The following is a 57,413-nucleotide window of genomic DNA, read 5'->3' on the forward strand; positions in this document are numbered from 1 at the left end:
GGTTCTCCAGCAACATGATGAGGTCGACGGCCAGCTTGACTTCGTCGGGGGCATTTTCCAGTGACACACACTACTCCTGTTAACGGGTCAGACGCGCGATAACGCGTTCAATATCATCCAGTGCCTTACGACAGCGTTCAAGCCGTCCTTCCAGGGCTGTGATTTCGCGCATCAGCATCTGCTGTTCTTCCAGCGTTTCGGCCTGATTCAGCCGCGCCGCGCGCGCCTTTTTCATTTCACATAGCCGACGTTCAAACTCCTGGTGTTCCAGACGCTTGCGCTGCCATTTTGTGGTGCCGGCAGAGGAACTGTCCCAGACGCGTAGCGGCCAGGCGGCAATCTCCCGATGCAGGGCGGCAATCTGTTCCGCCAGATGACCGGCGAGCCAGGCCACCTGCTCAGATTGCCCCTTTTCCACGGCGTGACGCAGCTCATCCAGGTTGTGCTGGGCTTCATCCAGATAGGCATTCATCACCGTGCTGCGGGTGCGAAACAGCTGCCGGTCAAAGCGCGGCTTCAGCGTGGCGTGCTGCATCAGCGGTGCGGCCTGCGTGCGCAGGGCCGACAGCTGATTTTGCAGCGTTTGTAAAAGCAAGGCTGTTTTCAATCCGCACTCCAGTGGTACAGTAGCCGTTCAGTTTGATACCGATTCGCATTATGCAGCGTACTATTCTAATCATCATTGGCTGGCTTGCGGTAGTGCTCGGCACGCTGGGTGTCGTTTTACCCCTCCTGCCGACTACCCCTTTTATATTGCTGGCGGCGTGGTGCTTCGCCCGCTCCTCGCCGCGTTTTCACCACTGGCTGCTCTACCGCTCATGGTTTGGCGGCTATCTGCGTCACTGGCAACAGTACCGTGCAATGCCGCCCGGGGCTAAGCCGCGGGCCATTGCGCTGATCCTGGTGACCTTCGCCATTTCATTATGGCTGGTCAAAATGATGTGGGTACGGATCCTGCTGCTGGCGATCCTCACCTGCCTGCTCATTTTCATGTGGCGGATCCCCGTTGTTGATGAAAAGCAATAATCATCAGACTGGCTGTTGCATTTCTTGTGCGCAGCCAGTAAATTCGACCGTTTTCGAGCACGGGCGGGCCTGGTTAAAGGTTAAACAATTGTTACTTTGACCAACCCTTTATCCGCTCCGTGAGTAACACCGTTTTCATCAGGCATCCATTTATGACCGCAACTGCGCAGCAGCTTGAATTTCTTAAAAACAGCATCAAAAGCATCCAGGATTATCCAAAGCCTGGCATTCTTTTCCGTGATGTCACCAGCTTGCTGGAAGACCCAAAAGCGTACGCGCTCAGCATTGAACTGCTGGTTGAGCGTTATAAGAACGCTGGGATCACCAAAGTTGTAGGCACCGAGGCCCGTGGTTTCCTCTTTGGCGCCCCGGTTGCGCTGGCAATGGGCGTGGGTTTTGTACCGGTGCGTAAACCGCGTAAACTGCCTCGCGAAACCATCGCCGAGAGCTACGAACTGGAGTACGGCACCGACCAGCTTGAGATCCACGTTGATGCGATAAAGCCAGGCGACAAAGTGCTGGTGGTTGACGATCTGCTGGCCACTGGCGGCACCATTGAAGCGACCGTGAAGCTGATCCGTCGCCTGGGTGGCGAAGTGACCGATGCGGCCTTTATCATCAACCTGTTCGATCTGGGCGGTGAACAGCGCCTCGAAAAACAGGGCATCACCAGCTACAGCCTCGTGCCATTCCCGGGACATTAATCCTCCCGCCCGCAACCTCGCCCAACGGGTGAGGTTGTGTTAGCATTACCCCCCTGAATATCCACCTTCCAGCGTTGCAGAGCCTGCCCATGAGTTATCAGGTGTTAGCCCGTAAATGGCGACCCCAAACCTTTGCTGACGTTGTCGGCCAGGAACATGTGCTGACCGCCCTGGCGAACAGCTTATCGCTAGGACGTATCCACCACGCCTGGCTTTTTTCCGGCACCCGTGGCGTCGGTAAAACCTCTATTGCCCGTTTGCTGGCGAAAGGCCTTAACTGCGAAACCGGGATCACCGCCACGCCGTGCGGCGTGTGTGATAACTGCCGTGAAATCGAGCAGGGGCGCTTTGTCGATCTGATTGAGATCGATGCCGCATCGCGCACCAAAGTCGAAGATACCCGCGATCTGCTGGATAACGTCCAGTACGCCCCGGCGCGTGGCCGCTTCAAGGTCTATCTGATCGATGAAGTGCACATGCTGTCGCGCCACAGCTTTAACGCCCTGCTGAAAACGCTGGAAGAACCGCCTGCACACGTTAAATTCCTGCTGGCGACCACCGATCCGCAAAAGCTGCCGGTCACTATCTTGTCCCGCTGTCTGCAGTTCCATCTGAAGGCGCTGGACGTCACGCAGATCCGCGATCGGCTCGAATACATCCTGAACGAAGAGCAGGTTGCCCATGAACCGCGGGCGCTGCAGCTGCTGGCGCGTGCCGCAGATGGCAGCCTGCGCGATGCGCTCAGCCTCACCGATCAGGCGATTGCCAGCGGCGAAGGCAAGCTGACGACCCAGGCGGTGAGCACCATGCTCGGCACGCTGGATGACGATCAGGCGCTGTCGCTGATTGAAGCGGTTGTCGAGGCCAACGGCGAGCGGGTGATGGAGCTGGTCAACGCCTCAGCCTCACGCGGCGTGGAGTGGGAAGCCCTGCTGGTAGAGATGCTCAGCCTGCTGCACCGGATCGCGATGGTGCAGCTCTCCCCGGCGGCGCTGGGCCCGGATATGGCGGCCATTGAACAGCGGATGCGCGAGCTGGCCCGCACCATTCCGCCAACGGATGTACAGCTTTACTACCAAACCCTGTTAATTGGTCGTAAGGAACTGCCGTTCGCGCCCGACAGACGTATGGGGGTTGAGATGACCCTGCTGCGCGCGCTGGCGTTCCATCCGCGCATGCCGTTGCCGGAACCCGAGGTGCAGCCACAGTCTTTCGCACCGGCCGCGCCGACGGCGGTTATGTCACCGCAGCAGGTGCCTGTACAGCCGGCAGCGCCATCGCCGCAAAATGTGCCGCTGTCGGACGCCACCAGTTCGGTGCTTGCTGCCCGCAGCCAGCTACAGCGCGCGCAGGGAGCACCCAGACCAAAAAAGAGTGAACCGGCAGCGCCTGCAAGAGCGCGGCCGGTAAATAACGCCGCGCTTGAACGTCTGGCTTCGGTCACGGATCGTGTCCAGTCGCGTTCGGCATCGGTCACTTCTGAGCCTAAGGCGCCGGTTAAGCAAGAAGCCTATCGCTGGAAAGCCACCACCGTCACCGAAGAGGTGAAGGTGGAGATTGCCACGCCGAAGGCGCTGAAAAAGGCGCTGGAGCATGAGAAAACGCCGGAGCTCTCCGCGAAGCTTGCGGAAGAGTCGCTTGTGCGCGATGCCTGGGCAGCAGAGGTCAGTAAACTGAAGCTGCCGAAGCTGGTGGAGCAGGTCGCGCTCAACGCCTGGCGTGAGCAGGAGGGCAACCGCATCTGCCTGCATCTGCGTCCGGGCCAGCGTCACCTGAACTCGGCGAGCGCGCAGCAGGTGCTGAGTGAGGCGCTCTCCACATTACAGGGCGCGCCGGTTGAATTGACTATCATTGAAGATGATAATCCGGCGGTCCGTACCCCGCTGGAGTGGCGTCAGGCCATTTATGAAGAGAAGCTCGCGCAGGCGCGTGAGGCGATTATCGCGGATAATAACATTCAGACCCTGCAGCGTTACTTCGATGCAGAACTGGATGAAGAGAGTATTCGACCCATTTGATCGTGAGTCTGACTTACGGTTGTTATCTTTAACGTGAAAGAAGAGAGAAGCCTATGTTTGGTGGTAAAGGCGGTCTGGGTGGTCTGATGAAGCAGGCCCAGCAGATGCAGGAAAAAATGCAGAAGATGCAGGAAGAGATCGCACAGATGGAAGTCACTGGCGAATCGGGCGCAGGTCTGGTCAAAGTGACCATCAACGGCGCACACAACTGCCGTCGCGTGGAGATCGACCCAAGCCTGCTCGAAGACGACAAAGAGATGCTGGAAGATCTGGTCGCCGCTGCGTTTAACGATGCTGCGCGCCGTATCGACGAAACTCAGAAAGAAAAAATGGCCTCTGTATCCTCCGGAATGCAGCTGCCACCGGGCTTTAAGATGCCATTCTGATGCAAACCAGTCCGCTGCTTACGCAGTTAATGGAAGCGCTACGCTGCCTGCCGGGCGTAGGCCCGAAGTCGGCGCAGCGCATGGCGTTTACCCTGCTGCAACGCGATCGTAGCGGCGGCATGCGTCTGGCGCAGGCCCTGACCCGCGCCATGTCAGAAATTGGCCACTGTGCCGACTGCCGCACCTTTACCGAGCAGGAGGTGTGTAACATCTGCGCCAATCCGCGTCGTCAGGAAAATGGTCAGATCTGCGTGGTGGAGAGTCCTGCGGACATCTATGCCATCGAGCAGACCGGGCAGTTTTCCGGCCGCTATTTTGTGCTGATGGGGCATCTCTCGCCGCTGGACGGCATTGGTCCGGATGATATCGGCCTGGACCGTCTTGAACAGCGCCTGAAATCGGAAACGATCAACGAGGTGATCCTCGCCACCAACCCAACGGTGGAAGGGGAGGCGACAGCCAACTATATCGCCGAGCTGTGTGCGGAGTCGGGCGTTGATGCCAGTCGAATTGCCCACGGCGTGCCGGTGGGCGGCGAGCTGGAAATGGTCGATGGCACCACTCTGTCCCACTCTCTGGCAGGTCGTCACAAGATTAATTTCTGACCAAACGGAGGCTGCAGTCGTGGCCTCCGCTTGAAAAAATTCTCCCCTGGCCCCATCTCTCCCTCAACGCTTTTAAACCCCATTAAATGGCATTGTTGAGGTCGACTTAGTATGAAAGGACAAGAAACCCGTGGTTTCCAGTCAGAGGTAAAACAGCTTCTGCACCTGATGATCCATTCTCTTTATTCCAATAAAGAAATTTTCCTGCGCGAGCTTATCTCTAACGCCTCTGATGCGGCAGACAAGCTGCGTTTTCGTGCGCTCTCGAAGCCAGAGCTGTATGAAGGTGACGGCGAACTGCGCGTGCGCGTCTCATTTGATAAAGAGAACCGCACCCTGACCATCGCCGACAACGGCATCGGTATGACCCGTGATGAAGCCATTGACCATCTCGGCACCATCGCCAAATCCGGCACCAAAGCGTTCCTGCAGTCGATGGGTTCCGATCAGGCCAAAGACAGCCAGCTGATCGGCCAGTTCGGTGTGGGCTTCTATTCCGCCTTCATCGTGGCGGATAAAGTTACCGTGCGCACGCGTGCGGCAGGCGAAAGCGCTGAAAGCGGCGTATTCTGGGAATCCCACGGCGAAGGTGAATACACCGTTGCCGACATCACCAAAGCCGATCGCGGCACCGAGATCACCCTGCACCTGCGCGAAGGGGAGGACGATTTCCTCAACGACTGGCGCGTACGCTCCATCATCAGCAAATATTCTGACCATATCGCCCTGCCGGTAGAGATCGAAAAACAGGAAGAGAAAGATGGCGAAACCGTCATCTCCTGGGAGAAGATCAACAAAGCGCAGGCGCTGTGGACGCGTAACAAGTCTGAAATCAAAGACGACGAATACAACGAATTCTACAAGCACATCGCCCACGACTTTACCGATCCGCTGACCTGGAGCCACAACCGCGTGGAAGGGAAGCAGGAGTACACCAGCCTGCTCTACATCCCGGCGCAGGCACCGTGGGATATGTGGAACCGCGATCACAAGCACGGCCTGAAGCTGTACGTGCAGCGCGTGTTCATCATGGATGAAGCTGAACAGTTCATGCCGAACTACCTGCGCTTTGTGCGCGGCCTGATTGACTCCAACGATCTGCCGCTGAACGTCTCCCGTGAGATCCTGCAGGACAGCACCGTCACCCGTAATCTGCGCACCGCGCTGAGCAAGCGTGCGCTGCAGATGCTGGATAAGCTGGCGAAAGACGACGCCGAAAAATACCAGACTTTCTGGAAACAGTTCGGCCTGGTGCTGAAAGAGGGCCCGGCGGAAGATCCGTCTAACGTTGAAGCCATTGCCAAACTGCTGCGCTTCGCCTCCACACACAACGACTCTTCCGAGCAGAATGTGTCGCTGGAAGAGTACATCTCCCGCATGAAAGAAGGGCAGGAGAAGATCTACTACATCACCGCCGACAGCTATGCCGCGGCGAAGAGCAGCCCGCACCTGGAGCTGCTGCGTAAGAAAGGCATCGAAGTGCTGCTGCTTTCCGATCGCATCGATGAGTGGATGATGAACTACCTGACCGAGTTCAGCGGCAAAGCGTTCCAGTCCGTTGCCAAAGCCGATGAGTCCATCGACAAGCTGGCAGATGAAGTGGACGATACCGCGAAAGAGGCGGAAAAAGCGCTGGAGCCGTTTGTTGAGCGCGTGAAAACCCATCTGGGCGATCGCGTGAAAGAGGTGCGTTTCACCCACCGTCTGACCGATACCCCTGCCATCGTCACCACTGATGCTGACGAGATGAGCACCCAGATGGCGAAGCTGTTCGCCGCTGCGGGTCAGGCAGTGCCGGAGGTGAAATACATCTTTGAACTGAACCCGGACCACGCGCTGGTGAAACGTGCAGCCGAGACCCAGGATGAAGCCCGCTTCGCCGAGTGGGTTGAACTGCTGCTGGATCAGTCCCTGCTGGCTGAACGCGGCACGCTGGAAGATCCAAACCAGTTCATCAAACGCGTGAATGCGTTGCTGCTGGCGTAAATCACTTCCCTCTCTTCGCTGAAGAGAGGATAAGGGTGCAGGTTATCTGCCTGCACCCACTAATAAATTCCCCTCATTAACCGTTTCAGCCTGCCCGCCTTTCTTGAGCGATACCCGTTCTGGTGGTATTGTTTAGCGCTTTTTGAAAAATTGAATCGACTTTTGAGGGGATTTTCGCAATGCGTATTATTCTGCTTGGCGCTCCGGGCGCGGGTAAAGGAACTCAGGCTCAGTTCATCATGGAGAAATACGGTATTCCGCAAATCTCTACGGGTGACATGCTGCGTGCCGCTGTTAAATCTGGCTCCGAGCTGGGTAAACAGGCGAAAGACATTATGGACGCCGGCAAACTGGTGACCGACGAGCTGGTTATCGCTCTGGTTAAAGAACGCATTTCTCAGGAAGATTGCCGTAACGGTTTCCTGCTGGACGGCTTCCCACGTACCATTCCGCAGGCGGATGCCATGAAAGACGCGGGCATCAACGTAGACTACGTGCTGGAGTTCGACGTACCGGACGAACTGATCGTTGACCGTATCATCGGTCGTCGCGTACACGCCGCTTCCGGCCGCGTTTACCACGTTAAGTTCAATCCGCCGCAGGTGGAAGGCAAAGACGACGTGACCGGCGAAGAGCTGACCACTCGTAAAGACGATCAGGAAGAGACCGTGCGTAAGCGCCTGGTGGAATACCATCAGATGACCGCGCCGCTGATCGGCTACTACTCTAAAGAAGCGCAGGCGGGTAACACCAAATACGCAAAAGTCGACGGTACTAAGCCTGTCGCTGACGTTCGTGCAGAGCTGGAAAAGATCCTCGGCTAATCGCACCACCACTTAACGTGGTTCTCACCCGGGTTCCCGGGTGAGAAAAATTCTCATTTTACCTTTTGCTGCAATTGGTTCCGTTTACGTACTTTTCAGATACACTTATCAGCCTGTTAAAAGGTTATGAGGCGTGAATGAGTCAGGCGAAAACCGGCATCCTGCTTGCCAATCTGGGAACCCCCGAAGCACCTACTCCAGCGGCGGTAAAACGCTACCTGCGACAATTTTTAAGCGATACGCGCGTTGTGGATACCCCACGCCTGCTGTGGTGGCCTTTGCTGCGCGGCGTGATTCTGCCGATCCGTTCGCCGCGCGTGGCAAAGCTCTATCAGTCCGTCTGGATGGAAGAGGGCTCACCGCTGATGGTCTACAGCCGTCGTCAGGAGAAGGCGCTGGCCGCCCGTCTGCCGGATATGCCGGTGGCGCTGGGCATGAGCTACGGCAAACCTTCCTTGAAAAGCGCCGTCGATGAACTGCTGGCGCAGGGCGTTGAGCACATTGTGGTGCTGACGCTCTATCCGCAGTATTCCTGCTCCACTGTGGCAGCCGTCTGGGATGAGCTGGCGCGCATTCTGGCAACCCGTCGTCGCATACCCGGCGTGACCTTTATTCGCGACTACGCGGATAACGAGCTCTATATCAACGCCCTTGCCAGCAGCGCCCGCGCGTCGTTTGAGAAACACGGCGAGCCGGATCTGCTGCTGCTCTCCTATCACGGCATCCCGCAGCGATTCGCCAACGAAGGGGACGACTATCCGCAGCGCTGCCGCGATACCACCCGTGAGCTGGTATCCGCCCTCGGCCTGCCGCCCGAGAAGGTGATGATGACCTTCCAGTCGCGCTTTGGCCGCGAGCCGTGGCTGACCCCTTATACCGATGAGACCCTCAAAATGCTGGGTGAGAAGGGGGTGAAGCATATCCAGGTGATGTCGCCGGGCTTTGCGTCAGACTGTCTGGAAACCCTGGAAGAGATCGCGGTGCAAAACCGGGAGTTCTTCCTCGAAGCGGGCGGGACGAAGTACGAGTATATTCCGGCCCTTAACGACAATCCTGAGCACATCGAGATGATGGCATCACTGGTGACCCGCAGCCGCTGATCGCACTCTGCGCCGGGTTTGTGCTACCATTCCCGGCCCATCCGTCACTCATAGCTCAGAACATGAAATTTCCCGGTAAACGTAAATCCAAACACTACTTTCCCGTTAACGCCCGCGATCCGCTGCTGCAGCAAATTCAGCCGGAAAATGAGTCCAGTGCCGCCTGGGTGGTGGGTATCGACCAGACGCTGGTGGATATTGAAGCAAAAGTGGACGATGCGTTTGTCGAACGTTACGGCCTGAGCGCCGGGCACTCTCTGGTGATTGAAGACGATGTAGCGGAAGCGCTCTATCAGGAGCTGGTGCGGGATAACCTGATCACCCATCAGTTTGCCGGGGGGACCATCGGCAACACCATGCACAACTACTCCGTGCTGGCGGACGACCGCTCCGTGCTGCTGGGCGTGATGTGCAGCAATGTCGAAATCGGCAGTTACGCCTACCGTTATCTCTGCAACACCTCCAGCCGGACCGATCTGAACTACCTCCAGGGCGTGGACGGGGCGATTGGCCGCTGTTTTACGCTGATCGGTGAATCCGGCGAGCGGACCTTCGCCATCAGCCCTGGCCATATGAACCAGCTGCGCGCCGACAGCATTCCTGAAGAGGTGATCGCCGGGGCATCGGCACTGGTGCTGACCTCCTATCTGGTGCGCTGCAAGCCCGGTGAGCCGATGCCGGAAGCGACCATGAAGGCCGTGGAATACGCGAAGAAATACAACGTGCCGGTGGTCCTTACCCTGGGCACCAAATTTGTCATCGCCGATAACCCGGAGTGGTGGCAGGCGTTCCTGAAGGAGCACGTCTCGATTCTGGCGATGAACGAAGAAGAGGCCGAAGCCCTGACCGGGGAGAGCGATCCGCTGCTGGCATCCGATAAAGCGCTGGACTGGGTCGATCTGGTGCTCTGCACCGCCGGGCCGGTAGGATTGTATATGGCTGGCTTCACCGAAGAAGAGGCAAAACGCAAGACCCAGCATCCGCTGTTGCCGGGGGCGATTGCCGAGTTCAACCAGTTTGAATTCAGCCGCGCCATGCGCCATAAGGACTGCGTAAATCCGCTGCGTATCTTCTCGCATATCGCCCCGTACATGGGTGGCCCGGAGAAGATCATGAACACCAACGGCGCAGGCGACGGCGCGCTGGCGGCGCTGCTGCACGATATCACTGCCAACGCGTTCCACCGTACCAACGTGCCGAACTCCAGCAAACACAAGTTTAACTGGCTGACCTATTCGTCGCTGGCGCAGGTATGTAAGTACGCAAACCGCGTGAGTTATCAGGTGTTGAACCAGCACTCACCGCGCTTAACGCGCGGCCTGCCGGAGCGGGAAGACAGTCTGGAAGAGTCCTACTGGGACAGATAAGTCCATTCCCCGGCAGCGCTGCGCTTGCCGGGGCGACGTCCAGGCCTGCTAAGCGAAGCGCCAGCAGGCTTTTTTTTTACCCCATCACCGGCGCCTTATCCAGCAGCGCCAGCATCGTATTGGCAATTTCACGCTCACCCATCACCACCTGATTCGCGCCACGCTCGGTGATGTAATCCACCTCGTCGTCGTAATGGGCGCGGGCAATAATTTCAATATCCGGACACTTTTCGCGCGCCGAGGCGACAATCTCACCCGCTTCATAGCCGTTGGGAATGGTCAGCAGCAGCCAGCGCGCGCAGTCCAGATGCGCCAGATTCATGATCTCTTCGTTCGCCGCATTCCCCAGCACCGCCCGGATCCCGCGTGCGCGCAACTCATCCACGCGGGTACGGGAGTTTTCAATCACCACCAGCGGAATGCCCTGGGCCATCAGCTTCTCACCCAGCAGGCTGCCGACGCGGCCAAAACCCACCAGCAGGGCGTGGTTACAGATATCCACCGGGATCTGCTTCTCATCCTCAATGGCCTCTTCCAGCGTCTGATCGTCCAGGATTTCGGTTTTATCGAGGTATTTTTCCAGCAGCGCGAACAGTATCGGGTTCAGCATAATTGAGAGGATCGCCCCCGCCAGCACCAGGTTTTGCCCGGCCTGCGGCAGCAGATCCAGCGCCATGCCCAGCCCGGCGAGAATAAAGGCAAATTCACCAATCTGGGCGAGACTGGCGGCAATAGTCAGCGCGGTACGCGGCGAGTGGCCGAACATGCGCACCAGGAAGAAAGCGGCGAGTGACTTACCGAAGATAATGATGGCCAGCGTGCCGAGCACCGCCAGCGGCTGTTCAATGAGGATCATCGGATTGAACAGCATCCCTACCGAGACGAAGAACAGCACCGCAAAGGCGTCGCGCAGGGGCAGGGTATCGTGGGCGGCACGGTGGCTCAGCTCCGATTCGTTCAGCACCATCCCGGCAAAGAAAGCCCCCAGCGCGAAGGAGACGTCGAACAGCTCCACGGCCCCGAACGCAATACCCAACGCCAGCGCCAGCACCGAGAGGGTGAACAGTTCACGCGAGCCGGTCGCTGCGCTACGGGCGAGGATCCACGGCACCAGGCGGCGGCCCACCAGCATCATAATGGCAATAAACGCCACTACCTTACCGATGGTAATACTCATATCGAGCGCCAGCGAGGCTAAACCGACATTCTCTTTTTCCAGCATGCCGGCGATGGCAGGCAGCAGCACCAGGGTTAAGACCATCACCAGATCTTCAACAATCAGCCAGCCGATGGCGATCTGCCCCCGCTGGCTGTCAATCAGCTGTCTCTCTTCAAGCGCGCGCAGCAGTACCACGGTACTGGCGGTAGAAAGACAGAGCCCAAACACGATGCCGGTCATCAGCGGCCAGCCCAGCACCGCGGAAAGCGCCATACCCAACAACGTCGCCACGGCTATCTGGGCGATCGCGCCGGGAATGGCGATGGACTTTACCGCCATCAAATCCTTCAGGGAGAAATGCAAACCCACACCGAACATCAGCAGGATCACGCCAAGCTCTGCCAGCTCCGGGGCGAGTTTCGTATCAGCAACAAAACCTGGGGTAAAAGGTCCGGCTAACACGCCCGCCAATAAATAGCCCACCAGAGGGGAAATACGCAGTTTGTTGGCAATCATGCCGAGAATAAAAGCGAGTACAAGTCCACCAACAATGGTGGTGATAAGCGGTGTGGCGTGGTGCATTCCGTCTCCTTTCGTTGCTGTATGACGCCATTTTTGGTCGGGAAACCAAAAAGCTGTGTAATAGTTTATGACAAAATTAATGATTACGTTTATGAATAATCATTGAATTTTGGTAAAAACAGCAATAAAGGAGAAACGGAAGCCTGGGCGGGGAATTTTCAGAAGGAAAGTAAAGAAAGGCTGATGGTATAAGGAGAGGGCGCGGCCAAACCGGAAGTTTGACCGCCAATAAATCAGGCGTTATGCCGGTTATCAGGCAGGAATATAGTCAACATCCCGAGAAGCGGCAGGAAAGCGCAGATTTTGTAGACCAGGAAGATGCTGGTATGGTCTGCAATCAAGCCTAATACCGCTGCACCAAGGCCACCCATGCCAAAAGCAAAACCAAAAAACAGCCCGGAAACCATGCCGATACGCCCCGGAAGCAGCTCCTGGGCATAGACCAGAATGGCAGAAAACGCAGAGGCGAGGATAAAACCAATGATCACGGTTAAAATACCCGTCCACCACAGGGTTGCGTAGGGCAAAATAAGCGTGAAGGGCGCAACGCCAAGGATAGAGCCCCAAATCACATATTTACGCCCGATTTTGTCACCCAATGGCCCACCAATTACGGTCCCGGCGGCAACGGCGAACAGGAAGGCGAAGAGATGAAACTGGGCGTTTTGTACCGATAATCCGAATTTTTCCATCAGGTAAAAGGTGTAATAGCTGCTGATGCTCGCCATATAGAAATATTTGGAGAAAATCAGCATCAGCAGAATGCCGACCGCCAGAATAACCTTGTTACGGGGAAGGGGATTGATAACCGGCGCTTTTGGTTTGCCCTTATTAACCCGGTGCTGGGCGGCGTACCAGCGGCTGATTTGCGCCAGCACCACAATCGCCAGCAGCGCAGCCAGCACAAACCAGGCCACGTTTCCTTTTCCATAGGGGGCAATAATTACCGCGGCCAACAGCGGGCCGAGGGAGCTGCCGAAGTTACCGCCCACCTGGAACAGCGACTGCGCCAGCCCGTGACGGCCACCGGAGGCCATACGTGCCACGCGGGACGACTCCGGGTGAAATACCGACGAGCCGGTGCCCACCAGCGCGGCTGCCACCAGTACCCCTTCAAAGCTCCCGGCCATCGCCAGCAGGATCAGGCCGCTCAGGGTAAAGCACATACCAATGGGCAGCGACCACGGCATCGGGTATTTGTCCGTCCAGTAGCCCACCACCGGTTGTAGCAGCGACGACGCCAGCTGGAAGGTGAGGGTGATCATGCCGATCTGCACGAAGGTAAGAGAGAACTCGGACTGCAATAAGGGGTAGATCGCCAGAATAAGCGACTGGATCATATCGTTCAGCAGATGCGAAAGACTGATTGCGCCAAGAATACCAAATGAGGTGCGAGCCTTAGCAGCCGACACCGGTGGAGTAGATTCACTGATTGCCATAAATACCACGTCGATTGTTATAGGAAGTGCAGGATGTAATTATTATCCGCCTAACATACCTTTCCCCGACATTTGAGGAAAGTCGCAATTCTGAAAACATATTTGTCTATTCTGATTACTCATTGTAATTTTTGCGTTTGTCTATGCATCAGGGAGTGAAGAAATGAAGTTAATGAAGCGAGGCGTCGCGCTGGCAATCATTGCGGCGTGTGGGCTGATCAGCCTGCCGGCCCAGGCCTGGGAAAAAGATAAAACCTATAACATCACCATCCTGCATACCAACGATCACCACGGCCACTTCTGGCGCAGCGAATATGGCGAATATGGCCTTTCGGCACAGAAAACGCTGGTGGATGGGATCCGTAAAGAGGTGGCGGCAAAAGGCGGCAGCGTGCTGCTCCTCTCCGGCGGCGACATTAATACCGGCGTGCCGGAATCAGATTTACAGGACGCGGAACCCGATTTTCGCGGCATGAATTTGATTGGCTACGATGCGATGGCCGTGGGCAACCATGAGTTTGATAATCCCATCGAAGTATTACGCCAGCAGGAGAAGTGGGCCAAATTTCCGTTCCTCTCCGCCAATATTTATCAGAAAAGCACCGGCGAACGCTTATTTAAACCCTGGGCCATTTTCAAACGCCAGGATATTAAAATTGCGGTGGTGGGGCTGACCACCGACGACACGGCGAAAATCGGCAACCCGGAATATTTCACCGATATCGAATTCCGTAAGCCGGCTGACGAAGCGAAGCTGGTGATCCAGGAGTTGCAGCAGAACGAAAAGCCGGACGTGATTATCGCCACTACCCATATGGGTCATTACGATAATGGCGAGCACGGCTCGAACGCGCCAGGGGATGTCGAGATGGCGCGTAGCCTGCCGGCGGGCTCCCTGGCGATGATCGTGGGGGGGCACTCCCAGGATCCGGTCTGCATGGCCTCGGAAAATAAAAAGCAGGTGGACTATGTGCCAGGCACGCCGTGCGCGCCCGATAAGCAGAACGGGATCTGGATTGTGCAGGCGCACGAGTGGGGCAAATATGTGGGCCGGGCCGATTTCGAATTCCGTAACGGCGAGATGAAGCTGGTTCACTACCAGCTCATCCCGGTCAACCTGAAGAAGAAGGTGACCTACGATAATGGCCAGAGCGAGCGCGTTCTCTATACGCCAGAAATTGCGGAAAACCCACAGATGCTCTCCCTGCTGACGCCGTTCCAGAATAAAGGTAAAGCGCAGCTGGATGTGAAGATCGGTACGCTCAATGGCAGACTGGAAGGCGATCGCAGCAAGGTGCGCTTCGTGCAGACCAATATGGGCCATCTGATCCTGGCCGCCCAGATGGCGCGCACCAATGCCGATTTTGCGGTGATGAGCGGCGGCGGCATCCGCGACTCCATTGAGGGCGGCGATATCACCTATAAAGATGTCCTCAAGGTGCAGCCGTTCGGCAACGTGCTGGTCTATGTCGATATGAGCGGTAAAGAGGTTACCGACTATCTCACCGCGGTGGCGCAGATGAAACCGGACTCCGGTGCCTATCCGCAGTTTGCCAACGTGAGCTTTGTGGCGAAAGGTGGGGTGCTCAACGACCTGAAGATCAAGGGTGAACCGGTTGATCCGGCGAAAACCTACCGTATGGCGACCCTGAGCTTTAACGCCACCGGCGGCGATGGTTATCCGCATATCGACGACAAACCAGGCTATGTGAATACCGGCTTTATTGATGCCGAGGTGCTGAAGCAGTATATCCAGCAGAACTCACCGCTGGATGTGAATGCGTATGAACCGCAGGGTGAAGTGAGCTGGCAGTAAGCGCCGTCAGTGCCGGGTGGCGGCTTCGCCTTACCCGGCCTACGGTTCGAACGGTTTTAACGGTTTTAACGGTTTTTTGGTTTTGTAGGCCGGGTAAGCGCAGCGCCACCCGGCGTTTTTTTAATCCCGACGCGCGATATCCGCAAACTGCGCATCCAGCATTTTCGCCAGATCGCTCGCCGCCAGTTCAATATCCATCCCGCGCTTGCCGCCGGAAATATAGATCGTCTCAAACGCCTGTGAAGGTGCATCAATCAGCGTCGGCAGGCGCTTCTTCTGCCCCAGCGGGCTAATTCCCCCCACCAGATACCCCGTGGTGCGTTGCGCCACCATCGGGTCGGCCATATCCACCTTTTTGGCGCCCAGCGCTTTGGCCACTTTCTTCAGATCCAGCTGACTGGCAACCGGCGTCACCGCCACGGCGAGGTGTTTCATATCGCCATTCACCGCGACCAGCAACGTTTTATAGACCTGATCCGCATTCAGACCCAGTTTACGCACCACTTCATCACCAAAATTGGTTTCAGCCGGATCGTGGTCATAGCTGTGGATCCGAAACGGAATCTTGTTTTTTTCGAGTAATTTAACGGCGGGAGTCATAGCAATCCTTCTTAGCCCGGACAATAAACGCCTTAAGAATACGCCTCAAAAGCGGCTAAAAAATAGCACCATCTTGCGCAATAGTGTTGGCAGTGATGGTCACTTTGAGCGACAATCTGCTGAACCGGAGGTCTCCTCCGGCATAATAACAATGATGAAATTCCTCTTTGACGGGCCAATAGAAATATTGGCCACTTTTTTATCTCAGCAGCGACGGCAAATTCCCCTCGCCGTACAGATGCAACGCCCCCACCGCCACCACATACCGCCCAGCCGGCAACGCGTGCAGCTTTTCGCACCACGCCTGATTACGCTCATGCATCAGCACATCATACAGCGACTCGCTGAAGGTCGCCGGAAGCGCCAGCTTGTCGACGACAGGGGGGGAATCCAGCCACCAGCTCACCATGGTTTGCAGCAGGCGGGCATTGGTGTGCCAGTGAGTCAGGGTATCTTCCAGCAGCAGCAAACCGTCGTCTGGCATCTGGCGCAGCAGGGCGATCTGGCTGGCCGCCCCTTCCAGCTCAATGACCGGTAGGTTCTGCGTGCGCGCGGCATTCAGCAATTGGTAATCGATGCCGTAATCTCCCCGCAGCCCTAACCGCTGCGCCTGGGTAGCCTGCAACACCATAGCGATCTGCCACAGCGGCTGGCTCTCAAGCTGATTAAGCGATAATCCAAGCTCCCCGGCGACCCGTTGCAGTTCCGTAAGCTGGGTCGGGCTGATACGCTCCGCCAGCGGAGGCGGGATCGCAAGTCCTGCGAAGGGCGACTCATCCCCGGAGATATCCGCTTCGACGATCAGCGCGTCGGCATGATGCAAGCGGGTAACCAGGCCATCGGGCAGGGGAGACATATCCCGCGTACCCATATGGATACTGCCGACCAGATGCAGATGCTGTCCGCCGGGAAGGGTGATATCAAGACCAGGCCAGCGATAGCGGCGGGGGAAGAGGGCGCGAAACGATGCTTTCAGACGTTGAAACAGACCCATACGCGCTCCCTGATGAAAAATTCATGCTAGCGCGTGGGGAGGAGTGGCGCAAGACGTCCTTGTCCTGCGACCACCTCAGGCTTTAGGTTTAAAGCGCAACAGGCGGTTGGCGTTGCTGACCACGGTAATAGAGGAGAGGGCCATGGCGGCACCCGCCACTACCGGGTTCAGCAGCGTGCCGGTCAGCGGCCATAAGATCCCGGCGGCGACAGGAATACCGAAGGCGTTGTAGATAAAGGCCCCCAGCAAATTCTGCTTCATGTTGCGCAGCGTCGCTTTCGAGATGGCGAGCGCGTCGGCCACGCCGGTCAGACTGTGGCGCATCAGGGTTATCGCCGCCGTTTCGATAGCGACATCGCTGCCGCCGCCCATGGCAATTCCGACATCGGCCTGTGCCAGCGCCGGGGCATCGTTGATGCCGTCGCCAACCATCGCCACCCGGCGCCCCTGCTTCTGCAGTTTGATAATCGCCTCCGCCTTGCCATCCGGCAGGACGCCCGCAATCACCTCATCAATGCCAGCTTCCCTGGCGATAGCCTGTGCGGTAGTGGCGTTATCGCCGGTCAACATCACCAGACGATAACCCTCCCGGTGCAGGCGTTGCAGTGCGGTCACGCTGTCTGCGCGCAGCGGATCGCGGATGGCAAACAGCGCCGCGGCCCGCCCGTCAATCGCCAGCAACACCGGCGTTGCGCCCCTGGTGGCCCAGGTGTGCAGATATTCATCCAGCGCGCTGGTATCAATGCCATTTTCCGCAAGCAGCGCCTGATTACCGAGCAGCAGGGTGCGGTTGTCCACCTCGCCGCTGACGCCAAGGCCACGCAGGGTGCGGAAGTTATCTACCTGGGCGAGCGCGCGCTCCGCTTTATCCAGAATCGCCCGCGCCAGCGGGTGGCTGGAGCCCTGCTCAAGTGCGCCTGCCAGATTGAGGGCGGCAGCTTCGTCGATCCCACCCAGGGTATGGACGGCAACCACCTGCGGTTTACCTTCGGTCAGGGTGCCGGTTTTATCAAAGACCAGCGTATCCAGAGTGCTGGCGCGTTGCAGGGCGTCGGCGTCGCGCACCAGCACGCCCGACTCCGCGGCACGTCCGACGCCGGAGATAATCGACATCGGCGTCGCCAGCCCCAGGGCGCAAGGGCAGGCGATAATCAGCACCGTGGTGGCGATCACCAGGGTGTAAACAATCTGCGGCGCGGGGCCAAAAAAGTACCAGATAGCGGCGCTGAACAGGGCGATACCCACCACCACCGGCACGAAAATGGCAGAGATTTTATCCGCCAGCTTGCCGATCTCCGGTTTGCTGCTCTGGGCCTGGCGCACCATCCGAATAATGCGCGACAGCGTGGTGTGACTGCCGACGGCGCTGGCGCGGAACAGCACGCTGCCATCCTGCACGACAGTACCGGCATGAACGCTCTCCCCGTCGCTTTTCTGCTGCGGTACCGGCTCGCCGGTGAGCATCGCCTCGTCAAACCAGGCTTCGCCCTGGGTGATCTCCCCGTCCACCGGGACGCGATCCCCGGTGGTCAGGCGCAGGATCATGCCTGCTTCAACCTCTGCCAGCGGCACGCTTTGTTCGCCGCTCTCCGTTACCACCCGGGCGGTGGGCGGTGTTAAATCGAGTAATCTTTCCAGCGCTTTCGACGAACGCTGCCGGGCCCGCGCCTCCAGCATATGGCCTAAGTTGATCAGGCCGATGATCATGGCGCTGGCTTCATAGTAGAGATGGCGCGCTTCCATCGGGAACCACTGTGGCCAGAGGTTTACGCTCATCGAGTAGAGCCACGCCGCGCCGGTACCCAGCGCCACCAGCGTGTCCATGGTGGCGGTGCGGTTTTTCAGGCTCTTCCAGGCGCTGGTATAAAAGTGGCCGCCGGCGACGATCATCACCCCGAGGGTGAGCACGCCGATCGCCAGCCACAGCGTGCGGTTATCGTCGGTGACCATCATGTTGTCGCCGAGCATACCCCAGCCCATCACCGGGATACCTACCAGCAGGGCGACAATCGCCTGCCAGCGAAAACGTTTCATGGTGGCGATGGCCGTCTCCTGCTGGCGCGCCCGCCGTTCGATGTCATCCTCAATCGCTTCGGCGCCGTAGCCCGCTTTCTCAACGGCCTGCACTAAATCAGCGGCGGAAGCACTGCCCATCACCAGCGCAGTGCGTTCCGCCAGATTGACCCGTGCCTGTGCCACACCCGGAACCGCCTGCAGGGCATCCTGCACCCGGGTGACGCAGCTGGCGCAGCTCATGCCGTTGATCAACAGCTGTTGGCTGTCATCACTGTCGTGAGCTGCCGGAAGCTCAGAGGGGTCCGCTGTCAGTGCTTCCGACGGAGTTGTTGACGCTGTCAGCGGATCAGCCTTTGGGTGGCTTAACGCCGCACCGTACCCGGCCTGTTTGATGGTGTCGATCAGGGCATCGGCGCTGGCGCTGCCGGTAACGACCGCGTGCTCAATGGTCACTTCTGCATGCTCAACGTCCGGGCGTTGCTCCAGACTCTCTTTAACGCGTTTGACACAGTGGCCGCAGGAGAGGCCGTCCAGTGTCAGATCGATGGTTTGAGACATAATTAGCTCCTTATAAATCTCCAGCCAGATATTGACCGGAGAGACACTTTCATCTAACTGTTATCAAGGTTAAACCTTCCATCAAGGGGAAGGTCAAGGGGGAAACATGAATATCAGTGATGTTGCCAAAAAAACTGGCTTAACCAGCAAAGCGATTCGTTTTTACGAAGAGAAAGGGCTGGTGACACCGCCGCTGCGCAGTGAGAACGGCTACCGGAGCTATACGCAAAAGCACCTTGATGAACTCACGCTGCTGCGCCAGGCGCGTCAGGTAGGGTTCAATCTGGATGAGTGCGGGGATCTGGTGACGCTGTTTAACGATCAAGCCCGCCACAGCGCCGATGTAAAAAGCCGGACGCTGGATAAGGTGGCTGAAATTGAGCGGCATATTGTAGAACTACAGGCGATGCGCGATCGGCTGCTGGCCCTGGCCGAGAGCTGCCCGGGGGATGAGAGCGCCGACTGCCCGATCATCGATAATCTCTCCGGCTGCTGTCACCGTAAGGTGAAGGCTTAACGCCGGGCCGGGTTGAGCATAAACACCACCGTCCCGCGATACCAGGGAGATTTTTGCAGTTGCGCTTCGGCCTGCACATCCCGCTGGCCGTTTTGTACCAGCCCGAGCTTGAAGGGAATGCGCAGCCGGGCAAGCGCGGGTAGATAGGCCTGATAATTGTCTACCGTGTGGCGGCCCTGATAGCTCTGGATCACCAGCTCATCCACTGCCAGGCTATTCAGCGTGGCGACATCGCCGGTTTTCGCCCAGTCCAGTAGCCCGGTCACCCCCAGCGCAAACTCCGGCGGCAGCTGCTGGCGAAGTGTACGCAAAAAGCGCGCGTAGTCTGCCAGCTGGTGGGTAGCGGCATCAAAATCGATCTGTAACCCCACGACCTGATTCCCTGCGGCCTGCCAGCGCTGCATCAGGCGGACAATTCTCGGCACGATGGTCGGCGGCACCTCCAGGGTGGTAAAGCGCACGGTCAGCCAGATGGAGGGAAAGGCCAGGCGACTGACCGGCAGGCCGAGGCGCTGAAACACCACCTCATCGGGCTGGGCCAGCACTTCGCCCTGATGGAGATAGACCGTTTGCGCCTCTTTCAGTGCGTCGCTGGCCTTCACCCCTGACCAGAGCCAGAAGGCCGGATGCTCGTGGGCGGTAACGATTTCTGCCGCCTGCGCCTCTCCGGCCAGCAGCGCGGCTACCAGTAGTATTTGAGTTTTTGCGCCCACGGACTGCCCGGATACTGCGTTTTTAACTGCGAGAACCAGCCTTTGCGCTGGGCTTTGTCCACATCGGTTCCGCCACATTCGTTATAGCCGGATGGGGCGTAGCACATGATGGCCCGATAGAGCGCATAGCTCTTATCTTCATGTTCTGCCTTTGGTGAGGTGATGACCTGCTGGTAGTAAGCCTGTCTGTCGAACTGCCCGTAGGGTTCTTTGCGGTGGATGGCCGCCTCCAGCAGACCGTTGCCCGCACTCTCTTTCCACAGATCGACATGGGTATTGGTTGTGCGGAAAAACTCGCCCAGACAGTTCAGGGCATGGGCATCTGCGGCGTTCTGGCTGAGCACCTGCACCGTTTGGTCCAGGCTTCGACAGACGTAACCGGCTTCGGCGGCATCGCCGTTCCAGTCAAATACGCTCAGGTTAACATCGTCAAACGCTTTGCCAATGACTGGCGAGGTTATCGCGCTGGCGAGCTTTCTGTCATTTAACCAGTCGCTAAAGCGGTTCTCCGTTAAATCGCGCACCAGCAGGGTATGCAGCGCAATGGTCCGCTCTTCATTGTTGGGTCCCTGACTGGCCTGCTGACGTAACCGCTCAGGCGAGGCTACCGCTTTCAGCACCCGGGAGCGATAACGCAGGCTGGTGATGGCGCTATCCGCGGCAAAGATCGCCTCTGGATTACCGCTATAGACCAGGGTGGCCGCCAGTCTGGACTGCACGTACTGCTGCTGTTCAGCATCCTGGCTGAGTTTCAGCAGCTTAAGCCAGAAATCACGCGCCTCAGGCCACTGCGTTTGCGCCATCAGCGCGTCGCCGTACAGTACCTGCTCGCTGAAGGCGACAATGTCGTGCGCCGGGAGTCTTTCTGCCGGTTTAACGGCCTGAAGGATGGCGGCAGGGTTATTCGTCGCCTGCCACAGGTTCAACTGTAAATTGCGCCACAGCGCCAGCTTGCCGCTCTGTTCAAACGCCGGTTTGCTGCTGTTGAGATCGTCCTGCGTCAGGGTCGGTTTCTCGTCGCTGTTCAGGCGAAGGGCGCGCAGCAGTTCGATATAGCTGACCTGCGGCGCGTCGGGGAAGGCTTCCCGCACGGCACGACCGTAGAACTGCATGCCGTAGACATTATCGTATTCGGTCACCAGGCCGCGCAGCGCCTCAGCATTCTCAGCCTGCTGGAACCGCTGCTCGTATAGCCCTGCCAGCTGCGGCCACGCCTGCAGATACCAGTTGATGCGGCGCAGCATACCGCGCGCCGAATCGGCGTAACGCCCCTCCGGCCAGCGCTGGAGGTAAGCCTGGGCCGCTTTCTGCGCCTGTTCAGCGGCCGGACGGTCGATGCGGTCGATATCAAAATCGCCATACTCTCCGGTGCTGTTCTGGCTGCTTTTGTTCAGCGCCGTGCGCATCAGCATATAGCCCGCGGTCTCTGCCAGCCACGGACGATCGCTGTCGACAAGCGAGGTAAACGCCCGTTCCGCCTCCTCGTAATCTCCGGCATAAAAACGGGCCGCCCCGGTCAGATAAGTTTGATACAGCAGGGCAGAAGAGTGGGCAGGAAGGGTCGTCAGGGAGGCGGAGATCTGCTCATCGGTTGCGCCGGAGTAAAGCCCCAGACGCGCCTGCCCCAGGACATGGCGCTGCTCCGCCGTCAGCGCGTCGTCGGCCAGCAGCGCGGCAAAAAACTGGCTGAGGCTCTCGGCACTGTTCGAGACGAAGCGGTTTTCCTGCTCGCTGTCCTGCCGGGTGTCGACGGCCCCGAGCTGCAATGCGGCCAGCTGCTGATTGAGAAGGCTCTCTTCAGCGGGTTTGTCCGCGGCTGGGGTGACCGGATCTTCCGGGTCATCCCACTCCGGGTGGTAAGCAAAATAGAAATCCCGGGAGCGGGTGATATCCACAGGCATCGACTGCACGGGCAGGGCAAAGGATTTGGCTTCGCTCAGCAGGCGCAGCAGGTTATCGCGGGAGTCGTTACCGGGCGTCAGCACCGGGTCGCCTTTCAGCAGACAGTGCTCATCGCTCCAGTTGCAGTCTTCCATATCAAATGAGGCAAATGCCGGAGCGGCGCTTGCCAGTAAGGCGCTAACGCTGAGTGCCAGCGTTGTCTTCCTGACCATCATGCTATTCCTGTTCTTATCGGGAAAGGGCCCGGACGCGAAGGGTAATACCCTCTACGGCCACCACCTCAACTTTGGTGCCGACGCTTAAATCCTCGTCGGCCACAACTGGCCACGAACTGTCGCCGACACGCATATGACCGCGCCCGTTAACCAGGGCGGTGTCCAGGGTAAACTGCATCCCCACCAGCTGTTTTCCTCGCTGGTTGAGCCGGGCATCGGCGGGCTTCTGGGCGCGCACCTGCCTTGAGAGCCAGCGCCACCAGAGCCAGGCGGCAATCAGGGTCAGCAGGGCAAACAGCACCCCCTGCCATGCCCAGTCGAACGGTAAGATCCACACCAGCAGCCCGGTGATAACGGCCGCCACGCCGCTCCACAGCAGATAGCCGTTGCCGCCGAGCATCTCTGCCGCCAGCAGCAGGCCGCCGAGGCTAAGCCAGAAAACGTGCGGATGTGCAGCAATCATCTCGATCATCATTTGCGCTCGTTGCCGCTGTTTTTAATCAGTTCCGCGATCCCGCCGATCGAACCCATCAGGCTGCTGGCATCCAGCGGCATCATCACCACCTTGCTGTTATCCGCCGAGCCTATAGCCTGCAGCGCCTCGGTGTACTTCTGCGCCACAAAGTAGTTAACCGCCTGGATATCCCCGGCTGCGATAGCTTCCGAAACCATTTTCGTGGCGCGGGCTTCAGCTTCCGCCGAACGTTCACGGGCTTCAGCCTGTAAGAAGGCCGACTGGCGTTCGCCTTCAGCTTTCAGGATCTGCGACTGTTTTTCCCCTTCAGCCTTCAGGATCTCCGCCTGACGTACCCCCTCGGCCTCCAGAATGTAGGCGCGCTTGGTTCGCTCGGCCTTCATCTGGGCGTTCATGGAGGTGATCAACTCTGCTGGCGGGCGCACGTCGCGGATCTCAATACGCGTAACTTTAATACCCCAGGGGTTGGTGGCTTCATCGACGATGTGCAGCAGGCGGGTATTGATGCTGTCGCGCTGGGAGAGCATTTCGTCCAGCTCCATTGAACCCAGCACGGTTCGAATATTCGTCATCGTGAGGTTTATGATGGCTAACTCAAGGTTGCTGACCTCGTAAGCCGCTTTCGGCGCGTCAATCACCTGAATAAAGCAGACCGCATCGATGGTGACATTGGCGTTATCCCGGGAGATAACCTCCTGAGACGGAATATCGAGGACCTGCTCCATCATATTGATTTTGCGGCCAATGCGGTCCATAAACGGCACGACCAGGCTTAAGCCCGGCTGCAGCGTCGTGGTATATCGACCAAAACGTTCCACCGTCCACTGGTAGCCCTGCGGAACGATTTTGACGCCGGCGGCGACGATCACCAGCGCCACGAAGATTAAAATAGGGATGACGATGAACATGTAAAACCTCCTGTTTTGTATTCCATGTTGCGATTAAAACTGTTCGTTTGTTGCGCATAAGTATACCGGCAAACAGGGGTAAATTCCCGCCAAATCAACGAGCCGGGCTGGATTCAGACAGAAAAAAGCCCCGCTAAAAATAGCAGGGCAACGCGTGTTTTCCGTTATCAGAGAAGATCAGGCGCTGGAGGTAGTGTAAGAGAAGTCAGCGATATACTGTTCGCCCGCGTCAACGATCGCCCGCGACAGTCCCGCATAATATTTTTCCAGGCCCATCGCTTCTATCTGCTGCAGCTGCTCGCGCACCGGGGCACAGAACAGACCGGCGTTACCCGCTTCGACGCGCTTATTATTCGGTGGCAGATCGCCGGTGATCGCTTTAAACCAGGTGCGGATACCCTGTTTAAGGTTATTTGGCGCTTTCGACAGATCGTCGATCCCCGTCAGCACCTGCAGGGTCGGGAAGCGATCTTCCGCCACGGCGCTTTTCAGGCGGTCAAAGAACTGGCTGAACAGTTCAAAGGAGCCCAGTTCGATAATTTTCGGTTTTGTGGTTTTACCGTTTTTATTGCCGATTTTGCTTGCCGCAGGCGTGCTGGACGGCACGATACCTGTCTTATGCAAGTCTAAACCAAACAGCAGATTGCAGTGGGCACGGCGCTCTTTCAGCGGGTAAGACATCAGCACATCGATAAACGTCGTCGCCATCACATCCGACAGCTTATGGTTGATCAGCCACTGCGAGCGAGAGAAATCGGCCGGGGAGACAAACCAGTGCGGAACCTCGTTGTAACGCTTCGACTTACCTTTGCCATCAAATTCAATGAAATGCGTGCCGTTGTCGAAAGCAAATTTGCAGTTTTTAAAGCTGACGATGGTGGTGTTGACGATCAGCGCTTTTTTGACGAAATCAACGACTTCCGGTCCAATAACGAAGCTGGTCTCTGCCGATGAGTGGATGACTTGCATTAATGTTTCTACATCAGGAACACCCGGCTTGAGAGAGGTGAACTCATAAAAGATATGTGCCATGCCGCATACTTCCTATAGTTATTAGCGTGCCCTTTTCATAACGAAAAAGTTTAACATCATCCTGATAAAGCTGGCTAATGGCAGCGTGTGTGGGCGTTTTGCCACGATCACAAATGGAAGATAAACGTTACTCCAGACGGGCTATTCGTTCAGAAACGTGGACATAGGGAAGGCTATATTTTACATCGTTAAAGTCTGGTTAACATTTTCTCAAAATTAAACATCAGGAAGACTAAACAAACGCTATCGGCAGAGATAAAAAAGCCGCCATAACGGCGGCTGACAGAGTGTTCGTGGCGGCACTGACCGGCCAGCTGGCAGAATCAGTACAGCAGAGCGTAAAGTTTACGGCGATAGGTCGAAGCCAGTGAATCACCCGTCCCGAGGGCGGCCAGAATTTCCTGGAACATTTTGCGCGCCTGGCCGTCTGCCGCAGCCAGATCCTTTTTAAGATGGCTGAACAGCAGTTCCAGCGCCTCTTCGTTACGACCTACCTGATGCAGCTGCAGCGCCAGCTGGCTCGCCAGTACCGCGTCGTCAGGGGTGTCGGCAACCTGCTGTTGCAGCTGCTGGATTTCCGGCGTATCCGCCGCCTGCTTCAGCAGTTCAATTTGCGCCACCAGCCCCTGGTAGCGGGTATCCTGATCCTGCAATGGGATCGTTTTGAGCACCACTTCGGCCTCTTCAGAACGCTTTAAGATAATTTGCGTTTCCGCCAGCAGCAGGCCGATTTCACTATTTTGACCGGAGAGCTGCCACGCCTCTTTCAACAGCGGCAGGGCTTCGTCATGTTTGCCTTCGGCCATCAACGCTGCCGCCTGCTGCGCTTTCAGCTCCTCTTCGCGCGGCAGCACTTTATCCAGCAGGGCGCGGATCGCCTCTTCCGGCTGCGGGCCCTGGAAGCCATCCACCGGCTGACCGTTCTGGAACAGATAAACCGTAGGAATGGCGCGCAGGCCAAACTGGGAGGCAATCATCTGCTCGGCGTCGCAGTCCAGCTTCGCCAGGATAAACTGACCGTTGTACTGGGCTGCCAGCTTCTCGAGCACCGGCGTCAGCTCCAGACAGTGCTGACTACGTTCAGACCAGAAGTAGAACAGCACCGGTTTGGTCATCGACTGTTCAAGGGTCTGGTGCAGGTTGGCTTCGGTAATGTTGACAATATTCTGTACGGACATGCGGCTATCCCAATTATGAGTTTCTGTTTACATGGGGGCGTGGCGCGAGGCTTCAACTCAACCCTGTAAAAATTTGTCCATCATCCGGCCAGGCAGCAGGCGCTTCAGCAGGCCGACGGCATGGGTCACCAGCGTGACCGGATAACGCAGCTTGGGGTTTTTGCTCTCAAAAGCATGGCGCACTTTGGCGACCACCGCCTCCGGCCCCAGGGTAAAACGGGCGGCGATACCGGGGTTTTCCACCGGCTTGTCGGCCTGGGTTTGATTGACATTGTCGGTAAAGCGGGTGCGGATAGGGCCCGGTTCAATCAGGCTCACCTTAATGCCGCTGTGGCGAAGCTCCATGCGCAGGGCATCAGACCAGGCTTCCAGCGCATATTTGCTGGCGGCGTAAGCCCCGCGGCCCGGAGTAGAGATAAGCCCCATCACCGAGGAGGTCATCACAATCCGGCCTTCGCCGTGTGGCAGCATGGCCGGCAGCAGGCGCATGGTCAGCTGATGAACGCCAAAAAAGTTGGCGGAGAATTGCGCTTCAAGCTGCTGGCGGGTAACGCTCTGTAGCGGGCCGTAAACGCCGAAACCGGCATTATTAAACAGCCCGTACAGACGATTGCCGGTCAGGGCGATCACCTCATCGGCGGCGCGCTCAATGCTGTCGGTACAATCCAGATCCAGCTGTACGCCGGTTAAACCCATGCCGTTCATCCGTTCAACGTCTTCCGGTTTACGGCAGGCGGCCAGCACCCAGAACCCCTGACGCTTCAGCTCAAGGGCGCTTTCCAGGCCAATGCCACTGGAACATCCTGTAATTAAGACCGATTTTTGCATAACTTTACCTGTCAGGATCTCCGTTGAATTACGAGTCATGTTTAACTAATGGAGCCAACCGGGTTGCCATCCAGTCGGCGATAAACGGTTGGGCGTCCCGATTGGGGTGAATACCGTCGTCCTGCATCCACTGCGGTTTCAGGTAAACCTCTTCCATAAAAAAGGGCAGCAGCGGAATATCGAACTCTTTAGCAAGCTTCGGATATATCGCGCTAAAGGCTTCATTATACCGACGACCATAGTTGGCAGGCAGTCGAATTTGCATCAGCAACGGCTGGGCGTTCGCGGCGCGGATATCCTGCAGAATTTTGCGCAGGGTTTGCTCGGTCTGCTGTGGCTGGAAACCGCGCAGGCCGTCATTGCCGCCAAGCTCCACCAGCACCCAGCGCGGCTGGTGCTGTTTCAGCAGGGCCGGCAGACGGGAGAGACCTTGCTGGGAGGTGTCCCCGCTAATGCTGCCGTTAACAACCGACGTTTTGCTCTGCCATTTATCATTCAGCAGCGCAGGCCAGGCGGCACTGGCCGCCATCCGGTAGCCAGCGCTCAGACTGTCACCCAGAATTAATAGCGTGTCCGCAGCCGCGGCGCGAAATGAGAACAGCATCAAAAACAGGAAGGGCAAATGCCAGCGGAAAACATTGTTGAAGTTCATCATCTTAAGAAGTCCGTGGGTCAGGGTGAGCACGAGCTTTCCATCCTCACCGGAGTTGAACTCATTGTCAAACGCGGGCAGAGCATCGCCCTGATTGGAGAATCGGGCTCCGGCAAATCCACGCTGCTGGCGATCCTCGCCGGTCTGGATGACGGCAGCAGCGGTGAGGTCAACCTGGTCGGGCAACCCTTGCATAAGCTCGATGAAGAGGCGCGCGCCGCCCTGCGGGCAAAGCACATTGGCTTTGTGTTCCAGTCATTTATGTTGATTCCAACCCTTAACGCGCTGGAGAACGTCGAGCTGCCGGGGCTGCTGCGCGGTGAGAACACCACCCAGAGCCGGGAGAGCGCCAGCGCGCTGCTGCAACAGCTGGGGCTGGGGAAACGCCTCGATCACCTTCCGGCGCAGCTCTCCGGCGGCGAGCAGCAGCGCGTAGCGCTGGCCAGGGCGTTTAACGGTCGCCCGGATGTGCTGTTTGCCGACGAACCCACCGGTAACCTCGATCGCCAGACCGGAGACAAAATTGCCGATCTGCTCTTTTCGCTGAACCGTGAACACGGCACGACGCTGATCCTCGTCACCCACGATCCGCAGCTGGCCGCCCGCTGCGATCGCCGCCTGCGCCTGGTCAATGGCGAACTGCAGGAGGAAGCATGATTGCCCGCTGGTTCTGGCGCGAATGGCGCTCCCCTTCGCTGCTGATTGTCTGGCTGGCGCTAAGCCTGGCGGTGGCCTGCGTACTGGCGCTCGGCAGCGTCAGCGATCGGATGGAAAAGGGACTCAGCCAGCAAAGCCGTGAGTTTATGGCCGGCGACCGGACGCTGCGCAGCTCCCGCGAAGTGCCGCAGGCGTGGATTGAGGAGGCGAGAAAGCAGGGGCTGAAGGTCAGCGAGCAGATCGGTTTCCAGACCATGACCTTTGCCGCCGGGACGCCGCAGCTGGCGAGCGTGAAGGCGGTCGATGATATCTATCCGCTCTACGGCGAGCTTCAGACCAACCCGCCGGGGCTGAAGCCTGCGCCGGGCACGGTGCTGCTGGCGTCGCGTCTGATGGCGCTGCTGAATTTAAAAACCGGCGACAGCATTGATGTCGGCGATGCCACCCTGAAAATCGCCGGGGAGGTGGTGCAGGAGCCGGACGCCGGATTCAATCCGTTTCAGATGGCGCCGCGTCTGCTGATGAACACCGCAGATGTCGCCAAAACCGCGGCGGTACAGCCCGGCAGCCGCGTCACCTGGCGCTTTAAGTTTGGCGGCACGCCCGCGCAACTGGAACGTTACGAAAAATGGCTCCTGCCGCAGCTGAAGCCGGAGCACCGCTGGTCCGGGATGGAGCAGGAGGAGGGCGCACTCGGCAAATCGCTGGAGCGTTCCCAGCAATTCCTGCTGCTCTCGGCGCTGCTCACGCTGCTGCTGGCGGTGGCGGCGGTGGCAGTCGCCATGGGCCACTACTGCCGCAGCCGCTACGATCTGGTGGCGATCCTCAAAACGTTGGGGGCGGGCAGGGCGCAGCTGCGCAAACTGATTATCGGTCAGTGGCTGATGGTGCTGACGCTCTCGGCTGTCACCGGCGGGATGATGGGGCTACTGTTTGAAAAAGTGCTGATGGTACTCCTCAAGCCGGTGCTGCCCGTCGCGCTGCCCCCTGCCAGCCTCTGGCCGTGGCTCTGGGCGATCGGGGCGATGACCGTCATTTCGCTGCTGGTGGGGCTGCGTCCTTACCGCCTGCTGCTCGCGACACAGCCCCTGCGCGTTCTGCGTCGCGACGTGGTGGCCAGCGTCTGGCCGCTGAAATATTACATTCCGGCTATCGTGGCCGTGGTGGTGATGCTCCTCGCCTGGCTGATGGGCGGGAGCATGCTGCTGTGGGCCGTGCTGGCTGGCGCCGTCGTGCTGGCGTTGCTCTGCGGTGTGCTGGGCTGGATGCTGCTCAGTGTGCTGAAAGGGCTCACGGTAAAATCGCTGCCGGTGCGTCTGGCGGTGAATCGCCTGCTGCGCCAGCCGTGGTCGACCCTCAGCCAGCTGTCGGCATTTTCGCTCTCGTTCATGCTGCTGGCATTGTTGCTGGTGCTGCGCGGCGATCTGCTGGATCGCTGGCAACAGCAGCTTCCACCAGAAAGCCCGAACTACTTTTTGATCAACATTGCCCCGGAGCAGGTAACGCCCCTGAAAGCGTTTCTCGCTGAACACCAGATTATCCCGGAGTCTTACTACCCCATTGTGCGGGCGCGCCTGACCCAGATTAACGGGCAGTCCACCGAGGGCAATAAAGATGAATCCCTCAACCGGGAGCTGAACCTCACCTGGCAGGATAAGCGCCCGGATCATAATCCGATCACCGCCGGCAGCTGGCCGCCGAAAGCGGGGGAGGTATCGATGGAGGAGGGGCTGGCGAAACGCCTCAACGTCGCGCTGGGCGATACGGTGACCTTTACCGGCGATACCCAGGATTTCAGCGCGAAAGTGACCAGCCTGCGCAAGGTCGACTGGGAGAGTCTGCGGCCTAACTTCTTCTTTATCTTCCCCCCCGGGGCGCTGGACGGGCAGCCCCAGAGCTGGCTGACCAGCTTCCGCTGGGAGAATGGCAACGGCATGCTCACCCAGCTTAACCGCGAGTTCCCCACCATCAGCCTGCTGGATATCGGCGCGATCCTCAAACAGGTCGGGCAGGTGCTGGAGCAGGTGAGCCGGGCGCTGGAGGTGATGGTGGTGCTGGTGACCATCTGCGGCGTGCTGCTGCTGCTGGCCCAGGTGCAGGTCGGGATGCGCCAGCGTCATCAGGAGCTGGTGGTCTACCGTACTCTGGGGGCAGGTAAAAAGCTGCTGCGCACCACGCTGTGGAGCGAGTTCGCCCTGCTGGGGCTGGTGGCTGGCCTGGTGGCGGCCATTGGTGCCGAAACTGCGCTGGCGGTGCTGCAAACCCGGGTATTTGACTTCCCGTGGGAGCCAGACTGGCGGCTGTGGGCGATCCTGCCCCTGAGCGGTGCGGTGCTGCTTTCGCTGTGCGGCGGCTGGCTGGGGGCGCGTTTACTGAAAGGCAAAGCCCTGTTCCGCCAGTTCTCCGGTTAATTCCTTTCCTGAACTATCACGTGCCAGTTTTTATACTGGCACGTGATGACTAAGTAGCATAAAAAGATAAATCATTGAATTTTAGCGGCACAAAACATTAAAAACCGGGCAACACGGACAGATAAATCCTGGTTAATATTCACCTGCTAAATAAATGGCAGTGTGTTTAACAAGGAAAAACAGTGACTATAAATAAAAAAGCGCTGGCAGTGGCTATTGGCGCAGCAGTGGCATTGACCTCTTTTGCATCCCAGGCTGAAATCACCGTTCTTAAACAAGATCCGCAGGCGGGCAACCCGCTGAGCCGTCTGAACTTCACCGTTGGCGGCAGTATTCGTCCTCAGTTCCAGAACATGACCGGCGACGACGGCAAAAACAGCTATAAGCGTAATGGCTTTGACGGCGGTACCCGCTTCCGTTTCGCGGCGGATTACTACCTGTTTGATGACATCAGCTGGGTCAGCTACTACGAGCTGGGGGTGAACATTCCGGCGCAGTTTAACTGGGACAACCACCACGCCGACGGCGCGCACGACACCTCCCGCCGCATGCTCTACACCGGCCTGAAGAGCGACACCTGGGGCACCCTGACCTTTGGTCAGCAGAACAGCGTCTATTACGATGTGGTCGGCGCGAAAACCGATATCTGGGACTACGACATGATCGGCCAGGCGCCGGGTAATGGCATCAAAGGTGACTACGACGGCTCTTACCGTTCACGCCAGATGCTGAAATACAAGAAAACCCTCGGCGATGCCGATCTCTACGCCTCTTACCTGTTCGAAGATAGCGAATATCTGCCGGGCAACGGCCTCCGTTACAAGCGTAAAGGCGGCGGTTCACTGGGTCTGGATTATCGTCTGACCACCGATCTGACCTGGGGCGCGGCCTGGAACTACACCCGCGCCGACATGCGTAACCCGGATAATGGCGACAGTAAAACCTGGGATCAGAACATCCTCGGTACCGCGCTGAGCTGGACGCCGGACAACTGGACCTTCTCCGCAGGCGGCGGCTGGTATCAGAACTTTATGACCAGCAAAAAAGTGTCGGTAAATGACTACTTCGCGGGTGATGCGTGGGGTATTGAGTACTTCGCCGGCTATAAATTCCCGATTGGTCAGTATGCGGTGAAATCGATCCAGCCTTACTTCATGGGTGACCGTATTGAGACCATGAATGGCCGCAACTACCAGCGCATCGACAACGGCGTGGGTGTCAGCTTCCAACTGGACTACGGCTTCCGCGTCGATTACGAGCACGTATTCACCTCCAGCACCGACGATCTGGGCGATATGAACCTGGTACGTTTGCGTTACGACTTCTGAGTCGTCTGTTCCCCGGTAGCGCGCAGCGATCCGGGGCTACGTGCGGTGCGGTTTGTTCCCCGGTAGCGCGCAGCGATCCGGGGCTACGTATGGTGCGGTTTGTTCCCCGGTAGCGCGCAGCGATCCGGGGCTACGTATGGTGCGGTTTGTTCCCCGGTGGCGCTGCGCTTACCGGGGCTACATGTGGTGCGGTTTGTTCCCCGGTAGCGCGCAGCGATCCGGGGCTACGTGCGGTTCGGTTTGTTCCCCGGTAGCGCGCAGCGATCCGGGGCTACGTGCGGTGCGGTTTGTTCCCCGGTAGCGCGCAGCGATCCGGGGCTACATGTGGTGCGGTTTGTTTCCGGTGGCACTGCGCGTACTGGAACGGTGTAGGCCGGGTAAGCGCAGCGCCACCCGGCGTTCTGTCAGCGGCTCAGCCACTCCGCCACGTCCCCATACGTCCCGCGATAGACAATCTTCTCCGCCTTCTTCTCCAGCTGATAGCGATACATCGGGTCGTAATAGTCATTGAGCAGTGGCGCCAGCCAGCTGAGATGCGCCTCGGTACTGCCGGTACGCTGCTGTTCATCCAGAGCGCTGTCCAGCAGGGCGGTCAATTCGGCATAACGCTGTAACCCCAGGCGGCGGCGAATGGCAAACAGGCCGTGGTACAGGTAATCGCGATACTCCAGCCAGCCCGCCTCTTCCCCCCGCGCTTCGTGAAAGGCCTGCCACATCTGCTCGAAATACTCTTCGCGCAGGCGCTCAAGACGCACCTCAAACGGGTCCTCAACCACCACAATGGGCGATTGCGCCATGCGGTCGCGCAGGCACTCTGGCAGGTGGTTGGAGCCAATCATCCGCCCTTCATCTTCCAGCACCCAGCGCGCAGCGTTTTTTTTCAGCAACTCGACGGCGAGATGGTTTTCAAAACTGGCCTGGGAAAGCTGCGGGGCCAGCGTGCGGCCAAAGGAGGAGCCGCGGTGGTGCGCCAGTCCTTCGAGATCGACGCCCTCAGGATGCGCCTTCACCAGCAGCGTTTTGCCGCTCCCGGTGCAGCCGCCAATCAGCACGCTGGGTTTTTGCGCCTGCTCAACGGTCGCCTGGATAGCCGCCTGGCGTAGCGCCTTGTAGCCGCCGACGATCAGCGGGTAATCCACCCCGGCTTCTTTCAGCCACGCCTGCGCGATATGCGAGCGCTGTCCGCCCCGGGCGCAGCAGAGATAGCCCTGCGGGTGAGCAAGGCAGGCGGCGCGCCAGGCCTCCAGTCGCTCTTCACGCGTCTCACCGCTTACCAGACGGTGGCCGAGCGCCAGTGCCGCCTCCGGACCCTGGCGTTTATAGCAGGTGCCCACGGCGGCGCGTTCGTCGTCGTTCATTAGAGGCAGGTTGTGTGCCGCAGGCATGGCACCCTGAGCAAATTCCACGGGGGCACGCACGTCAATTAATGGCGTGTCGGTAGCAAGTATGGCGCGGTAGTCCGTCCCATCGTTCATAAGGATCCCTCAAAACAACAATGGGCAGGATTTTACGCCGGGGAAGGGGAAGGTCAACTCCCCGGCGGTGAGGCTTAGCTGAGCGTTGACTGCGCCCAGGCAATCCCGCTGGCGTACTCCGGCGGCAGCAGAGGGACAATTGCTTCAAGCGTTGCGCAAAGGCGAGGGATATCGCTGTCATTCAGGTTGAGATGGCCGACCTTACGACCCGGGCGCACCTCTTTGTCGTACCAGTGCAGATGCACCAGCGGCAGCTTCAGCCAGTCATCGTTCAGATCGGTACCGATCAGGTTGATCATCACCGACGGGCTATTGACCACCGGCTGCGGCATCGGCAACCGGGTAATGGCGCGCAGATGCAGCTCAAACTGGCTAATGGAGGCGCCGTTTTGCGTCCAGTGGCCGCTGTTGTGGACGCGGGGCGCCAGCTCGTTGATCAGCAGACCTTCTGGCGTGACGAAGCACTCCATCGCCATTACGCCCACGTAGCCCAGCGCCTGCATGATGGCAGAGAGCATGCTTTCTGCCTGCGCTTGTTGCGCTGCGTTGGCCTGCGGGAAGACCACGCTGGTGCGCAGGATCCCGTCCTGATGCAGGTTATGGGTCAGGGGATAAAAGACCGTGCTGCCGTCGTGGGCGCGGGCACCCACCAGCGACACTTCATCGCTGAAATTAATGCCCTGCTCAACGATGCATTCGCCGTAGCACTCGTCCGGCAGCTGGTCGGTTTCCCCGGCGCGCAGACGCCACTGGCCACGGCCATCGTAGCCGCCCACGCGACGCTTGACGATCGCCAGTTCACCCAGCGCGTCAAACACACCCGGCCACTGGCTTTTTTCACTCAGCAGCTGCCACGGCGCGGTAGCGAGATGCAGATCGTCGAACAGCTGCTTTTGCGTAAGACGGTCAGCAATAATCGGGAAGACGTCGCGGTTAACGAAGGCGTTGTGACGAGCCAGCTCGCGGGTTAACGGCGTTTCCGGCCAGCGTTCGATTTCTGCGGTGATGACGCTCTGCTGAAACGGCACGGCTTCAGGCTCATCGTCCAGCCCGACCGGCCAGACGGCGATCCCCAGCGGTTCACCAGCCTGGCGCAGCATACGGCCTAACTGGCCGTTACCAAGGACGCAAACCTGCTTCATGCCGCACCTCGCGGGTCCGGGTTCTCCAGGACCTCGTCGGTCTGGGCGGTACGCCACGCGACCAGGCGCTGATGCAGTTCTTTATCATGAGTGGCCAGGATCTGAGCGGCCAGCAGCGCGGCGTTAGCTGCGCCTGCTTTACCAATCGCCAGCGTCCCTACCGGAATGCCGCGCGGCATCTGCACGATGGAGTAGAGGCTGTCGACACCGCTCAGGGCTGCGCTCTGAACCGGGACGCCGAGCACCGGCACCAGGGTTTTGGCGGCAATCATACCGGGCAGATGCGCGGCGCCACCTGCACCGGCAATAATCACCTGATAGCCATTCTCTTCTGCGCCTTCGGCGAAGCTGAACAGCTTATCGGGAGTGCGGTGCGCGGAGACCACTTCAACGTGGTGAGGAACGTTCAGGATGTCAAAGATTTCGGCGGCGAACTGCATGGTAGCCCAGTCGCTTTTGGACCCCATCACGATGGCGACACGCGCCGGATTATTGCTGGAAGACATGCGTCTTAAAACTCCTGTGGTGCACAACTCTCGGCTTTTGAGGCCAAAGAGAATAGCACGATAGAGAGGCAAGGAAAACGGTTGCGCGGCTAAAACTTCCGGCAAAATCCCGTGCTTTCTGCCACAAAAAAACCGCCGAAAGGCGGTCTTTTCACAGGTTACTTTGACATTTTACAGGAGATTACCTGCGGTCAGGCTCTCTTTATCAAAGGCATGGCTCACATCAATATGATTTTGATGTACTGCCGTGTCGATATTCGAACCCGCCTCCGGGGTGGATAAGGCGTTCTCGGCGGCCATCGCGCCAGAGGTGAGGGAAGCGGCCAGCAGCAGGGTGCTGACGATAGTGATATTTTTCATTCTTTTTTCCTTCTTCATCCTGTTGTCGCTGTCGCTTGTCTCTTATCTGGCGGCACGGCAATGCGTTAAATTATTTAGTCAGTTCAGCGGTCATATACACGCGGTTGTCGAACTGGGCGCTGGTGATTTTGTAGGCGGCACCCTCTTTAGCGGCCTGCGCGGCGATTTTAGCTTCGGCGCGGTCAATGGTAGAGGCGGTGGCGCTCACGCTCTGGGCAAAAGAACCGAAAGAGATCAGAGAAAGTGCGGCAACTGCAACGAAAGTTTTGATGGATTTCATGGTCGTATTCCTTAAGCTGATTTGTCTGGAGTAGGGCGTTGTTGCCCTGATGTGAGTAATCATAGGCCGACCAGAGTGTGATTAAAATCAAAACAATTTGCGGGAAGAATTCAAAAAAATTGAATGATTTTCAGGCGGGGGGATTTCAGAAAGGGAAAGCGATCAGCTCCACGCCTTCGGGCGTGACCTTAATCATCGATCCTTCGCTATGCCAGGCGCCTAACACCACGCGGTGGGCTTGCTCTCCGTTGGCGGTCAGGTCATGCATGGCCGGGCGATGGGTATGGCCGTGGATCAGCCACTGGACCTGGTGTTTTTCCATCACGCTGACCACCGCCTGCGGGTTCACGTCCATGATGGTCATCGATTTGCTGCTGTTGGCGGCTTTACTGCCGGCGCGCATTTTCGCGGCGATACGGCTGCGAATAAACAGCGGCAGGGCGAGAAAGAGCGTCTGGATCCAGGGGGTATGCACTTTGGCACGAAACGCCAGATAGCCGGTATCGTCGGTGCAGAGCGTGTCGCCATGCATTATCAGCACGCGGCGGCCATACAGGTCGAGGACGGTCTCTTCCGCCAGCAGGATCATTCCGCTTTCACGGGCGAAGCGTTTGCCCAGCAGAAAGTCGCGGTTGCCGTGGATAAAGAAGCAGGGGACGCCAGAGTCGACCAGCGCTTTAAGCGCACTCGCTATCTCGCGGTGCAGCGGGTTCGGATCGTCGTCGCCAATCCAGGCTTCGAACAGATCCCCCAGGATGTAAAGCGCATCGGCGTGGCGGGCTTCACCCTGTAAAAAACGCAGAAAACCGGCGGTGATCGCCGGTTCTTCTGTTTGCAGATGCAGATCTGCAATAAAGAGTGTCGCCACGAATTATTCGCTGACGGTCACGCTTGTGATTACAACGTCTTCTTTTGGAACGTCCTGGTGCATGCCGCTGCGGCCAGTAGAAACGGCTTTGATCTTGTCAACCACGTCCATACCTTCAACCACTTCTGCAAACACGCAGTAGCCCCAACCCTGCAGGCTTTCGCCAGAGAAGTTCAGGAAGTCGTTGTCTGCTACGTTAATGAAGAACTGCGCGGTGGCAGAGTGTGGCGCCTGAGTACGGGCCATTGCCAGGGTACCGCGGGTGTTTTTCAGACCGTTATTAGCTTCGTTTTTGATAGCCTCTTTGGTCTCTTTCTGTTTCATGCCAGGTTCAAAACCGCCGCCCTGGATCATAAAGCCGTTAATGACACGGTGGAAAATGGTGTTGTTGTAGAAACCTTCGCGGCAGTAGTCCAGGAAGTTTTTAACTGTTTCAGGCGCTTTGTCATCAAAGGTTTTGATTACGATATCGCCATGATTAGTGTGGAAAGTAACCATTTTTGCATCCTGTTCCGTTATAGTGGTGCTTCGACCCCGCCAGGGGCCACAATAAGCGCTTGTTATAGCATAACCTCACGACGCGATCACCTTGCATTGCGTGCTGCTTCGGGTTTGAATTACCATTAGAATATGCTGTTTTCACCCACACACGTCTCACATGGAATCTTCGATGTTAAAAATCTTCAACACACTGACGCGCCAAAAAGAGGAATTCAAACCTATTCATGCCGGGGAAGTCGGCATGTACGTGTGTGGTATTACTGTTTACGATCTCTGTCATATCGGCCATGGCCGTACTTTTGTTGCCTTCGACGTGGTGTCGCGCTATCTGCGCTTCCTTGGGTACAACCTTAAGTATGTACGCAATATCACCGATATCGACGACAAAATTATCAAACGCGCGAACGAAAATGGGGAAAACTTTGTCGATTTAGTCGATCGTATGATTGGCGAAATGCACAAGGATTTCGACGCCCTGAATATTCTGCGCCCGGACATGGAGCCGCGTGCGACGCACCATATTCCTGAGATCATTGAGATCACCGAACAGCTGATTGCCAAAGGTCACGCCTACGTGGCGGACAATGGCGACGTGATGTTCGACGTGCCGACCGATCCGCATTACGGTCAGCTCTCCCGCCAGGATCTGGATCAGCTCCAGGCCGGGGCGCGTGTGGATGTGGTTGAGGTTAAACGCAACCCGATGGACTTCGTGCTGTGGAAGATGTCGAAAGAGGGTGAGCCAAGCTGGCCATCCCCGTGGGGCGCGGGCCGTCCGGGCTGGCACATTGAGTGTTCGGCCATGAACTGCAAACAGCTGGGTAACCATTTCGATATTCACGGCGGCGGTTCAGACCTGATGTTCCCGCACCATGAAAACGAAATTGCCCAGTCAACCTGCGCCCATGACGGCGAATATGTGAACTACTGGATGCACTCCGGGATGGTGATGATTGACCGGGAGAAGATGTCCAAATCGCTGGGCAACTTCTTTACCGTGCGTGACGTGCTGAAGTATTACGATGCCGAAACCATCCGTTACTTCCTCATGTCCGGCCACTATCGCAGCCAGCTGAACTACAGCGAAGAGAACCTCAAGCAGGCGCGTTCTGCCCTGGAGCGTCTCTACACCGCCCTGCGCGGAACCGACACCTCTGTGGCGGCTGCGGGCGGCGAGGCGTTTGAAGCCCGTTTTGTTGAGGCGATGAATGACGACTTCAACACCCCGGAAGCCTACTCTGTGCTGTTCGATATGGCCCGTGAAGTGAACCGTCTGAAAGGTGAAGATGTGCATGCGGCTAATGCGCTGGCCTCTCATATGCGTAAACTGTCTGGCGTACTGGGTCTGCTGGAGCAGGCGCCGGAAGCGTTCCTGCAGAGCGGTGCGCAGACGGATGACGGCGAAGTAGCTGAAATTGAAGCGTTAATCAAGGCGCGTCTGGAAGCGCGTCAGGCGAAAGACTGGGCCGCGGCCGATGCCGCGCGTAACCGTCTCACCGAGATGGGCATCATCCTGGAAGATGGTCCGCAGGGCACCACCTGGCGCCGTAAGTAAGTCCATCAGGCCCGGCGGCGCATCGCTTGCCGGGCATGGGATTATGTAGGCCGGGTAAGGCGCAGCCGCCACCCGGCTTTTTTAACGCCGCTTCCACCACAACAAACCCATCACGATAACCCCCGGCAGCCACACCCACAGCAGTTCCGAGATAATCACCTGATGCCCGTACGGCGTGGTGTAGCGAGAGAGCGCAAAAGGCGCGACCTTAATCACCTGCCACGGCGCAAAGAAACGTTCATCCGACCACGGCCACAGCCAGCCGACCCCTTTCCCGCCCGTCGTCACCGAGTCCAGCAGGCTGTGCGACAGCAGCGACACGGTTAAAAACAGCCAGCAGCGCACCAGCCCCGCCCGGAACCCTCGTCGCCCGACCAGCACGCAGAGTAACGGCACCACAAAGGCAAACAGCAGCGAGTGGGTAAACCCGCGATGACCAAAAATATTGCCGTAGGCGACGCCAAACTTAAACGCGAGTACGTCGGCATCCGGCAGCATGGCGAGAACGATTCCGGCGAACAGCAGGGGAGGGGGGATCACCCGGCTGCCCAGCCCTAAGCCGAGGCAAACCGGCACAGCAGCGTGGGTAATAATGGTTGGCATAAGGATTATCCATGGCAAATCATGGAAATATAGCAGAGCGCGGCTTAACGCAGAGCCGGGCGTAAATCTGAATTATGCCGATTCCCGGGCGACGAGTTGCCCGGAGAGAGTAATGCGCTGGGTTTGCAGCTCAGGCTCTTTTAGCTGGCGGATCATTAACCCCGCCGCCTGACGCCCCGTCTCTTCGCTGGCGGAGGAGACATAGGTAAACGACGGGGAGGTGAGGTTGACGTGCAGCATATCTTCAAACCCCACCAGCGCCACCTGCTGGGTGAGGAAGACATCTTTCCCCACGGTGCGGCCAACGTGATGGATCCCGGAGATAGAGCCGATCATCGCATCCGGGGAGTGGCAGAGCAGGGCGGTGATAGTGTTGTTCTTCTCCAGCAGCTGACGGGTGGCGAAGCTAACCGCCTGGGTATCGTCGCTGCAGGCGGGGGCGGATTCGTCGCGGAACACCAGCCCGTTTTGTGTCATCGCGCTGCGAAAACCGAGCAGCCGCTGCTCGCGGATGAGGTCGCCTTCCTGGCCGCCGATATAGGCGATATTGCGATGGCCCCGCTCAATCAGATAGCGGGTCGCCAGATGCGCCGCCTGGCGGTTATCGCGCATCACCAGATTACAGGTTTCGTTGAGCAGCGACTGGGAGACCGCCACCAGCGGCAGCGGACACTCACGGATCATGTCAGGTAAGGTAGCATGGCGCGTATCGGAAGCCAGATAGATCACCCCGGCCACGCCCTGCTGCTTAAAGGAGAGCAGGCAGCGCTCAAGATGCTCACCGTCGTTCAGCGGCTGGCCGAGAAAGACCATATATCCCTGCTTTTCCAGCTCCTGGACGATGCTTGCCATTACCTTAATGGAAAAGCTGTCGCTGAAATCACGCAGGATCAGGCCGATAAGGTTGGAGGTGTTGGCGCGAAGATTGGCGGCGGCTACGTTATGCACGTAGCCCAGGGCGGTGATGGCGGCGTGGACTTTTTCGATCGTCGCCTCTGAGATCTTTCCTTTCTGACGCAGAACCAGCGAGACGGTAGAGACCGAAACCCCTGCCTCTCTGGCGACATCAATGATGCTGACCTTCTTCACATCTTCTCCCTGAAATGCCTGATAAGACAACGCCTCCCGTAAGAGTACAGGAGACGTGTCGGACAGGCAGCTTATTATTTACCGATTAGGGTGGACATCGTCTGGGCGATAAACTGCGCCCGGGCGCCAAAGATAACCTGAATGCCGGAATCACCGACGAAGACCACGCCGCGTGCACCGAGGCCGTTCAGACCGTCTTTGTCCACCACATCGCTCTTCGCCACTTCCAGACGCAGGCGGGTGATGCAGGAGCCGACAGAGTTGATGTTCTGCGCGCCACCGAGCAGGCCGATGATTTCGTTGGCGATTTCGGTATCGGTTTTATCGTCCGCATTGGCTGTCACTTCAGTGCGGCCCGGCGTTTTCACGTCGAAACGACGGATCACGAAGCGGAAGGTGAAGTAGTAAATCAGCGCCATCGGGACACCGATGATAATGGCGTTGAGGAAGTTGGTCTGGTAGCCGTTGAACGACGGCAGGATCCCGAACGACAGGTAGTCGATAAAGCCCGCGGAGAAGGACTTGGCGATATGCGCATGCAGCAGGTACATGGTCATGTAGGCCAGGCCCGCCATGATGGCGTTAAAGACGTAGAGGATCGGCGCCACAAAGATAAAGGTGAACTCCACCGGCTCGGTGATCCCGGTCAGGAAGCAGGTCAGCGCCGCAGAGAAGAGAATACCGGCGGCAATCTTTTTGTTTTTGGTGTGCGCTTCGTGGTACATCGCCAGACAGGCCGCAGGCAGCGCGAACAGCATCAGCGGGAACTCGCCCTGCATGAATTTACCGGCGTTCTGGTAGGTATCGCTGCTGAAGGATTTCACCCCTTCTTCCAGCATCTTGAACCAGATGGTCTGGTCGCCGTGGATCACCTGGCCCGCCTGGGTAGTGTAATCCCCGAACGAGTACCAGAACGATGGATACCAGATATGGTGCAGACCCAGCGGGATCAGCGCACGCTCCACCAGACCAAAGATAAAGGTCGAGGCCGCCTGGTTATCACCGTTAACGATCACCGACAGCGCGTCGATACCGGCCTGGATATGCTGCCAGACGTACGGCAGCAGCAGCCCCATCACGAATGAGAGGAACGCCGTGGCGATCGCCACAAAACGCTTTCCGGAGAAGAAGCCGAGGAACTCCGGCAGCTGCATGGTGTGGAAGCGGTTATAACACCACGCGGCGAGGATCCCGCACAGCAGGCCGCCAAAGACGCCCATCTGCAGGGTCGGGATGCCCACCACCATGGCGTATTTCCCGCCCTGGGAGGCCATCTCCGGCGTAATGCCGAGCACGGTGCCAATGGTGATGTTGGTGACAAACACCGCCACCGCTGCCGACAGCGCGGCGATACCCGATTCCGACGCCAGGCCGACGGCAGAGCCGATGGCAAACAGCATCGGCAGGTTATCAAAAATGACGCCGCCCGCGTTCATCATCAACGGCAGGTGGAATTTATCGCCGAAAGCCAGCAGCAGGCCCGCAGCGGGAAGCAGCGAGATCGGCAGCATTAATGCGCGACCAATCATCGACAATTTTGACAGCGATTTAACAAACCCTGATATCAGACTCATGCTGATTTCCCCCGAGTGCGCTCTGTGAGCGCTGTTATAGTGAGTAGAACGTTTTAGTAGAACGTTCTACTTATCGTGATGAAAGGCTGAAATCCGCGCAACTGAATTCTCACCTTTTAACAGATGAAATAGTGATTATTTGAAGTTGATCGATAATTAACCGTGATGGTCGTGGGGGAATCGTGAAGAGAATTGCCGGGTGGCGGCTGGCGCCTTACCCGGCCTACAGACAGAGCCCGTATGTAGGCCCGACAAGCGCAGCGCCGCCGGGCATCAGACGGCTCAGGCCGTTACGGTGACGCTCTGGCCTTCAAAACTCACAGTCTGTCCGGCTACGATCTTGCAGCGCTTGCGGGTTTCTACCACGCCATCAACTTTGACCAGACCGTCAGCAATAACGATCTTCGCCTGGGCGCCGCTCTCGCTCCAGCCTTCGAGCTTCAGCAGATCGCACAGCTCAACATGCGGGTGTTTACCTAATGAAAATGTCGCCATCTTACGCTTCCTCTACGTCGTGATACTCAACGCATGCTTGTAAAGTATTCTGAATCAGTGTTGCAACGGTCATCGGGCCTACGCCGCCCGGAACCGGGGTGATATAAGAGGCACGGGCGGCGGCATCGTCAAACACCACATCGCCGACCACTTTGCCGCTCTCCAGACGGTTAATCCCCACGTCCACCACAATGGCGCCTTCCTTGATCCACTCGCCCGGGATAAAGCCCGGCTTGCCGACCGCCACGATCAGCAGGTCAGCATTTTCGACGTGCTGGCGCAGATTTTTAGTAAAGCGGTGGGTGACGGTGGTGGTGCAGCCGGCCAGCAGCAGCTCCATGCTCATCGGGCGACCGACGATATTGGACGCACCAATCACCACGGCGTTCAGGCCGTAGGTGTCGATGTTATAGCGCTCCAGCAGGGTCACAATGCCGCGCGGCGTACAGGGACGCAGGCGAGGCGCGCGCTGGCACAGGCGGCCCACGTTGTACGGGTGGAAGCCGTCCACATCTTTGTCTGGCGCGATACGTTCCAGCACTTTCACATTGTCGATGCCCGCAGGCAGCGGCAGCTGAACCAGAATGCCGTCGATTGCTTTATCGGCGTTCAGGGTATCGATCAGCTCAAGCAGCTCTGCTTCCGTGGTGGTTTCCGGCAGATCGTAAGAGCGGGAGAGAAAGCCAACCTCCTCGCACGCTTTACGTTTGCTGCCGACATAAATTTGTGAAGCCGGGTTGCTGCCGACCAGCACAACCGCCAGCCCGGGGGCGCGTTTTCCCGCGGCCAGACGTGCTGCCACTTTTTCCGCAACCTCAGAGCGCACCTGCTGCGCAATCGTTTTACCGTCAATAATCTTTGCTGCCATCAGAGAGAAGATTCCGTCTGTAAGGAGTGAAAGGGGGGATGAGCATATTTTGTCAGAAGCGCGCGCTGCTGTCAGTCACACTTTGCGGATTTTCCTGTTAAGCGGCGCTGAGGAGGGGCATGGGTATGAACTGGAAGAGGATTGTACTAAAATCAATTGACTCAACCGGCGTTGACCGTATAATTCCACGCGCTTCACCACTGCGAAGTTTCTTCTCTGTGCGCCCTTAGCTCAGTTGGATAGAGCAACGGCCTTCTAAGCCGTAGGTCAAAGGTTCGAATCCTTTAGGGCGTGCCATTCAAGCACCTTTTAGTTCCCCAACGTCTCTTTTTATTGATCTCTCCGCGCACGCTTTTTCACGCAACTACGTTAAACTAGCTCAAATATGAGATATTTTGAGATAGTTTAAGTATGTCCATAAAACGTCCTCCCAGACTGATACCGTTAGAATCCCTGACGGGCGCAGATATTGTTGCCCACCAGCACTACGCGCGTACTACGGACGACAAAGGCCGCTATCTGCCCTTCGATGAATTCAGACACCGTTTATCCTATCGCGATAACGTCGCGCTTGCCTGGACATTGACCCGCCGCGCCAGGGATGCTGCGCTACAGCGGATCGCTTACCGTAACGAGGCTGGAGAGCAGGCCGGATTCATGCTGACTTCTGCCATCTCCGCCACCTGTGAACGGGTGGATAAACACGCCACCCGTCTGGCGCTGGATAACCTGATATACCGGTTACGTGGCGCGGGAGCGGCTCTGATCCAGCTTCAACTCGATGAACCGATCACCAGCTCGCAGCTGGAAGGGGCTAATACCACCACGCTGGTGGCCAGGAAGATGTTGGGTTCCGGTCGGGCACCGCGAACCGAAGGTGAGCATATGATCGCCGGAAATGCGCGGCTGATGGCAGAGATCCCCGACCTGCTGAATGAACCGCTGACACCCGATCTTATCCGCCGTTTTCATGCGACAGGTATGGAAGGGATTAATAACGCGAAATATCAGCCGGGCGAGTTCCGTACGACAAACGATATCGTGATCGCCGACTACGACGGCAATGTGATTCACCAGCCGCCCGCGGCAGATCGCCTTCCTGCCCGCCTGCAGGGAATTTGTGACTGGGTGAACAGTACCGCGGAATATGTTCATCCGCTGGTAAAGGCGTGCATTTTGCATTTTATGATTGCCCATGAGCATCCCTTCCGGGACGGGAACGGGCGCACCAGCCGGGCGCTGTTCTACTGGTTTATGCTGAAATCGGGGTACGAGGCCTTTAAATACATCTCTATCAGCAGCCTGCTTTATGCCGCTCCGGTGAAATATGCGCAAAGCTATCAGTACACGGAAACGGACGGCATGGACCTGACCTATTTTCTGGAATACCAGTCCGGCATCATCCGCCGCGCCCTGGACCAGCTATTGCGGCATGTTGACGATTTGGTCACCAGAGCGGCAAACATTGAGCGGGTCCTGTTCGAGTCGCGTGCATTATCGCGCCTCACCTCCCGCCAGGTCACTCTGCTGAATATCATGCTGGCAACGTCGACAACAGATTATACCGCCGCTGACGTGAGTGAGGCTCTCGGGATTTCCGATAACACTGCCCGTAAGGATCTACGTGCGCTGGTACGCGAGGGGCTGGCTGAAGAAACCGCGGCGAATGACCAGAAAACGGTTTACAAAATCGCGCGAAACCTCGTTTAACCTTCGGTTCCATTCTGCGATATAGTAGGGGCATTCTCGTCTCACCTTCTGACAGGTAACACCGGCAATGGCTCTGATCCCCAAAAACTACGCGCGGCTGGAAAGCGGCTACCGTGAGAAAGCCCTCAAAATCTATCCCTGGGTATGCGGACGCTGCTCGCGGGAATTTGTCTATTCAAACCTGCGTGAACTGACGGTTCACCATATCGATCATGACCACACCAATAACCCGGAGGATGGCAGTAACTGGGAGCTGCTGTGCCTGTTCTGCCATGACCACGAGCATTCGAAGTACACCGAAGCCGACATGTACGGAACTACCGTGGTGGCGGGCGAGGATGCGCAAAAGGATGTGGGGGCAGCCACCTACAACCCCTTTGCCGATCTGAAATCGATGCTCAACAAAAAATAATCATTGAGTTTTCCAGGCCGGGCAAGCGACGCGACCCCGGCAACGCCCGAACAGATAACGGGTGAGTCTTCAGAGGGAATGATGTCCGGTATTGCGCATTACTATGTCCAGCAGCAGAGCATGAACACGCAGCAAGTGGCGACGCTATCGGCTCAGACCGCCTCTTCAGGGGCGTCGCAGACCAGCGTCCCGGCCTCTTTTCAGCAGGTATCCCACGCATCGCAACCGATCGTTTCGCAGCCCGCTATCCCGACGCTCAATTCCGCTGATACCCGCCAGACCGCCGTTGCCGCGACGCCCGCCTCGTTTGGTCAGCTGGATCAGTACGCCCGTATCCAGGGCTGGAGTGAGAAGCAAATCGCGTTGATGAATCGCCTGTCAGCGTACAAAAACAGCCGCTCCGGTCCCGCCTGGCGGGCGCCAGGCGCAGGTGTTCGCGGGATTCGCAATAACAACCCCGGCAATCTGGAAGCCAGCTGGGCATTTAGCTGGCTGGGGCAGAATGGCACTGACGGGCGTTTCGCCACCTTTGCCACCCCCGAACACGGGATACGCGCGCTGGGGGTCAACCTGCTCTCCTACCAGCGACGCGGGCTGGATACCATCAGCAAAATTATCTCCCGCTGGGCGCCACCGCAGGATAATAACGATACCACCGCCTATATCCAGAATGTCAGCCAGGCGCTCGGCGTCTCGCCCACCACCCGGCTGGATGTAACCTCGCCTGAGATATTACGCGCCCTCAGTAAGGCGATTATTCGTCAGGAAAACGGCAATGTGCCGTTTTCGGATGAGGTCATCAACAGCGGCGTCTTTTCGGCGCTGGGGATGGCGGAGCTGTCTGGTGCCCAGCCTGCGGTGTTGAAAAGCATGCCGGTTGACTCCCCCTTTGTGTTGCAAGCCCGCAAAGAGTAACCCGCGCTCATCTCCCTTTTTACTTTGTTGCTCCTGTTTACACTTGATCATATAAAGATAATGAGTATAGTTCTCATTCTCTTTAGTGTTTGTGGGCACGTATGGACCTTCCCGCAGCAACAGTGAGGCATCTCTCACACGGAACACTGAGCGTTAACGGGAGACGCTGCCCTGGCCTGACGGCCTGACACCAAAATCCAAATCGCAAACCGATGCGATGCAGGCGTCCTCTTCATACTTTTGCACGGTAAAGGATGTTCCTGATGAGCCAAAAATTGTCCGCCCCAACACCTGCTTTAGCCCCCACGCAGACCAGCGTCGTCAAACGCTGTCTGGCTGACGAGCCCGACAGCGTGGCCCGTATCGCTCTGAAATAGTCTTTTTATAACAACGAAGGCCCGGCGACGGGTCATTTTGCGCGCACGTTGAAAGAGTTAATCATGAACAACACCAGAAAAATGAACAAAACGCTGCTGGCTCTCGCCATCGGCGCCATCGCCCATTCCGCCGTCGCGGCGGAGAGCAAAAAAGAAGAGACCCTCGTGGTGCAGGCCGCACCCAGCGATTTTAAACCCGGCGGCGACCAGCTGGTGCCGGCCTTCCTTGACGGGCAGGTGGCAAACGGCGGGCGCATGGGGATGCTCGGGCAGCAAAATGCCATGGACGTACCGTTTAACATCATCAGCTACACCTCGAAGCTGGTGGAAGATCAGCAGGCGCGCACCATAGCCGACGTGGTGGCTAACGATGCGGGCGTCCAGTCCGTGCAGGGCTACGGCAACAGCGCGGAGAGCTACCGCATTCGCGGCCTGAAGTTCGACGGGGATGATATGACCTTCGGCGGACTCTCCGGCGTGCTGCCGCGTCAGGTGGTGGACGCGCAGATGGTAGAGCGGATAGAGATCTTTAAAGGGGCCAACTCCCTGATGAACGGTGCGGCCAGCTCCGGCGTGGGCGGGATGATCAACCTTGAGCCGAAACATGCAGGCGCCACGCCGCAGGCGAAAGTGGGCGTGGACTACACCTCCGATTCTCAGATTGGTACTACCCTGGATGCCGGACGTCGCTTCGGTGACAACGACCAGTTTGGTGCCCGCGTCAACGTGGTCCACCGGGAAGGGGAAGCCCCGGTCGCCAACGACCGCCGCCGCACCACGCTGCTCTCCACCGGCCTCGACTATGCGGGCGATAACTTCCGCAGTTCCGTGGATCTGGGTTATCAGAAAAAAACCTTCCACGGCTCGGAGACCGGGGTCAACGTCTCCGGCGTGAATTTCGTGCCGGAGCCGCCGAAAAACGATCGTAACTACTCCCAGAAGTGGGCCTACAGCAATATCGAAAACGAATTCGGCATGTGGCGCAGCGAGTATGACATCACCGATAACTGGACCGCCTATACCGGTCTGGGGGCACAGCACGCCCATGAAGAGGGGCTTTACAGCGGTGCGAAGCTGGTGGACAGGAGCGGTAAAGCCACCGCAACCCGCCTGGATACCAACCGCCTCAGCGACAGCGTGAGCGGCATGGCGGGCATTCGCGGTAACTTCGATACCGGCTTTGTGTCGCACAAGGTGAACGTCGGCTACTCGGCGATGACCAAAAACGAAAAAATCGCCTGGAAGATGTCCGCCGCGAAAGATAACCCGGTCACCAACATCTACCACAACACCGGCGTGGATGCGCCGCCGAGCACCAACTTCAACGGCTCAGGCGGCAACTACAGCGATCCGCTGACCAGCGGCCGCACCCGCACTCAGGGCTGGCTGCTGAGCGACACCCTCGGCGTGCTGGACGATAAACTGCTGTTTACCGTCGGGGCCCGTCATCAGAAGGTGGTGATCCGCGGCTATAACAAAATCACCGGGATGGAAAATGCGGCTGACAGCTTCGATGGCGACCGCTGGATGCCTACCTACGGCGTGGTCTATAAGCCGTGGGAGACGGTCTCGCTCTATGCCAACCACACCGAGGCGCTGCAGCCGGGTAAAACCGCGTCAAACACCGCCATCAACTACGGTCAGAGCACCGGTATCGTCCACTCGAAACAGAACGAAGTGGGTGTGAAGGCCGATTTCGGTCGCGTTGGCGGCTCGCTGGCGTTGTTTGAGATCAAAATGCCGTCCGCCATTCTCGACAGCCAGACCAAATACTACGGTCTGGATGCCGAACAGCGTAACCGCGGTGTGGAGCTGAACATCTTTGGCGAGCCGATGCTGGGCCTGCGTCTGAACGCCAGCGCCACCTGGCTGCAGGCGGAGCTGACCAAAACCAACAACGGCGTAAACCAGGGCAACGACGCGATTGGCGTGCCGAACTTCTACGGCGTGCTGGGGGCCGAGTATGACATCAAACCCGTCGATGGCCTGACCGCCACCGCCCGGGTGAACCACTCTGGCTCACAGTATGCGGATCTCGCCAACAGCAAGAAGCTGGATAGCTACACCACGCTGGATCTGGGTGTGCGTTACCGCTTCGCGGTGAACAATGACCAGAACCAGATGACCGTTCGCGCCGGGATCGAAAACGTCACCGATGAGAACTATTGGGCAAGCGTGGATGACAGCGGCACCTACCTCTTCCAGGGTGAGCCGCGCACCTTTAAGGTCTCTGTCGGCTACGAATTCTGAGTTCGTTCTTTATTAGTGGGGCAGGGATGCCCCACTGTCCGACTGTTATAAAAATGTAATCAATTGTTCTTATAGTGTTCCCACTTTATCGTTTCTTAGCCAAAAGAAAGGAAGCCATTGTGGGTAAACCTCTTAAGTCCGTATTCAAAAAAGAACATCGTGACGATGTCAGCAATCCCAGCGCTAACCCGGTATTTTCCAGCGTGGCGGAGATGTTCCTCTCCCGCCGTCGCTTCTTGCAGATGGGCGCCGTAGCCGGTGCCGCCGCCTCTTTCCCGTTCCTGCTCAAGCCTGAAAGCGCCCTTGCGGCGGTTTCACAGCCTTCCGCTCTGAGCAAGGCGGTTTCGCTCGGCTTTACCAGCATTCCGGTCTCCACCGACGACACGGTGAGGGTGCCGGAGGGCTACATCGCCCGGCCTTTCTACCGCTGGGGCGACGCCACCGGCATCAAGGGTGCCATGCCGGCGTTCAAATTTGACGCCAGTAACACCACCGACGAGCAGGCGGCCCAGGCGGGCATGCACCATGACGGTATGGCGTGGTTTAGCCTGCCGCAGGGGGAGGAGAATCCCGGCCACGGCCTGCTGGCGATGAACCATGAGTATATCGACAACGGCATGCTCTTTACCGACGGCACCGCCAACTGGAGCCTGGACAAAGCGCGTAAAGGCCAGAACGCGATGGGCGTGTCGGTTATCGAAGTGAAAAAGAACGGCAGTGACTGGGAAGTGGTGCGTCCTTCCAGCTTCGCCCGCCGCATCACGGTCAACACCCCGATGCAGATCACCGGCCCGGCGCGTCAGCAGGAGTTAATGAAAACCGCCGCCGATCCGCAGGGCGAGCGGGTGCTCGGTACCATGCAGAACTGCGCCAACGGCCACACGCCGTGGGGAACTTATCTCACCTGCGAAGAGAACTGGTCAGATATTTTTGTTAAGAAAGGCGAGCGGAACGCGCTGGAGAAGCGCTACGGCATCAGCGACAGCGATGAGTCCTACCGCTGGAGCGAAGTGGACGACCGCTTCAACGTGGATAAAACCCCGAACGAGCCGAACCGCTTTGGCTGGGTGGTCGAGATCGACCCTTATAACCCGGATTCGACGCCGCGCAAGCACACCGCGCTGGGGCGCTTCAAACATGAAGGCGCCGCGGTCACCCTGGCCGCCGATAAGCGCGTAGTCACCTACATGGGCGACGACCAGAAGTTTGAGTACATCTACAAATTTGTCTCCGACAATAAATATAACCCGGCGGATCGCGACGCCAACATGCAGCTACTGACCACCGGCACGCTCTACGTCGCCCGCTTCAACGACGACGGCTCCGGCGAATGGCTGCCGCTGGTTTTCGGCCAGAACGGGCTGGATAAGAGCAAAGGCTTCGAAAGCCAGGGCGATCTGCTGATCAAAACCCGTCTGGCGGCCGACGCGGTGGGCGCGACCAAAATGGACAGGCCGGAGTGGATCGCGGTCGATCCCCACAGCAGCGGCAGCGTCTACTGCACCCTGACCAATAACAGCGATCGCGGTAAAGAGGGCAAAGCGCCGGTGGACGCGGCCAACCCGCGGGCCAATAACACCTTCGGTCACATCATGCACTGGCTCGAAGAGGGGAGCGATCCCGCGGCCCTGCGTTTCAAATGGGATATTCTGGTGCTGGCCGGACGCACGGAGACGACGGATGAAAAGGCGAAGGGCAGCATGAAGGGGGCCGAATTCGGCAGCCCGGACGGCCTGTCGTTTGACCATCAGGGCGTGCTCTGGATCCAGACTGACGTCTCCTCCAGCACCATTAACAAGAAAGCCTACGAGGGGATGGGCAATAACCAGATGGTGGCGACCATTCCGGGCACCAACGAGTATCGCCGCTTCCTGACGGGCCCGCGCGGCTGCGAAATTACCGGCATCGCCTTCACGCCGGATAACCGCACGCTGTTTATCAATATTCAGCATCCGGGTGAGGGCGGGGACGACATTACCGACCCGGCAAACCCGCGCGCCGTCTCCAACTGGCCGGACAACAACCCGAACGGACGTCCCCGGGCGTCAACGGTCGTCATCACCAAAGCGGACGGCGGCCTGATCGGTTCGTGATCCCCTCCCGCCGGGCAGCAGCCGTTGCCCGGCGTTTAACTTGCTCCCGTCTGCCTGAAGTGTTAAAAGGTGCCCCTTCCTCAAAAAGAGACAGGGCCAGGCCGTGAGAAACGCCTCATCCGCTTCAGACAAAAGTGCTGCTGAAGCCGCGTCGGAACAGACACCGACGCTCCATCGTGGTTTACAAAATCGACATATTCAACTTATCGCTCTCGGTGGCGCTATCGGCACCGGACTGTTCCTCGGTATCGGGCCCGCGATTCAGATGGCCGGCCCCGCCGTGCTGCTGGGCTATGCCATTGCAGGCATGATCGCCTTTCTGATCATGCGCCAGCTCGGTGAGATGGTGGTTGAAGAGCCGGTCTCCGGCTCCTTTGCCCATTTCGCCTACAAATACTGGGGCCCTTTTGCGGGCTTCCTGTCGGGCTGGAACTACTGGGTGATGTTCGTGCTGGTGGGCATGGCGGAGCTGACCGCCGCGGGCATCTATATGCAGTACTGGCTCCCGGACATACCCACCTGGGTCTGGGCCGCGGCGTTCTTCATCATCATTAACGCCGTCAACCTCGTGAATGTGCGCCTGTACGGTGAGACGGAGTTCTGGTTTGCCCTGATCAAGGTGCTGGCGATTATCGGCATGATCGGCTTTGGTCTGTGGATGCTCTTCTCCGGGCACGGCGGCGAGCGGGCGACTATCGACAACCTGTGGCAGCACGGCGGCTTCCTCGCCACCGGCTGGAAAGGACTGATACTGTCCCTGGCGGTGATCATGTTCTCCTTTGGCGGACTGGAGCTTATCGGCATTACCGCCGCCGAAGCCCGCGATCCGCACAAGAGCATCCCGAAAGCGGTCAACCAGGTGGTCTACCGTATTTTGCTGTTCTATATTGGCTCGCTGGTCGTCCTGCTGGCGCTCTACCCGTGGGTGGAGGTGAAGTCGGACAGCAGCCCGTTCGTGATGATTTTCCACGATCTGAACAGCAACCTGGTGGCATCGGCACTTAACTTCGTGATTCTGGTGGCCTCGCTGTCGGTCTATAACAGCGGCGTTTACTCCAACAGCCGGATGCTGTTTGGCCTCTCCGTGCAGGGCAACGCCCCGAAATTTTTAACCCGCGTCAGCCGTCGAGGCGTGCCGGTTAACTCGCTGCTGCTCTCCGGGGGCATTACCTCCCTGGTGGTGCTGATCAACTATCTGCTGCCGCACGAAGCCTTTGGCCTGCTGATGGCGCTGGTGGTGGCAACGCTGCTGCTGAACTGGATCATGATCTGTCTTGCCCACCTGCGTTTTCGCGCGGCGATGCGCCGCAAAGGGCGCGAGACGCAGTTCAAAGCGCTGCTCTACCCGGCGGGTAACTACCTCTGTATCGCTTTCCTGGCGATGATCCTGGTGCTGATGTGCACCATGGATGGCATGCGCACCTCGGCGATCCTGCTCCCGGTGTGGATTGTCTTCCTGTTTGCGGCGTTTAAACTCTCCCGCAAAAAGTAGTGCGGTTTCTGCCCGGCGGCGCTGCGCTTGCCGGGCAGAAATAATCAAATGTGGAATGCGACCCGCTTGCCGGTAGGCAGTATGACATCAATACTCACTTCGCCACCTAAAGCTGTAACGTAGCGTTTCAGGGTAGAAAGGCGTGGATCATTATCCGGCTGCTCTATTTTCGCAACAGTAGGTTGTTTAACGCCCATCGCGGCGGCAAGCTCTGTTTGCGACATATTGAGCTCTTCACGCAGTTGGTTGAGCGCAACAATAATGCGTAATTCTTCAACCTTAGCGGCTATCCGCTCCTGGCTTTCTTCACTCTGCTGGGCCATCAGTTCTTTTAACGTTGCCATTTGGCCTCCTTACTCGCCAGATATTTGCTGAACTCAGCGTCAGCTATGTTAATCATACGTTTATAGAAACGCTTATCACCCGCGCCTGTCTTGTTGCCAGCGCATAAAATAATGGCCTGACGCCCGGGATCAAAGGCAAAAAAAGCGCGAATCGGATCGCCTGCATGCTGAATGCGTAGCTCTTTCATATTGGTGTATTGCGATGCCTTAACGGTATCAACCCATGGTCGCCCCAGTTGAGGGCCATACTCAGAAAGAATATGCAACGCTGCCAGGACATCTTCTTTCAGGTCTTGTTTCTGATGGTGAAACCATTCGTCAAACATATCCGTTGTTTCGACTTCCCACATAGTGATTTCCTTATAGCCTTCTGGCTATAAAACAATATAGCCAAAAGGCTATACCTGCAACTGCCCAGCCTCCATAAAAACCGTAGGCCGGGTAAGGCGAAGCCGCCACCCGGCACCCCCGCACACCCCACTTCACCTTTATCGTGACCCCTCTCGCACTTCTTAACCGATCCCCAGGATCTTTTTTTTGTAATCGATTACTTTTCACTTGATGCGATTTGTAATCGATTACTTTTTACGGGTGGGGCTTATCATGGTGTCGACAACTGAAAGTAGTGGAAAGGTGACAGGGGAGTACCGGCTGCTGGTACCGCGCCTCTCCCTGATGATGTTCCTGCAATTTTTTATCTGGGGTAGCTGGTCGGTAACGCTCGGTCTGGTGATGACCCAGCACAACATGTCATTGCTGATTGGCGACGCCTTCTCCGCCGGGCCGATCGCCTCTATTTTATCGCCGTTTGTGCTCGGAATGCTGGTGGACCGCTTCTTCGCCTCGCAGAAGGTGATGGCGGTGATGCACCTGGCCGGGGCGGCGATCCTGTGGTTCGTGCCGGGGGCGCTGATCGCGGAGAACGGCGCGCTGCTGATCGGCTTGCTGTTTGGCTACACGCTTTGCTATATGCCGACCCTGGCGCTGACCAATAATATCGCTTTCCACAGCCTGGCGAACGTCGACAAAACCTTCCCGGTGGTCCGCGTATTTGGCACCATCGGCTGGATTGTCGCGGGGATCTTTATCGGCGTTACCGGCGTGGCCGCAAGCATCACCATCTTCCACGTGGCGGCGGCCAGCTCCGTCCTGCTGGCGCTCTACAGCCTGACGCTGCCGCACACGCCTGCCCCGGCCAAAGGGATGCCGGTGAAGGTGCGCGATCTCTTCTGCGCCGACGCCTTCGCCCTGCTGAAAACCCGTCACTTCTTTATCTTCTGCCTGTGCGCGATGCTGATCTCCGTCCCGCTCGGCACCTACTACGCTTATACCGCCTCTTACCTGGCGGATGCCGGGATCGCGGATGTCAGTACCGCCATGTCCTTCGGCCAGATGTCCGAAATCTTCTTTATGCTGGTGATCCCGCTGCTGTTCCGCCGTCTGGGCGTTAAATACATGCTGCTGATCGGCATGCTGGCGTGGTTTGTCCGCTACGCGATGTTTGCTCTGGGGGTAAGTGAAGAGGGGCGCATCCTGCTCTATCTCGGCATCCTGCTGCATGGCGTCTGCTATGACTTCTTCTTTGTGGTGGGCTTTATCTATACCGACCGCGTGGCGGGCGAAAAGGTCAAAGGCCAGGCGCAGAGCATGATCGTGATGTTCACTTACGGTATCGGCATGCTGCTGGGCTCGCAGATTTCCGGCGCGCTCTACAACCGCCTGGTGGCGGGGCAGGCCGTGCCACAGGCGTGGGTAACATTCTGGTGGATCCCGGCGGTGGCTGCTGCTGTGATTGCACTCGTTTTCCTTGTCTCGTTCAAATATGACGATGACAAGGCGTAATTTCTGGAGGTGGTATGAGGACGATTAAAGGCCCGGGTATTTTTCTGTCGCAGTTTATCGGGGCACAACCCCCGTTCAACACCCTCGACGGGCTGGCCGGTTGGGCGGCGGAAAAGGGCTACAAAGCGCTGCAAATGCCCTGCAACCATAAAGCGATTTTTGACGTCGAGCAGGCGGCAGAGAGCCAGACCTACTGCGACGAGATAGGCGGCAGGCTGGCGGAGAAGGGGCTGGTCATCAGCGAGCTCTCCACTCATCTGGAGGGGCAGCTTATTGCGGTCAATCCGGTCTACGACGAGGCGTTCGATAACTTCGCTCCTCCGGCGGTGCGCGGTAACGCCAGCGCCCGCCAGGCCTGGGCGACCGATATCGTGAAAAAGGCGGCGGTCGCCTCGGCACGGCTCGGTTTAACCGCCCACGCCACCTTCTCAGGATCGCTGGCCTGGCCGTTTATCTATCCCTGGCCGCCACATAACGAGACGCGTTTTGCGGAGGCGTTCAACGAGCTGGCCCGCCGCTGGCGACCCATTCTGGATGCGTTCGATGAGCAGGGGGTTAACGTCTGCTATGAAATTCATCCCGGAGAAGATCTGCACGACGGCGTCACCTTCGAGCGTTTTCTGGCGCTGGTAGACAACCACCCGCGCTGTAACATGCTTTACGACCCAAGCCACCTGCTGTTGCAGCAGATCGATTATCTGACCTGGATCGATCACTACCACACCCGCATCAAGGCGTTTCACGTTAAGGATGCCGAATTCCGTCCCAACGGGCGCAGCGGGGTGTATGGCGGCTATCAGAGCTGGATCAACCGCGCCGGACGCTTCCGGTCGCCGGGGGACGGGCAGATCGACTTTAAGGGCATCTTCAGCAAGCTGACCCAGTACGACTACGACGGCTGGGCGGTGCTGGAGTGGGAGTGCTGCCTGAAAGATGGCGAAACCGGGGCGCGGGAAGGGCGCGAGTTTATCTCCCGCCACATTATTCCTGTATCCGATCGGGCGTTCGACGATTTCGCCGCAGGAGAACTTCATGATTAACGTCGGCATTATCGGCAGCGGCTTTATCGGCCCGGCGCATATCGAAGCCCTGCGCCGCCTGGGGTATGTGCAGGTGGTCGCCCTCTGCGATGGCTCGCTGGAACAGGCGCAAGAGAAAGCCCGGGCGCTGAACATTCCTCACGCCTACGGCAGCGTGGATGCACTGCTGGCGCACCCGGAGCTGCACGTGGTGCACAACTGCACCCCTAACCATCTGCATGCGGCGATCAACCGCCAGATCCTGCGTGCCGGTAAACATGTTTTCTCCGAAAAGCCGCTGTGCATGACCCCAGACGAGGCGCGGGAGCTGGTCACGCTGGCGGAACAGGCGGGGGTGATACACGGCGTGAGCTTTGTCTACCGTCAGTTTGCGATGGTGCGCCAGGCGGCGAGCATGGTGGCGCAGGGCTCCCTCGGACGGCTCTTTGCCGCCCACGGCAGCTATCTGCAGGACTGGATGCTGCTGGAAACCGATTACAACTGGCGAGTTGATGCGGCGCTCGGGGGCGCATCGCGGGCGGTGGCCGATATCGGTTCTCACTGGTGCGACACCATTCAGTTTCTGACCGGACGGCGCATCACCGACGTGATGGCCGACCTCTCCATCGTCTGGCCGACCCGCAAGGCGAATCTGGCCGGGAATCAGACCTTCAGCCAGGCGGGCGAGGCGGTATATGAAGACAAACCCGTCACCACCGAGGATTTCGGCTCGGTGCTGTTCCGCTTCGACGATGGCAGTAAGGGCAGCTTTACCGTCTCGCAGGTGAGTGCCGGACGTAAAAATCGCCTCAGCCTGGAGGTGAACGGCAGCGAGGGCTCCGTGGCCTGGGATCAGGAGGTGCCCCAGCAGCTATGGGTAGGGCATCGCGCCCGGGCCAATCAGGTACTGACGGACGATCCGGGTCTGATGAACCGCGACGTGGCCGACAGCGCCCACTTCCCGGGCGGCCATATCGAAGGCTGGCCGGACGCCTTTAAAAATATGATGGCGCACTTTTATCAGGCAGTACAGACGGGCAGGATGCCGGAGAAGCCGGTGTTCGCCACCTTCCATGACGGAGCGAGCGTCATGTATATCATTGATGCGATAGTCAAAAGCCATCAGCAGCAGCGCTGGGTCGCAGTCGCGCAGTAACACGTTGCCCGGTGCGCCGGGCAGCCCATTTATGGTAGCCTGCTGCAAACGCAAACCGCAGGATCACTCGTCGCTATGTCAATTCAGAAAATCGCCCAACTGGCGGGCGTCTCGGTGGCGACGGTATCGCGCGTGCTGAATAACAGCGATACCGTCAAAGCCAAAAACCGCGATCGCGTCTTGCAGGCGATTAAAGAGGCGAACTATCAGCCCAATCTTCTGGCCCGCCAGCTGCGCACGGCGCGCAGCTATATGGTGCTGGTGATGGTTTCCAACATTGCCAACCCGTTCTGCGCCGAGGTGGTGAAGGGCATTGAGGAGCAGGCGGAGAAAAACGGCTACCGCATTCTGCTGTGCAACTCCGGCTCCGATATTGAACGCTCCCGCTCGGGGCTCAGCCTGCTCTCCGGCAAAATGGTCGACGGCATTATCACGATGGATGCCTTCACCCGCCTCCCCGAACTGGCGGCACTCATCGGCGATGCCCCCTG

54 protein-coding genes, 1 tRNA gene and 1 other annotated feature (2 of these 56 cut by a window edge) are annotated in these 57,413 nt (G+C 58.0%); of the genes, 26 read left to right on the top strand and 29 right to left on the bottom strand.

Annotated features, from left to right (window positions below; translation table 11 throughout):
* Window positions 1-67: the start of a pleiotropic regulatory protein RsmS gene (rsmS, locus tag C2U54_RS10150; protein WP_103178508.1), read on the bottom strand. 92 nt of this gene lie to the left of the window's left edge; only the first 67 of its 159 coding nucleotides appear in the window; it begins with the start codon at window positions 65-67; the stop codon falls past the left edge of the window.
* Window positions 68-79: 12 nt separating this feature from the next.
* Window positions 80-607 (bottom strand): primosomal replication protein N'', encoded by a 528-nt coding sequence (gene priC, locus C2U54_RS10155; protein WP_103178509.1) that lies wholly within the window; start codon window positions 605-607, stop codon window positions 80-82.
* A gap of 50 nt (window positions 608-657) precedes the next feature.
* Here priC and C2U54_RS10160 point away from each other — a divergent pair, with 50 nt between their 5' ends.
* From C2U54_RS10160 to C2U54_RS10200, 9 genes are all read left to right on the top strand, one after another.
* Window positions 658-1,026, top strand: a complete 369-nt coding sequence (locus tag C2U54_RS10160) for a DUF454 family protein (RefSeq protein ID WP_103178510.1) — start codon at window positions 658-660, stop codon at window positions 1,024-1,026.
* 152 nt (window positions 1,027-1,178) lie between these two features.
* Window positions 1,179-1,730: an adenine phosphoribosyltransferase gene (gene apt / locus C2U54_RS10165; protein WP_010428187.1), complete on the top strand. Its 552-nt coding sequence runs from the start codon at window positions 1,179-1,181 to the stop codon at window positions 1,728-1,730.
* 89 nt (window positions 1,731-1,819) lie between these two features.
* On the top strand, window positions 1,820-3,748 hold the full coding sequence (gene dnaX / locus C2U54_RS10170) for a DNA polymerase III subunit gamma/tau (RefSeq protein ID WP_103178511.1): 1,929 nt from the start codon (window positions 1,820-1,822) through the stop codon (window positions 3,746-3,748).
* Window positions 3,078-3,142: a sequence feature (DnaX frameshifting element), on the top strand. (Overlaps the previous gene by 65 nt.)
* A 53-nt stretch (window positions 3,749-3,801) precedes the next feature.
* Window positions 3,802-4,134 carry a YbaB/EbfC family nucleoid-associated protein gene (locus C2U54_RS10175; protein WP_014882811.1) on the top strand — a complete coding sequence of 111 codons (333 nt, stop codon included), beginning with the start codon at window positions 3,802-3,804 and terminating at the stop codon, window positions 4,132-4,134.
* On the top strand, window positions 4,134-4,739 hold the full coding sequence (recR, locus tag C2U54_RS10180; RefSeq protein WP_103178512.1) for a recombination mediator RecR: 606 nt from the start codon (window positions 4,134-4,136) through the stop codon (window positions 4,737-4,739). The genes C2U54_RS10175 and recR overlap by 1 nt, the downstream gene beginning before the upstream one ends.
* Before the next feature lie 111 nt (window positions 4,740-4,850).
* On the top strand, window positions 4,851-6,725 hold the full coding sequence (gene htpG, locus C2U54_RS10185) for a molecular chaperone HtpG (RefSeq protein ID WP_103178513.1): 1,875 nt from the start codon (window positions 4,851-4,853) through the stop codon (window positions 6,723-6,725).
* Window positions 6,726-6,904: 179 nt separating this feature from the next.
* On the top strand, window positions 6,905-7,549 hold the full coding sequence (gene adk / locus C2U54_RS10190; RefSeq protein ID WP_103178514.1) for an adenylate kinase: 645 nt from the start codon (window positions 6,905-6,907) through the stop codon (window positions 7,547-7,549).
* A gap of 137 nt (window positions 7,550-7,686) precedes the next feature.
* Entirely contained in the window at window positions 7,687-8,649 is a 963-nt protein-coding gene (gene hemH, locus C2U54_RS10195) for a ferrochelatase (protein WP_103178515.1), read from the top strand.
* A 62-nt stretch (window positions 8,650-8,711) separates the two neighbouring features.
* Entirely contained in the window at window positions 8,712-10,016 is a 1,305-nt protein-coding gene (locus C2U54_RS10200; protein ID WP_103178516.1) for an inosine/guanosine kinase, read from the top strand.
* Window positions 10,017-10,092: 76 nt separating this feature from the next.
* On the opposite strand, the gene ybaL is transcribed toward C2U54_RS10200, so the two are convergent.
* A complete protein-coding gene (ybaL, locus tag C2U54_RS10205; protein WP_103178517.1) occupies window positions 10,093-11,757 on the bottom strand; it encodes a YbaL family putative K(+) efflux transporter in 1,665 nt (554 codons plus the stop codon).
* 233 nt (window positions 11,758-11,990) lie between these two features.
* Window positions 11,991-13,196, bottom strand: a complete 1,206-nt coding sequence (locus tag C2U54_RS10210; protein ID WP_103178518.1) for an MFS transporter — start codon at window positions 13,194-13,196, stop codon at window positions 11,991-11,993.
* Window positions 13,197-13,359: 163 nt separating this feature from the next.
* Here C2U54_RS10210 and ushA point away from each other — a divergent pair, with 163 nt between their 5' ends.
* Window positions 13,360-15,012: a bifunctional UDP-sugar hydrolase/5'-nucleotidase UshA gene (gene ushA, locus C2U54_RS10215; RefSeq protein ID WP_103178519.1), complete on the top strand. Its 1,653-nt coding sequence runs from the start codon at window positions 13,360-13,362 to the stop codon at window positions 15,010-15,012.
* 120 nt (window positions 15,013-15,132) lie between these two features.
* Here the strand turns inward: ushA and ybaK are convergent, their stop codons facing one another.
* From ybaK to copA, 3 genes are all read right to left on the bottom strand, one after another.
* Window positions 15,133-15,612: a Cys-tRNA(Pro)/Cys-tRNA(Cys) deacylase YbaK gene (gene ybaK, locus C2U54_RS10220; protein WP_103178520.1), complete on the bottom strand. Its 480-nt coding sequence runs from the start codon at window positions 15,610-15,612 to the stop codon at window positions 15,133-15,135.
* 199 nt (window positions 15,613-15,811) lie between these two features.
* Window positions 15,812-16,606, bottom strand: a complete 795-nt coding sequence (locus C2U54_RS10225) for a TraB/GumN family protein (RefSeq protein ID WP_103178521.1) — start codon at window positions 16,604-16,606, stop codon at window positions 15,812-15,814.
* A gap of 75 nt (window positions 16,607-16,681) precedes the next feature.
* Window positions 16,682-19,180, bottom strand: a complete 2,499-nt coding sequence (gene copA / locus C2U54_RS10230) for a copper-exporting P-type ATPase CopA (protein WP_103178522.1) — start codon at window positions 19,178-19,180, stop codon at window positions 16,682-16,684.
* Window positions 19,181-19,286: 106 nt separating this feature from the next.
* On the opposite strand from copA, the gene cueR reads away from it, so the two are divergent.
* A complete protein-coding gene (gene cueR, locus C2U54_RS10235) occupies window positions 19,287-19,697 on the top strand; it encodes a Cu(I)-responsive transcriptional regulator (RefSeq protein WP_103178523.1) in 411 nt (136 codons plus the stop codon).
* Here the strand turns inward: cueR and C2U54_RS10240 are convergent.
* The 8 genes from C2U54_RS10240 to tesA form a co-directional block, all read right to left on the bottom strand.
* Window positions 19,694-20,410: a DUF3142 domain-containing protein gene (locus tag C2U54_RS10240; RefSeq protein ID WP_103178524.1), complete on the bottom strand. Its 717-nt coding sequence runs from the start codon at window positions 20,408-20,410 to the stop codon at window positions 19,694-19,696. The genes cueR and C2U54_RS10240 overlap by 4 nt on opposite strands.
* A complete protein-coding gene (locus C2U54_RS10245) occupies window positions 20,380-22,524 on the bottom strand; it encodes a hypothetical protein (protein WP_103178525.1) in 2,145 nt (714 codons plus the stop codon). The genes C2U54_RS10240 and C2U54_RS10245 overlap by 31 nt, the downstream gene beginning before the upstream one ends.
* Window positions 22,525-22,540: 16 nt before the next feature.
* A complete protein-coding gene (locus C2U54_RS10250; RefSeq protein ID WP_103181037.1) occupies window positions 22,541-22,999 on the bottom strand; it encodes an NfeD family protein in 459 nt (152 codons plus the stop codon).
* Window positions 22,999-23,910: an SPFH domain-containing protein gene (locus tag C2U54_RS10255; RefSeq protein ID WP_103178526.1), complete on the bottom strand. Its 912-nt coding sequence runs from the start codon at window positions 23,908-23,910 to the stop codon at window positions 22,999-23,001. Before C2U54_RS10255 ends, C2U54_RS10250 begins: the two co-directional genes overlap by 1 nt.
* A 177-nt stretch (window positions 23,911-24,087) precedes the next feature.
* Window positions 24,088-24,942, bottom strand: a complete 855-nt coding sequence (locus C2U54_RS10260) for a hypothetical protein (RefSeq protein ID WP_103178527.1) — start codon at window positions 24,940-24,942, stop codon at window positions 24,088-24,090.
* 323 nt (window positions 24,943-25,265) lie between these two features.
* The gene (locus tag C2U54_RS10265; protein ID WP_103178528.1) at window positions 25,266-26,120 is read right to left on the bottom strand and encodes a co-chaperone YbbN; all 855 of its coding nucleotides are present in this window, start codon (window positions 26,118-26,120) and stop codon (window positions 25,266-25,268) included.
* 57 nt (window positions 26,121-26,177) lie between these two features.
* Window positions 26,178-26,987 carry an SDR family oxidoreductase gene (locus tag C2U54_RS10270; RefSeq protein ID WP_103178529.1) on the bottom strand — a complete coding sequence of 270 codons (810 nt, stop codon included), beginning with the start codon at window positions 26,985-26,987 and terminating at the stop codon, window positions 26,178-26,180.
* Window positions 26,977-27,600, bottom strand: a complete 624-nt coding sequence (gene tesA, locus C2U54_RS10275; protein WP_103178530.1) for a multifunctional acyl-CoA thioesterase I/protease I/lysophospholipase L1 — start codon at window positions 27,598-27,600, stop codon at window positions 26,977-26,979. Before tesA ends, C2U54_RS10270 begins: the two co-directional genes overlap by 11 nt.
* Between tesA and ybbA the strand changes: the two genes are divergently transcribed.
* The 3 genes from ybbA (at window position 27,571) to C2U54_RS10290 (ending at window position 31,996) form a co-directional block, all read left to right on the top strand.
* Complete coding sequence (ybbA, locus tag C2U54_RS10280) at window positions 27,571-28,257, top strand: putative ABC transporter ATP-binding protein YbbA (RefSeq protein ID WP_103178531.1); 687 nt, start codon at window positions 27,571-27,573, stop codon at window positions 28,255-28,257. The genes tesA and ybbA overlap by 30 nt on opposite strands.
* Window positions 28,254-30,668: a putative ABC transporter permease subunit YbbP gene (gene ybbP, locus C2U54_RS10285; RefSeq protein ID WP_103178532.1), complete on the top strand. Its 2,415-nt coding sequence runs from the start codon at window positions 28,254-28,256 to the stop codon at window positions 30,666-30,668. The genes ybbA and ybbP overlap by 4 nt, the downstream gene beginning before the upstream one ends.
* A gap of 182 nt (window positions 30,669-30,850) precedes the next feature.
* Window positions 30,851-31,996, top strand: a complete 1,146-nt coding sequence (locus C2U54_RS10290; protein ID WP_103178533.1) for a porin — start codon at window positions 30,851-30,853, stop codon at window positions 31,994-31,996.
* Window positions 31,997-32,400: 404 nt separating this feature from the next.
* On the opposite strand, the gene mnmH is transcribed toward C2U54_RS10290, so the two are convergent.
* The 7 genes from mnmH to ppiB all read right to left on the bottom strand — a co-directional run bounded on the left by mnmH (window position 32,401) and on the right by ppiB (window position 37,125).
* Window positions 32,401-33,471 carry a tRNA 2-selenouridine(34) synthase MnmH gene (mnmH, locus tag C2U54_RS10295; protein ID WP_103178534.1) on the bottom strand — a complete coding sequence of 357 codons (1,071 nt, stop codon included), beginning with the start codon at window positions 33,469-33,471 and terminating at the stop codon, window positions 32,401-32,403.
* A gap of 74 nt (window positions 33,472-33,545) precedes the next feature.
* Entirely contained in the window at window positions 33,546-34,613 is a 1,068-nt protein-coding gene (purK, locus tag C2U54_RS10300; RefSeq protein ID WP_103178535.1) for a 5-(carboxyamino)imidazole ribonucleotide synthase, read from the bottom strand.
* Window positions 34,610-35,119: a 5-(carboxyamino)imidazole ribonucleotide mutase gene (gene purE / locus C2U54_RS10305; protein ID WP_032616904.1), complete on the bottom strand. Its 510-nt coding sequence runs from the start codon at window positions 35,117-35,119 to the stop codon at window positions 34,610-34,612. The genes purK and purE overlap by 4 nt, the downstream gene beginning before the upstream one ends.
* Window positions 35,120-35,290: 171 nt before the next feature.
* Window positions 35,291-35,479: a hypothetical protein gene (locus C2U54_RS10315; protein ID WP_103178536.1), complete on the bottom strand. Its 189-nt coding sequence runs from the start codon at window positions 35,477-35,479 to the stop codon at window positions 35,291-35,293.
* Window positions 35,480-35,549: 70 nt separating this feature from the next.
* Complete coding sequence (locus tag C2U54_RS10320) at window positions 35,550-35,759, bottom strand: YdgH/BhsA/McbA-like domain containing protein (protein WP_103178537.1); 210 nt, start codon at window positions 35,757-35,759, stop codon at window positions 35,550-35,552.
* 145 nt (window positions 35,760-35,904) lie between these two features.
* Window positions 35,905-36,627 (bottom strand): UDP-2,3-diacylglucosamine diphosphatase, encoded by a 723-nt coding sequence (gene lpxH / locus C2U54_RS10325; protein WP_103178538.1) that lies wholly within the window; start codon window positions 36,625-36,627, stop codon window positions 35,905-35,907.
* 3 nt (window positions 36,628-36,630) lie between these two features.
* Window positions 36,631-37,125, bottom strand: coding sequence for a peptidylprolyl isomerase B (ppiB, locus tag C2U54_RS10330; protein WP_020685026.1), 495 nt, complete (start codon window positions 37,123-37,125; stop codon window positions 36,631-36,633).
* Between the two features lie 172 nt (window positions 37,126-37,297).
* On the opposite strand from ppiB, the gene cysS reads away from it, so the two are divergent.
* On the top strand, window positions 37,298-38,683 hold the full coding sequence (gene cysS, locus C2U54_RS10335; protein WP_103178539.1) for a cysteine--tRNA ligase: 1,386 nt from the start codon (window positions 37,298-37,300) through the stop codon (window positions 38,681-38,683).
* A gap of 81 nt (window positions 38,684-38,764) precedes the next feature.
* On the opposite strand, the gene C2U54_RS10340 is transcribed toward cysS, so the two are convergent.
* From C2U54_RS10340 to folD, 5 genes are all read right to left on the bottom strand, one after another.
* Complete coding sequence (locus tag C2U54_RS10340) at window positions 38,765-39,286, bottom strand: metal-dependent hydrolase (protein WP_103178540.1); 522 nt, start codon at window positions 39,284-39,286, stop codon at window positions 38,765-38,767.
* Between the two features lie 72 nt (window positions 39,287-39,358).
* Complete coding sequence (gene malI, locus C2U54_RS10345) at window positions 39,359-40,375, bottom strand: Mal regulon transcriptional regulator MalI (protein ID WP_103178541.1); 1,017 nt, start codon at window positions 40,373-40,375, stop codon at window positions 39,359-39,361.
* Between the two features lie 74 nt (window positions 40,376-40,449).
* Window positions 40,450-41,949, bottom strand: a complete 1,500-nt coding sequence (locus C2U54_RS10350) for a PTS transporter subunit EIIC (protein WP_103178542.1) — start codon at window positions 41,947-41,949, stop codon at window positions 40,450-40,452.
* Between the two features lie 282 nt (window positions 41,950-42,231).
* Window positions 42,232-42,444: a ribosome-associated protein YbcJ gene (gene ybcJ, locus C2U54_RS10355; RefSeq protein WP_023334767.1), complete on the bottom strand. Its 213-nt coding sequence runs from the start codon at window positions 42,442-42,444 to the stop codon at window positions 42,232-42,234.
* Between the two features lies 1 nt (window position 42,445).
* On the bottom strand, window positions 42,446-43,312 hold the full coding sequence (gene folD / locus C2U54_RS10360) for a bifunctional methylenetetrahydrofolate dehydrogenase/methenyltetrahydrofolate cyclohydrolase FolD (protein ID WP_103178543.1): 867 nt from the start codon (window positions 43,310-43,312) through the stop codon (window positions 42,446-42,448).
* A 220-nt stretch (window positions 43,313-43,532) separates the two neighbouring features.
* Here folD and C2U54_RS10365 point away from each other — a divergent pair.
* The 7 genes from C2U54_RS10365 to pheP all read left to right on the top strand — a co-directional run bounded on the left by C2U54_RS10365 (window position 43,533) and on the right by pheP (window position 52,561).
* A tRNA-Arg gene (locus C2U54_RS10365) sits at window positions 43,533-43,609 on the top strand.
* Between the two features lie 114 nt (window positions 43,610-43,723).
* Complete coding sequence (locus tag C2U54_RS10370) at window positions 43,724-45,022, top strand: Fic family protein (RefSeq protein ID WP_103178544.1); 1,299 nt, start codon at window positions 43,724-43,726, stop codon at window positions 45,020-45,022.
* Window positions 45,023-45,089: 67 nt separating this feature from the next.
* Window positions 45,090-45,434, top strand: a complete 345-nt coding sequence (gene yajD / locus C2U54_RS10375; RefSeq protein WP_103178545.1) for an HNH nuclease YajD — start codon at window positions 45,090-45,092, stop codon at window positions 45,432-45,434.
* Window positions 45,435-45,554: 120 nt separating this feature from the next.
* On the top strand, window positions 45,555-46,349 hold the full coding sequence (locus C2U54_RS28085; RefSeq protein WP_139156322.1) for a hypothetical protein: 795 nt from the start codon (window positions 45,555-45,557) through the stop codon (window positions 46,347-46,349).
* A 440-nt stretch (window positions 46,350-46,789) separates the two neighbouring features.
* Window positions 46,790-48,976 (top strand): TonB-dependent receptor, encoded by a 2,187-nt coding sequence (locus C2U54_RS10385; protein ID WP_103178547.1) that lies wholly within the window; start codon window positions 46,790-46,792, stop codon window positions 48,974-48,976.
* Window positions 48,977-49,095: 119 nt separating this feature from the next.
* Window positions 49,096-51,069: a PhoX family protein gene (locus tag C2U54_RS10390; protein WP_103178548.1), complete on the top strand. Its 1,974-nt coding sequence runs from the start codon at window positions 49,096-49,098 to the stop codon at window positions 51,067-51,069.
* 103 nt (window positions 51,070-51,172) lie between these two features.
* Window positions 51,173-52,561, top strand: a complete 1,389-nt coding sequence (pheP, locus tag C2U54_RS10395; RefSeq protein ID WP_103178549.1) for a phenylalanine transporter — start codon at window positions 51,173-51,175, stop codon at window positions 52,559-52,561.
* A 44-nt stretch (window positions 52,562-52,605) separates the two neighbouring features.
* Here pheP and C2U54_RS10400 read toward each other — a convergent pair whose 3' ends face one another.
* Window positions 52,606-52,905 (bottom strand): helix-turn-helix domain-containing protein, encoded by a 300-nt coding sequence (locus C2U54_RS10400; RefSeq protein WP_103178550.1) that lies wholly within the window; start codon window positions 52,903-52,905, stop codon window positions 52,606-52,608.
* Window positions 52,893-53,255: a type II toxin-antitoxin system RelE/ParE family toxin gene (locus tag C2U54_RS10405; RefSeq protein WP_103178551.1), complete on the bottom strand. Its 363-nt coding sequence runs from the start codon at window positions 53,253-53,255 to the stop codon at window positions 52,893-52,895. Before C2U54_RS10405 ends, C2U54_RS10400 begins: the two co-directional genes overlap by 13 nt.
* 253 nt (window positions 53,256-53,508) lie before the next feature.
* Here C2U54_RS10405 and C2U54_RS10410 point away from each other — a divergent pair, with 253 nt between their 5' ends.
* From C2U54_RS10410 to C2U54_RS10425, 4 genes are all read left to right on the top strand, one after another.
* Window positions 53,509-54,747: an MFS transporter gene (locus tag C2U54_RS10410; RefSeq protein WP_103181038.1), complete on the top strand. Its 1,239-nt coding sequence runs from the start codon at window positions 53,509-53,511 to the stop codon at window positions 54,745-54,747.
* Window positions 54,748-54,761: 14 nt separating this feature from the next.
* The gene (locus C2U54_RS10415; RefSeq protein WP_103178552.1) at window positions 54,762-55,787 is read left to right on the top strand and encodes a sugar phosphate isomerase/epimerase family protein; all 1,026 of its coding nucleotides are present in this window, start codon (window positions 54,762-54,764) and stop codon (window positions 55,785-55,787) included.
* On the top strand, window positions 55,780-56,922 hold the full coding sequence (locus C2U54_RS10420; protein ID WP_103178553.1) for a Gfo/Idh/MocA family protein: 1,143 nt from the start codon (window positions 55,780-55,782) through the stop codon (window positions 56,920-56,922). Before C2U54_RS10415 ends, C2U54_RS10420 begins: the two co-directional genes overlap by 8 nt.
* Window positions 56,923-56,997: 75 nt before the next feature.
* Window positions 56,998-57,413 carry the beginning of a LacI family DNA-binding transcriptional regulator gene (locus tag C2U54_RS10425; RefSeq protein WP_103178554.1) on the top strand. The gene runs 559 nt beyond the window's last position, so 416 of the gene's 975 nt are visible here — the first part of the coding sequence; its start codon is at window positions 56,998-57,000; the stop codon falls past the right edge of the window.

Source organism: Leclercia sp. LSNIH1 (assembly GCF_002902985.1).
GTDB lineage: Bacteria > Pseudomonadota > Gammaproteobacteria > Enterobacterales > Enterobacteriaceae > Enterobacter.

Bases quoted from the DNA above. Each gene is read 5' to 3' on its own strand.
- C2U54_RS10160 (WP_103178510.1), top strand. From the start codon at position 658: ATGCAGCGTACTATTCTAATCATCATTGGCTGGCTTGCGGTAGTGCTC.
- apt (WP_010428187.1), top strand. From the start codon at position 1,179: ATGACCGCAACTGCGCAGCAGCTTGAATTTCTTAAAAACAGCATCAAA.
- dnaX (WP_103178511.1), top strand. From the start codon at position 1,820: ATGAGTTATCAGGTGTTAGCCCGTAAATGGCGACCCCAAACCTTTGCT.
- C2U54_RS10175 (WP_014882811.1), top strand. From the start codon at position 3,802: ATGTTTGGTGGTAAAGGCGGTCTGGGTGGTCTGATGAAGCAGGCCCAG.
- recR (WP_103178512.1), top strand. From the start codon at position 4,134: ATGCAAACCAGTCCGCTGCTTACGCAGTTAATGGAAGCGCTACGCTGC.
- htpG (WP_103178513.1), top strand. From the start codon at position 4,851: ATGAAAGGACAAGAAACCCGTGGTTTCCAGTCAGAGGTAAAACAGCTT.
- adk (WP_103178514.1), top strand. From the start codon at position 6,905: ATGCGTATTATTCTGCTTGGCGCTCCGGGCGCGGGTAAAGGAACTCAG.
- hemH (WP_103178515.1), top strand. From the start codon at position 7,687: ATGAGTCAGGCGAAAACCGGCATCCTGCTTGCCAATCTGGGAACCCCC.
- C2U54_RS10200 (WP_103178516.1), top strand. From the start codon at position 8,712: ATGAAATTTCCCGGTAAACGTAAATCCAAACACTACTTTCCCGTTAAC.
- ybaL (WP_103178517.1), bottom strand. From the start codon at position 11,757: ATGCACCACGCCACACCGCTTATCACCACCATTGTTGGTGGACTTGTA.
- C2U54_RS10210 (WP_103178518.1), bottom strand. From the start codon at position 13,196: ATGGCAATCAGTGAATCTACTCCACCGGTGTCGGCTGCTAAGGCTCGC.
- ushA (WP_103178519.1), top strand. From the start codon at position 13,360: ATGAAGTTAATGAAGCGAGGCGTCGCGCTGGCAATCATTGCGGCGTGT.
- ybaK (WP_103178520.1), bottom strand. From the start codon at position 15,612: ATGACTCCCGCCGTTAAATTACTCGAAAAAAACAAGATTCCGTTTCGG.
- C2U54_RS10225 (WP_103178521.1), bottom strand. From the start codon at position 16,606: ATGGGTCTGTTTCAACGTCTGAAAGCATCGTTTCGCGCCCTCTTCCCC.
- copA (WP_103178522.1), bottom strand. From the start codon at position 19,180: ATGTCTCAAACCATCGATCTGACACTGGACGGCCTCTCCTGCGGCCAC.
- cueR (WP_103178523.1), top strand. From the start codon at position 19,287: ATGAATATCAGTGATGTTGCCAAAAAAACTGGCTTAACCAGCAAAGCG.
- C2U54_RS10245 (WP_103178525.1), bottom strand. From the start codon at position 22,524: ATGGTCAGGAAGACAACGCTGGCACTCAGCGTTAGCGCCTTACTGGCA.
- C2U54_RS10250 (WP_103181037.1), bottom strand. From the start codon at position 22,999: ATGATCGAGATGATTGCTGCACATCCGCACGTTTTCTGGCTTAGCCTC.
- C2U54_RS10255 (WP_103178526.1), bottom strand. From the start codon at position 23,910: ATGTTCATCGTCATCCCTATTTTAATCTTCGTGGCGCTGGTGATCGTC.
- C2U54_RS10260 (WP_103178527.1), bottom strand. From the start codon at position 24,942: ATGGCACATATCTTTTATGAGTTCACCTCTCTCAAGCCGGGTGTTCCT.
- C2U54_RS10265 (WP_103178528.1), bottom strand. From the start codon at position 26,120: ATGTCCGTACAGAATATTGTCAACATTACCGAAGCCAACCTGCACCAG.
- C2U54_RS10270 (WP_103178529.1), bottom strand. From the start codon at position 26,987: ATGACTCGTAATTCAACGGAGATCCTGACAGGTAAAGTTATGCAAAAA.
- ybbA (WP_103178531.1), top strand. From the start codon at position 27,571: ATGCCAGCGGAAAACATTGTTGAAGTTCATCATCTTAAGAAGTCCGTG.
- tesA (WP_103178530.1), bottom strand. From the start codon at position 27,600: ATGAACTTCAACAATGTTTTCCGCTGGCATTTGCCCTTCCTGTTTTTG.
- ybbP (WP_103178532.1), top strand. From the start codon at position 28,254: ATGATTGCCCGCTGGTTCTGGCGCGAATGGCGCTCCCCTTCGCTGCTG.
- mnmH (WP_103178534.1), bottom strand. From the start codon at position 33,471: ATGAACGATGGGACGGACTACCGCGCCATACTTGCTACCGACACGCCA.
- purK (WP_103178535.1), bottom strand. From the start codon at position 34,613: ATGAAGCAGGTTTGCGTCCTTGGTAACGGCCAGTTAGGCCGTATGCTG.
- purE (WP_032616904.1), bottom strand. From the start codon at position 35,119: ATGTCTTCCAGCAATAATCCGGCGCGTGTCGCCATCGTGATGGGGTCC.
- C2U54_RS10315 (WP_103178536.1), bottom strand. From the start codon at position 35,479: ATGAAAAATATCACTATCGTCAGCACCCTGCTGCTGGCCGCTTCCCTC.
- C2U54_RS10320 (WP_103178537.1), bottom strand. From the start codon at position 35,759: ATGAAATCCATCAAAACTTTCGTTGCAGTTGCCGCACTTTCTCTGATC.
- ppiB (WP_020685026.1), bottom strand. From the start codon at position 37,125: ATGGTTACTTTCCACACTAATCATGGCGATATCGTAATCAAAACCTTT.
- cysS (WP_103178539.1), top strand. From the start codon at position 37,298: ATGTTAAAAATCTTCAACACACTGACGCGCCAAAAAGAGGAATTCAAA.
- C2U54_RS10340 (WP_103178540.1), bottom strand. From the start codon at position 39,286: ATGCCAACCATTATTACCCACGCTGCTGTGCCGGTTTGCCTCGGCTTA.
- C2U54_RS10350 (WP_103178542.1), bottom strand. From the start codon at position 41,949: ATGAGTCTGATATCAGGGTTTGTTAAATCGCTGTCAAAATTGTCGATG.
- ybcJ (WP_023334767.1), bottom strand. From the start codon at position 42,444: ATGGCGACATTTTCATTAGGTAAACACCCGCATGTTGAGCTGTGCGAT.
- folD (WP_103178543.1), bottom strand. From the start codon at position 43,312: ATGGCAGCAAAGATTATTGACGGTAAAACGATTGCGCAGCAGGTGCGC.
- C2U54_RS10370 (WP_103178544.1), top strand. From the start codon at position 43,724: ATGTCCATAAAACGTCCTCCCAGACTGATACCGTTAGAATCCCTGACG.
- yajD (WP_103178545.1), top strand. From the start codon at position 45,090: ATGGCTCTGATCCCCAAAAACTACGCGCGGCTGGAAAGCGGCTACCGT.
- C2U54_RS28085 (WP_139156322.1), top strand. From the start codon at position 45,555: ATGAACACGCAGCAAGTGGCGACGCTATCGGCTCAGACCGCCTCTTCA.
- C2U54_RS10385 (WP_103178547.1), top strand. From the start codon at position 46,790: ATGAACAACACCAGAAAAATGAACAAAACGCTGCTGGCTCTCGCCATC.
- C2U54_RS10400 (WP_103178550.1), bottom strand. From the start codon at position 52,905: ATGGCAACGTTAAAAGAACTGATGGCCCAGCAGAGTGAAGAAAGCCAG.
- C2U54_RS10405 (WP_103178551.1), bottom strand. From the start codon at position 53,255: ATGTGGGAAGTCGAAACAACGGATATGTTTGACGAATGGTTTCACCAT.
- C2U54_RS10410 (WP_103181038.1), top strand. From the start codon at position 53,509: ATGGTGTCGACAACTGAAAGTAGTGGAAAGGTGACAGGGGAGTACCGG.
- C2U54_RS10415 (WP_103178552.1), top strand. From the start codon at position 54,762: ATGAGGACGATTAAAGGCCCGGGTATTTTTCTGTCGCAGTTTATCGGG.
- C2U54_RS10420 (WP_103178553.1), top strand. From the start codon at position 55,780: ATGATTAACGTCGGCATTATCGGCAGCGGCTTTATCGGCCCGGCGCAT.